Source organism: Clostridium sp. UMB9555A (assembly GCF_030222355.1).
GTDB classification, from domain to species: domain Bacteria; phylum Bacillota; class Clostridia; order Clostridiales; family Clostridiaceae; genus Sarcina; species Sarcina perfringens.
The window spans coordinates 1095757-1144132 of record NZ_JASORQ010000001.1; the positions used below are offsets into that span (position 1 = coordinate 1095757).

Annotated in this window: 49 protein-coding genes and 1 pseudogene; 48 read left to right on the forward strand and 2 right to left on the reverse strand. The window is 28.2% G+C overall.

Going from position 1 to position 48376, the window contains the following annotated elements; all coding sequences use genetic code 11:
- The first annotated feature begins 59 nt into the window (after positions 1-59).
- The 15 genes from QP548_RS04890 to QP548_RS04960 all read left to right on the forward strand — a co-directional run bounded on the left by QP548_RS04890 (position 60) and on the right by QP548_RS04960 (position 17171).
- Positions 60-743 (forward strand): superoxide dismutase, encoded by a 684-nt coding sequence (locus QP548_RS04890; protein ID WP_061428094.1) that lies wholly within the window; start codon positions 60-62, stop codon positions 741-743.
- Positions 744-976: 233 nt separating this feature from the next.
- Complete coding sequence (locus QP548_RS04895) at positions 977-5206, forward strand: endo-alpha-N-acetylgalactosaminidase family protein (RefSeq protein ID WP_061428091.1); 4230 nt, start codon at positions 977-979, stop codon at positions 5204-5206.
- 109 nt (positions 5207-5315) lie between these two features.
- The gene (gene nagJ / locus QP548_RS04900) at positions 5316-8321 is read left to right on the forward strand and encodes an O-GlcNAc hydrolase NagJ (RefSeq protein WP_061428089.1); all 3006 of its coding nucleotides are present in this window, start codon (positions 5316-5318) and stop codon (positions 8319-8321) included.
- A gap of 514 nt (positions 8322-8835) precedes the next feature.
- On the forward strand, positions 8836-9528 hold the full coding sequence (locus tag QP548_RS04905) for an iron-sulfur cluster assembly scaffold protein (RefSeq protein ID WP_003477845.1): 693 nt from the start codon (positions 8836-8838) through the stop codon (positions 9526-9528).
- A gap of 33 nt (positions 9529-9561) precedes the next feature.
- Complete coding sequence (locus tag QP548_RS04910; RefSeq protein WP_003452142.1) at positions 9562-10563, forward strand: GGGtGRT protein; 1002 nt, start codon at positions 9562-9564, stop codon at positions 10561-10563.
- Between the two features lie 142 nt (positions 10564-10705).
- Positions 10706-11653 (forward strand): tyrosine-type recombinase/integrase, encoded by a 948-nt coding sequence (locus tag QP548_RS04915; RefSeq protein WP_057231458.1) that lies wholly within the window; start codon positions 10706-10708, stop codon positions 11651-11653.
- 12 nt (positions 11654-11665) lie between these two features.
- The gene (locus QP548_RS04920) at positions 11666-11848 is read left to right on the forward strand and encodes a hypothetical protein (protein WP_057231456.1); all 183 of its coding nucleotides are present in this window, start codon (positions 11666-11668) and stop codon (positions 11846-11848) included.
- Positions 11849-12523: 675 nt separating this feature from the next.
- Positions 12524-12826, forward strand: coding sequence for a hypothetical protein (locus QP548_RS04925; protein ID WP_061428088.1), 303 nt, complete (start codon positions 12524-12526; stop codon positions 12824-12826).
- 33 nt (positions 12827-12859) lie between these two features.
- Entirely contained in the window at positions 12860-13069 is a 210-nt protein-coding gene (locus QP548_RS04930; protein ID WP_061428085.1) for a helix-turn-helix transcriptional regulator, read from the forward strand.
- A 142-nt stretch (positions 13070-13211) separates the two neighbouring features.
- Entirely contained in the window at positions 13212-13373 is a 162-nt protein-coding gene (locus QP548_RS04935; protein ID WP_164473004.1) for a hypothetical protein, read from the forward strand.
- A 2-nt stretch (positions 13374-13375) separates the two neighbouring features.
- Positions 13376-13711 (forward strand): hypothetical protein, encoded by a 336-nt coding sequence (locus QP548_RS04940; RefSeq protein ID WP_061428083.1) that lies wholly within the window; start codon positions 13376-13378, stop codon positions 13709-13711.
- Between the two features lie 4 nt (positions 13712-13715).
- A complete protein-coding gene (locus QP548_RS04945; RefSeq protein ID WP_061428081.1) occupies positions 13716-15047 on the forward strand; it encodes a hypothetical protein in 1332 nt (443 codons plus the stop codon).
- Positions 15048-15050: 3 nt separating this feature from the next.
- A complete protein-coding gene (locus QP548_RS04950; protein ID WP_061428080.1) occupies positions 15051-15659 on the forward strand; it encodes a hypothetical protein in 609 nt (202 codons plus the stop codon).
- Between the two features lie 314 nt (positions 15660-15973).
- Positions 15974-16507, forward strand: coding sequence for a hypothetical protein (locus QP548_RS04955; RefSeq protein WP_061428078.1), 534 nt, complete (start codon positions 15974-15976; stop codon positions 16505-16507).
- 148 nt (positions 16508-16655) lie between these two features.
- On the forward strand, positions 16656-17171 hold the full coding sequence (locus QP548_RS04960) for a restriction endonuclease (RefSeq protein ID WP_057232701.1): 516 nt from the start codon (positions 16656-16658) through the stop codon (positions 17169-17171).
- Positions 17172-17263: 92 nt separating this feature from the next.
- Here QP548_RS04960 and QP548_RS04965 read toward each other — a convergent pair whose 3' ends face one another.
- Positions 17264-17416 carry a ribbon-helix-helix domain-containing protein gene (locus tag QP548_RS04965; RefSeq protein ID WP_110002989.1) on the reverse strand — a complete coding sequence of 51 codons (153 nt, stop codon included), beginning with the start codon at positions 17414-17416 and terminating at the stop codon, positions 17264-17266.
- Between the two features lie 530 nt (positions 17417-17946).
- Here QP548_RS04965 and QP548_RS04970 point away from each other — a divergent pair.
- From QP548_RS04970 to QP548_RS04995, 6 genes are all read left to right on the forward strand, one after another.
- Entirely contained in the window at positions 17947-18729 is a 783-nt protein-coding gene (locus QP548_RS04970) for an HNH endonuclease (protein ID WP_061427658.1), read from the forward strand.
- A 29-nt stretch (positions 18730-18758) separates the two neighbouring features.
- The gene (locus QP548_RS04975) at positions 18759-19037 is read left to right on the forward strand and encodes a hypothetical protein (protein ID WP_061428076.1); all 279 of its coding nucleotides are present in this window, start codon (positions 18759-18761) and stop codon (positions 19035-19037) included.
- 176 nt (positions 19038-19213) lie between these two features.
- Positions 19214-19534 (forward strand): hypothetical protein, encoded by a 321-nt coding sequence (locus tag QP548_RS04980; RefSeq protein ID WP_075808111.1) that lies wholly within the window; start codon positions 19214-19216, stop codon positions 19532-19534.
- A gap of 169 nt (positions 19535-19703) precedes the next feature.
- On the forward strand, positions 19704-22874 hold the full coding sequence (locus QP548_RS04985) for an RNA dependent RNA polymerase (protein ID WP_061428074.1): 3171 nt from the start codon (positions 19704-19706) through the stop codon (positions 22872-22874).
- A gap of 116 nt (positions 22875-22990) precedes the next feature.
- Positions 22991-23161 (forward strand): hypothetical protein, encoded by a 171-nt coding sequence (locus QP548_RS04990; protein WP_158024738.1) that lies wholly within the window; start codon positions 22991-22993, stop codon positions 23159-23161.
- Positions 23162-23228: 67 nt separating this feature from the next.
- Complete coding sequence (locus tag QP548_RS04995; protein WP_061428072.1) at positions 23229-24431, forward strand: hypothetical protein; 1203 nt, start codon at positions 23229-23231, stop codon at positions 24429-24431.
- Positions 24432-25110: 679 nt separating this feature from the next.
- Here QP548_RS04995 and QP548_RS05000 read toward each other — a convergent pair.
- Positions 25111-25962, reverse strand: a complete 852-nt coding sequence (locus QP548_RS05000; protein WP_061428070.1) for a lipoprotein — start codon at positions 25960-25962, stop codon at positions 25111-25113.
- 218 nt (positions 25963-26180) lie between these two features.
- Here QP548_RS05000 and QP548_RS05005 point away from each other — a divergent pair, with 218 nt between their 5' ends.
- The 27 genes and pseudogenes from QP548_RS05005 to QP548_RS05135 all read left to right on the forward strand — a co-directional run.
- Positions 26181-26498 carry a hypothetical protein gene (locus QP548_RS05005; RefSeq protein ID WP_061428068.1) on the forward strand — a complete coding sequence of 106 codons (318 nt, stop codon included), beginning with the start codon at positions 26181-26183 and terminating at the stop codon, positions 26496-26498.
- Between the two features lie 586 nt (positions 26499-27084).
- A complete protein-coding gene (locus tag QP548_RS05010) occupies positions 27085-27396 on the forward strand; it encodes a hypothetical protein (RefSeq protein ID WP_061428066.1) in 312 nt (103 codons plus the stop codon).
- 49 nt (positions 27397-27445) lie between these two features.
- Positions 27446-28075 carry a GIY-YIG nuclease family protein gene (locus QP548_RS05015; protein ID WP_061428064.1) on the forward strand — a complete coding sequence of 210 codons (630 nt, stop codon included), beginning with the start codon at positions 27446-27448 and terminating at the stop codon, positions 28073-28075.
- A gap of 189 nt (positions 28076-28264) precedes the next feature.
- Entirely contained in the window at positions 28265-28549 is a 285-nt protein-coding gene (locus QP548_RS05020) for a hypothetical protein (protein WP_061428062.1), read from the forward strand.
- Between the two features lie 2 nt (positions 28550-28551).
- Positions 28552-29142 (forward strand): hypothetical protein, encoded by a 591-nt coding sequence (locus QP548_RS05025; RefSeq protein ID WP_061428060.1) that lies wholly within the window; start codon positions 28552-28554, stop codon positions 29140-29142.
- A gap of 120 nt (positions 29143-29262) precedes the next feature.
- Positions 29263-29913 carry a hypothetical protein gene (locus tag QP548_RS05030; protein ID WP_061428058.1) on the forward strand — a complete coding sequence of 217 codons (651 nt, stop codon included), beginning with the start codon at positions 29263-29265 and terminating at the stop codon, positions 29911-29913.
- A gap of 2 nt (positions 29914-29915) precedes the next feature.
- Entirely contained in the window at positions 29916-30443 is a 528-nt protein-coding gene (locus tag QP548_RS05035) for a hypothetical protein (protein WP_061428056.1), read from the forward strand.
- A 36-nt stretch (positions 30444-30479) separates the two neighbouring features.
- Positions 30480-30911 carry a terminase small subunit gene (locus tag QP548_RS05040; protein WP_061428054.1) on the forward strand — a complete coding sequence of 144 codons (432 nt, stop codon included), beginning with the start codon at positions 30480-30482 and terminating at the stop codon, positions 30909-30911.
- A 203-nt stretch (positions 30912-31114) separates the two neighbouring features.
- Complete coding sequence (locus QP548_RS05045; protein WP_061428052.1) at positions 31115-31711, forward strand: recombinase family protein; 597 nt, start codon at positions 31115-31117, stop codon at positions 31709-31711.
- 181 nt (positions 31712-31892) lie between these two features.
- A complete protein-coding gene (locus tag QP548_RS05050) occupies positions 31893-32363 on the forward strand; it encodes a hypothetical protein (RefSeq protein WP_061428050.1) in 471 nt (156 codons plus the stop codon).
- A gap of 20 nt (positions 32364-32383) precedes the next feature.
- Positions 32384-33859: a phage terminase large subunit gene (terL, locus tag QP548_RS05055; protein ID WP_061428048.1), complete on the forward strand. Its 1476-nt coding sequence runs from the start codon at positions 32384-32386 to the stop codon at positions 33857-33859.
- A gap of 11 nt (positions 33860-33870) precedes the next feature.
- Complete coding sequence (locus tag QP548_RS05060; protein WP_061428046.1) at positions 33871-35220, forward strand: phage portal protein; 1350 nt, start codon at positions 33871-33873, stop codon at positions 35218-35220.
- Positions 35213-35980 carry a minor capsid protein gene (locus QP548_RS05065; RefSeq protein WP_061428044.1) on the forward strand — a complete coding sequence of 256 codons (768 nt, stop codon included), beginning with the start codon at positions 35213-35215 and terminating at the stop codon, positions 35978-35980. The genes QP548_RS05060 and QP548_RS05065 overlap by 8 nt, the downstream gene beginning before the upstream one ends.
- A 94-nt stretch (positions 35981-36074) precedes the next feature.
- Positions 36075-36659 (forward strand): DUF4355 domain-containing protein, encoded by a 585-nt coding sequence (locus tag QP548_RS05070; protein WP_061428042.1) that lies wholly within the window; start codon positions 36075-36077, stop codon positions 36657-36659.
- Positions 36660-36748: 89 nt separating this feature from the next.
- The gene (locus QP548_RS05075; RefSeq protein ID WP_061428040.1) at positions 36749-37624 is read left to right on the forward strand and encodes a N4-gp56 family major capsid protein; all 876 of its coding nucleotides are present in this window, start codon (positions 36749-36751) and stop codon (positions 37622-37624) included.
- 52 nt (positions 37625-37676) lie between these two features.
- On the forward strand, positions 37677-37976 hold the full coding sequence (locus QP548_RS05080; protein ID WP_061428038.1) for a hypothetical protein: 300 nt from the start codon (positions 37677-37679) through the stop codon (positions 37974-37976).
- Positions 37977-37978: 2 nt separating this feature from the next.
- Positions 37979-38404 carry an HK97 gp10 family phage protein gene (locus tag QP548_RS05085; protein ID WP_061428036.1) on the forward strand — a complete coding sequence of 142 codons (426 nt, stop codon included), beginning with the start codon at positions 37979-37981 and terminating at the stop codon, positions 38402-38404.
- Complete coding sequence (locus QP548_RS05090) at positions 38398-38751, forward strand: hypothetical protein (protein ID WP_061428034.1); 354 nt, start codon at positions 38398-38400, stop codon at positions 38749-38751. Before QP548_RS05085 ends, QP548_RS05090 begins: the two co-directional genes overlap by 7 nt.
- Positions 38751-39299, forward strand: a complete 549-nt coding sequence (locus QP548_RS05095; protein WP_061428032.1) for a hypothetical protein — start codon at positions 38751-38753, stop codon at positions 39297-39299. Before QP548_RS05090 ends, QP548_RS05095 begins: the two co-directional genes overlap by 1 nt.
- A gap of 71 nt (positions 39300-39370) precedes the next feature.
- A complete protein-coding gene (locus tag QP548_RS05100; RefSeq protein ID WP_061428030.1) occupies positions 39371-39688 on the forward strand; it encodes a hypothetical protein in 318 nt (105 codons plus the stop codon).
- A gap of 295 nt (positions 39689-39983) precedes the next feature.
- Positions 39984-42275, forward strand: coding sequence for a phage tail tape measure protein (locus tag QP548_RS05105; RefSeq protein WP_075808110.1), 2292 nt, complete (start codon positions 39984-39986; stop codon positions 42273-42275).
- A 19-nt stretch (positions 42276-42294) separates the two neighbouring features.
- Positions 42295-43005, forward strand: a complete 711-nt coding sequence (locus QP548_RS05110; RefSeq protein WP_061428026.1) for a phage tail domain-containing protein — start codon at positions 42295-42297, stop codon at positions 43003-43005.
- A gap of 64 nt (positions 43006-43069) precedes the next feature.
- Positions 43070-44974: a phage tail spike protein gene (locus tag QP548_RS05115; RefSeq protein WP_061428024.1), complete on the forward strand. Its 1905-nt coding sequence runs from the start codon at positions 43070-43072 to the stop codon at positions 44972-44974.
- A gap of 54 nt (positions 44975-45028) precedes the next feature.
- Complete coding sequence (locus QP548_RS05120; protein WP_061428022.1) at positions 45029-46186, forward strand: ATP-binding protein; 1158 nt, start codon at positions 45029-45031, stop codon at positions 46184-46186.
- A 271-nt stretch (positions 46187-46457) separates the two neighbouring features.
- Positions 46458-46631, forward strand: coding sequence for a hypothetical protein (locus QP548_RS05125; RefSeq protein WP_057232773.1), 174 nt, complete (start codon positions 46458-46460; stop codon positions 46629-46631).
- Between the two features lie 111 nt (positions 46632-46742).
- Positions 46743-46838 (forward strand): annotated as a pseudogene (locus QP548_RS05130) (GGGtGRT protein); the annotation flags it as partial.
- A gap of 381 nt (positions 46839-47219) precedes the next feature.
- On the forward strand, positions 47220-48376 hold a 1157-nt coding region (locus QP548_RS05135; protein ID WP_284904954.1), incomplete at its 3' end, for an SH3 domain-containing protein.

Genomic DNA, 48376 nt, shown 5'->3' on the forward strand with positions numbered 1-48376 from the left:
TAAAAATAGGTATTGGGAAGAATAATAATAAATTATTTCAAATATGAGGAGGTAAAAAAATGAAAAATAATTTTTTAAAACACAAAAAAAGTCCATTAATGTATCCAGCTTATACAGGATCATCTTCAACTAAAGGGGAAGGTTTTAAATTAAAACCTTTAGATTATCCTTATGATGCTTTAGAGCCATCAATAGATGCAGAAACAGTAAAAATTCATCATGACAAACATCAACAAGCTTATGTAGATAAGTTAAATAAAGCTTTAGAAAAACATCCTGAGCTTTATGGCAAAAGTTTATACGATATTTTAAGCAATTTAGATGATATGCCAGAGGATATTATGGCTGATTTAGTAAATCAAGGTGGTGGAGTTTATAACCATGAATTCTACTGGAGCATTTTAGGAAAAGGCTGCAATAGACCAGTTGCTGAAATAGCAGATGCTATAGATAGAGATTTTGGTTCTTTTGAAGAATTCAAAGAAAAGTTTAAACAATGTGGAATATCTACTTTTGGTTCAGGTTGGGCATGGTTAGTTAGTGACAAAGATGGAAAATTAGAAATTATGTCAACTAAGGATCAATCATCTCCTATTTCTTTAGGATTAATTCCTATATTAACAATGGATGTTTGGGAACATGCTTATTATTTAAAATATCAAAATAGACGTCCAGAGTATATAGACTATTTCTTCGATATAATAAACTGGAAAAAGTGTGAAGAATATTATAACAATAGATAATAGAAAAATATTATAAAAAATATATAAATTACAGAAAGAGCGTGTATCAAAGTAAGTTTTATTGAAAAATTATTTTGATACACCTCTTTTTTTAATAACCAATGGTAATATTTGTAAAATTGTTTTAGTATACATATTATGTGAAGGGTAAATTAAAAATTATACTGAGAGAGAAATTTTTTTAGGCTTTTATGAAAAAATAGCTTAATTATTTGAAAAAAAGGGGGAGAATTATGACACGGTATAAATTTATGAAGAAAAATGCTGCTAAATATACAGCTGCCTTATTAACTTCAATTTATGGATTAACTTTAGTATCACCACAGATTGTAAAGGCTGATATTAATAATAAAGAGTTAATTCATGAGGATTCTACTGAAGGAGAAATCATAGATGTAACGGAGCAACTTACAAGGGAGTTAGAGGTTAATGCTAAGGATATTGCAAATCCTGAGATAATTCCAGAAGCTAAGGGAGAATTAAGAGAAATATTAAGCACTGAAATCTTAAAAAGTGATGAATTAGAAATAGTTGTTGATAGAGAATTCCCTAATATAGTTCAATATAAAATGGGGGATAACGTAATTAAGGGAGCAAGTAAATCAAGGGATGAATTTTTAATAAATGGTAGTATTTTCAAACCTACAGTGACTTCAGAAAAAATTTCTGATGATTCTGAGGGAGAATATTACTTATATAGATTAAATTTTGAAGATATAGATGTAGAGATGGCAATATCTCTTAAAATAATTGAAAATACTGTTAAACTTCAGTTTGAAGAAATAAATGAAAATGGAGATTTTAAGGTTGGAAAAATACAAATTCCAAACCATAATCTTGTAAGCATAAATGAAGAGGAAGAAAATCCAGATATTACTGCAGCAAGAGTTCATGGAATATTGAGTTCTGATGATTACTTCTATGATTTAAGAGAAAAAGAAGTTGATCAAAATCCGGTTCATCAGACCATGGCATTTTTAGATAATGGAGGATTAGTTGCATCTTTAGAGAATAATGTACTTGATTATGAGAAACAAGTATATTATCAAACAACTTTAAATGAAGGGGTTAAAGAAGCAGGACTTTGGAATGGCTCATGGACATATAGGGAGCAATTAAATAACTCAGAGGGAGGAGCTTTTAGTGGAGTAACTGAATTACCTTGGTCAAGAATTGTAATTTCAGGAGATAAAAATAATGATGATTCAGTTGACTGGCAAGATGGAGCTATTGCATATAGAGAGCATATGGTTAAACCTTATGGTGATAATGTAGTAAAGGATCATATTTCCCATGTTGCTATGAACTTTGCATCTCAAGCTCAATATCCTTTTGATAGATTAACAGACCAAGTAGCTAAATACTCTAATTATTTAGATGGTTTTGGACAAATGATGCTTATTAAAGGGTATCAATCAGAGGGGCATGATAGTGCTCACCCAGACTATGGTAATAACTTTAATAAAAGAGCTGGTGGAGTAGAAGAATTTAATGAAATGGCTAAGGTTGTTGAAGAAAAATATAATACCTTAGTTGGAGTTCATATAAATACAACAGAAATATATCCAGAGGCTAAGTACTTCCTAGATGAACTTTTAGAACAACCTTATAGAAAGGGATGGAAGTGGCTCGATCAATCATATTATGTTGATAAGAGAGCAGATGTATTAAATGAAACAGAAACAGGATTAAGAGCAAGGCTTAGTGAATTGAAAGAAGCCACATCAGAACTTGACTGGGTTTATGTAGATGTTTATAGAACTAATCCTTGGAATGAATATATGCTTCAAAACTTCTTAATGGAGAATGATTGGTATGTTGCTACTGAGTGGAGTGGACCTATGAGAAAAAATGCTATTTGGACTCACTGGGCTGATTTAACTTATGATAATGGAAATATATCTAATGGTGTTAACTGGGGAGAACAATATAGAGGAACTAGAAGTAAGGTTGTTAGATTCGTAGAAAATGAAATGAAGGATGTATTCCCTAATGATATTTTATTAAAGGGTAATAAAAATAAAGGATTTATGGGATGGGAAGGAGACTGTCCAAGAGAGAAAAATATAGAGTATTCTGTAGAGACATTTTATAATTGGACTTTACCTACAAAATACATGCAACATTTCCCAATAATAAAATGGACTGACAATGAGGTTAAGTTTGAAAATAATTTAGTTAGTACAGTTGAAAATTTAAATAAAGATTCTAATGGAAAAGTATTAGGTGGAGATACTAAGCTTGAGAAGGATGGAAACTTAATATATTCTGGAACAACTTATAGAAATGGAAGTTCAGAAGGAAGTAGAGCTGAGGATGCTGGGGATAAGTTACTATCTAAGAATAATAGAGTATTTATACCTTATAGTGAAAGTGATATAGAAAATCCTGATAAGGTTTATGCTTGGAATGATTTTAAAGAAGAAAGAACATGGCATTTACCAAAGAGTTGGAAAGAAAATGGTACTTCAAAGGTTTATCTTTATGAAACATCAGGAGAAGGTAGAAAATTAATTGAAGAGATTCCAGTTGTAGATGGACAAATAACTTTAAATCTAAATCAAAGTACTCCATATATTATTTATAATGAGAAAGTTGAAGAAACTATTGGCACAACTGATTGGAGTGAAACAAGCATAGTTGGAGATATGGGATTTGATAGTTATACATTTAAAGAAGAAAATTCTTATGGATGGTGGAAAAAGCTTAGTGAAGGTGATGGAAGTAATATAACATTTGAAAGGGAAACAGGAACTTCACAAGCTGATGAAAGTTTTACTAATAATACTGGACAAACCTATTTAAGAATAGAGGGAGAAGCGGCTGGTGGGGTAAGCCAAAATATAACTCTTCAAGGAGGAAAAGATTATTCTGCCTCAGTTTGGGCTGAAATAACTCCAGGTAAAGAAAGAGAAGCAACAATAGAAGTTAAGGTTGTCGATGAAGTATTTAAACAAAGTATAACTTCAACTAACTTTAAAAACTTTACAGTAAATAGTGATAAGCATAATACTTACTTCCAAAGAATCAAGGTTGATTTTACAGTTCCAGAAGGGGTAAGTGATATAGAAGTATCATTAAGGGCTGGAGAAGGAGGTGCAGACTCTTATGTAAGATTCGATAATGTAAGGGTTGTTGAGCACAATAGAAGTGATGAAGAGAAAAATTCTCAAAATGAAAACTATTATTATGAAGATTTTGAAAGTGTAGATGAAGGATGGGGACCTTTTGTTTATGGATATAATGGTTCATGCCAAACTCACCTTTCAGAAAGAAATATAAATGGCTACACTAATGATACTATAAATGGAGATTGGTCATTTAAAACTCAAGAGGGTGGAACAGGATTAGTAGCAAGAACTGTTCCTGGCTTATTAAAATTAGAACCTAATAAAAAATATTCAATAAAGTTAGATTATAAATTCCCAGATAGTGATTTCTATAAAGGAGATAAATATGCTAATTACGATATAGCAGTGAAATCAGATAAGGCTAAGGGTAGCGAAGAGGAAGCTGTTATGAGAGTAAGACTAGACAGATATGAAGTTAATGAGGAAACAGGACAAGGTTTAGGAACTTTTGAATATACCTTTGAAACTGGAAGTCAAGATGATTACTATATTGTCATTGAGAAAGTTGGAAATGGAATATTAGTTTTAGATGACTTAACAATAAATGAGTATGATGGAGAAGTTGATAATCCATTTCCAGAACCACCAAAGCCACCAGTTGATCCACTAGCTATTCCACAGGAAAATATGAGTATTGTTGCTAATGCAGAACAACAAGATGCTGGTGGAGAAGGGCCAGCTAAATATGCTTTAGATGGAAATGAATCTACAATATGGCATACACCATGGGATGGTTCAGGAGATAAGCCATATAATATAACCTTAGATTTAGATAAGGATGGAGATAAGAGTTATGTTATAGATACATTCACTTATTTACCAAGACAAAGTGGAGCAAATGGTAGAATAACTCAGTATGAACTTCAAATAAGTATGGATGGAGAAAACTTCACAACTGTTAGCACTGGAAATTGGGAAAATGATGAAGAGCTTAAAACAGTTAAATTTGATGCTGTAGAAGCAACTCATGTAAGACTTGTTGCTTTGAAGGGCGTTGGAGAATTTGCTTCAGCAGCTGAGCTTAATGTTAAGCAAAAAGAATTACCAGTTGAACCAGAAATAATTATAAATCCAGTAAGAGATTTTAAAGCATCAGAAATAAATAAAAAGAATGTAACTGTAACTTGGGCAGAACCAGAAACAACAGAAGGTTTAGAAGAATATATTCTTTATAAAGATGGTAAGAAGGTAGCTGAAATAGGGAAGGAAGAAACTTCTTATACGTTTAAAAAGCTAAATAGACATACAATCTATAATTTTAAGATTGCAGCTAAATATTCAAATGGTGAAATTTCAAGCAAAGAAACCTTAACTTTAAGAACAAAAAGGTAATAATAAAAATTGGAAGGGAAAAATTATCCTTCCAATTTTTTTAACTATTTACATTGTTTGTAAACGATATTATAATTATAATGTAAATATTTTGAAATAGGAGGGGACTATGAAAAGAAAAATGCTTAAGAGACTTTTAACTTCAGCTTTTGCTTGTATGTTTATTGCAAATGGATTAATAACTACTACTGTAAGAGCTGTAGGACCTAAAACTGGGGAGGAAAACCAGGTTTTAGTTCCAAATTTAAATCCAACACCAGAAAATTTGGAGGTTGTAGGAGACGGATTTAAGATAACTTCTTCTATAAATTTAGTTGGTGAAGAAGAGGCAGATGAGAATGCAGTAAATGCTTTAAGGGAATTCTTAACTGCAAACAACATAGAAATAAATAGTGAAAATGATCCAAATTCAACTACTCTTATAATAGGTGAGATTGATGATGATATCCCTGAGCTAGATGAAGCTTTAAATGGAACTACAGCAGAAGGATTAAAAGAAGAGGGGTATGCTTTAGTTTCAAATGATGGAAAAATAGCTATTGAAGGTAAAGATGGAGATGGAACTTTCTATGGAGTTCAAACATTTAAACAATTAGTTAAGGAATCTAATATACCAGAAGTAAATATAACTGATTATCCAACAGTTAGTGCTAGAGGTATTGTAGAAGGTTTTTATGGAACTCCTTGGACACATCAAGATAGATTAGATCAAATTAAATTTTATGGTGAAAATAAATTGAACACATATATTTATGCTCCTAAAGATGATCCATATCACAGAGAAAAATGGAGAGAGCCATATCCAGAAAGTGAAATGCAAAGAATGCAAGAACTTATAGATGCTTCTGCTGAAAATAAAGTTGATTTTGTTTTCGGTATTTCTCCGGGAATAGATATAAGATTTGATGGAGATGCAGGAGAAGAAGATTTTAATCATTTAATAACAAAGGCAGAATCTTTATATGACATGGGTGTAAGAAGTTTTGCAATTTATTGGGATGACATTCAAGATAAGAGTGCAGCTAAACACGCTCAAGTTTTAAATAGATTTAACGAGGAGTTTGTAAAGGTTAAGGGAGATGTAAAACCATTAATAACAGTTCCAACAGAATATGATACTGGAGCTATGGTAAGTAATGGACAACCAAGAGATTATACTAGAATTTTTGCAGAAACTGTTGATCCTAGTATAGAAGTTATGTGGACTGGCCCTGGAGTTGTTACAAATGAAATTCCTTTAAGTGATGCACAACTTATAAGTGGAATATATAATAGAAATATGGCTGTATGGTGGAATTATCCAGTAACAGATTATTTTAAAGGTAAACTTGCCTTAGGACCAATGCATGGGTTAGATAAAGGATTAAATCAATATGTAGATTTCTTTACTGTAAACCCTATGGAACATGCTGAACTTTCAAAAATATCAATACACACAGCTGCAGATTATAGCTGGAATATGGATAACTATGATTATGATAAGGCTTGGAATAGAGCGATTGATATGCTTTATGGTAATTTAGCAGAAGATATGAAGGTATTTGCAAACCATTCAACAAGAATGGACAATAAAACTTGGGCTAAATCAGGAAGAGAAGATGCTCCAGAACTTAGAGCAAAAATGGATGAGTTATGGAATAAGTTATCTTCTAAAGAAGATGCAAGTGCTCTTATAGAAGAGTTATATGGAGAGTTTGCAAGAATGGAAGAAGCTTGTAATAATCTAAAGGCAAATTTACCTGAAGTTGCTTTAGAAGAATGCTCAGCACAACTTGATGAGCTTATTACTTTAGCTCAAGGGGATAAGGCTTCATTAGATATGATTGTAGCTCAATTAAATGAAGATACAGAGGCTTATGAAAGTGCTAAAGAAATTGCACAAAATAAATTAAATACAGCCTTAAGTAGCTTTGCAGTTATATCTGAAAAGGTTGCTCAATCATTTATACAAGAAGCTTTAAGTTTTGATTTAACATTAATAAATCCAAGAACAGTAAAGATAACAGCTTCATCAGAAGAGACTTCAGGGGAAAATGCACCAGCTTCCTTTGCTTCAGATGGTGATATGAATACTTTCTGGCATAGTAAATGGTCATCACCTGCTCATGAAGGTCCGCATCATTTAACTTTAGAATTAGATAATGTATATGAAATAAATAAAGTTAAATATGCCCCAAGACAAGATAGTAAAAATGGAAGAATAACAGGGTATAAAGTATCTGTTAGTTTAGATGGAGAAAACTTTACAGAAGTTAAAACTGGAACTTTAGAAGATAATGCAGCTATTAAATTTATAGAATTTGATAGTGTTGATGCTAAATATGTAAGATTAGATGTTACAGATAGCGTTTCAGATCAAGCAAATGGTAGAGGAAAATTTGCTACTGCTGCAGAGGTTAATGTTCATGGAAAGTTAAAAGAAGCTGCTGAGGTAACAGGAAGTGTATCTCTTGAAGTCTTAGAGGAAGTTCAAGTTGGAGAAAACTTAGAAGTTGGAGTAGGTATAGACGAATTAGTAAATGCAGAAGCTTTTGCTTATGATTTTACACTAAATTATGATGAAAATGCCTTTGAATATGTAGAAGCAATTTCTGATGATGGAGTATTTGTAAATGCTAAGAAAATAGAAGATGGAAAGGTTAGAGTACTTGTAAGTTCTTTAACTGGAGAACCATTGCCAGCTAAAGAAGTTTTAGCTAAGGTTGTCCTAAGAGCAGAAGCTAAAGCAGAAGGAAGCAATTTAAGTGTAACCAATTCATCAGTTGGAGATGGAGAAGGATTAGTTCATGAGATTACAGGAACTGAAAAAACAGTTAATATAATAGAAGGAACTAGTCCAGAAATTGTTGTAAATCCAGTAAGAGATTTTAAAGCATCAGAAATAAATAAAAAGAATGTAACTGTAACTTGGACAGAACCAGAAACAACAGAAGGCTTAGAAGGATATATTCTTTATAAGGATGGTAAAAAGGTAGCTGAAATAGGCAAGGATGAAACTTCTTATACATTTAAAAAGTTAAATAGACATACAATCTATAACTTTAAGATTGCAGCTAAATATTCAAATGGGGAAGTTTCAAGTAAAGAAAGCCTAACTTTAAGAACTGCAAGATAGTAATACAAATAATAATATAAGGTGCACCTCAAAATGAGGTGCACTTTATTAAATTACATAGAATATAATATTAGATTTATCTTGTTAAATAGAAATAGTATAAAAGACTGAAAAAAATATATTTAGTGGGATATTTTTTGTAAAAAGAAATATTTTTTATAAAGAGATAAATTTTAAATTAGTAAAATGTGATATGAAGCACATTTTATGAATTTAAAAATTATTAGATTTTAAAATATTTATTGAAAAGGATTAATAGGTAAAAATATAATTTGTTTTCAATAATTTGGGAAAAAATATGAGAATTATTCTCAAATGTTGTAATAAAATAAAAAAATATTGAGTTTTTTTAGAAAAATTTTTAGAAATATATTGTTACATCGCCATTGTTTTGTTAAAATAGACGTGAGGGTAATTAAATATCCCATAGGGACGAAAAAAGTCCCAAGTTGTTAAGAGGAATAGATATAGTAAATTTTTACTATAAGTTATTTTTTAGGGAGGAGAAATGAATATGATGTATTCAAGCGAAGTTCAAGAAATGTGTGTAATTGCTAAAGGTCCAAACCACGGTCCAGCACCAATCCCTGTAGAAGGTAGATGGGTTCAATCAAGAGAAATAAAAGATGTTTCAGGTTTAACTCATGGAGTTGGCTGGTGTGCACCACAACAAGGAGCATGTAAATTAACTTTAAACGTTAAAGATGGTATCATAGAAGAAGCTTTAATAGAAACTATAGGATGTTCAGGTATGACTCACTCAGCTGCTATGGCTTCAGAAATATTACCAGGAAAAACTATATTAGAGGCTTTAAACACAGACTTAGTTTGTGATGCTATAAATACTGCAATGAGAGAATTATTCCTTCAAATAGTTTATGGTAGAAGCCAAACTGCTTTCTCAGAAGGTGGACTACCAATAGGAGCAGGTCTTGAGGACTTAGGAAAAGGATTAAGATCACAAGTAGGTACTATGTACGGAACTTTAGCTAAAGGACCAAGATACCTTGAAATGGCTGAAGGATATGTAACAAAAGTAGCTTTAGATGCAGATGATCAAATCATAGGATACAGATTCGTTCACTTAGGTAGAATGATGGAAATGGTAGCTAAAGGAATGAGCGCTAACGAAGCAATGGAAAAAGCTACTGGTCAATACGGAAGATTTGACGAAGCTGTTAGAACTATAGATCCAAGACACGAATAATCTATATATTCATTATTGAAGGAGGATAATAAAATGGCATTATTTGAAAGTTATGAAAGAAGAATTAACCAAATACAACCTGTATTAGAAAAGTACGGAATGGAAACAATAGAAGATGCTAAAGTAGTTTGCGAAAATTTAGGAATCGATCCTTATACAATCGTTAAAGAAACTCAACCAATAGCATTCGAAAATGCTGGATGGGCTTATACTTTAGGTGCTGCTATAGCAATCAAGAAAGGATGTAAAACTGCTGCTGATGCTGCTGAAGCTATCGGAGAAGGATTACAAGCTTTCTGTATTCCAGGATCTGTTGCTGATGACAGAAAAGTTGGATTAGGACACGGAAACTTAGGAGCTATGCTTTTAAGAGATGAAACTAAATGTTTCGCATTCTTAGCAGGACACGAATCATTCGCTGCTGCTGAAGGTGCTATCAAAATAGCTGAAAAAGCTAACAAAGTTAGAAAAGAGCCTTTAAGAGTTATATTAAACGGTCTTGGAAAAGATGCTGCATTCATAATTTCAAGAATCAACGGATTTACATATGTTGAAACTAAATTTGACTATGTAACTGGTAAATTAAACATCGTTAAAGAAACTCCATACTCAAATGGTCCAAGAGCTAAAGTTAAATGCTACGGTTCAGACGACGTTAGAGAAGGTGTTGCTATAATGCATCATGAGGGAGTTGATGTATCAATCACTGGTAACTCAACTAACCCAACAAGATTCCAACATCCAGTTGCTGGAACATACAAAAAAGAATGTGTTGAACAAGGTAAGAAATACTTCTCAGTAGCATCAGGTGGTGGTACAGGAAGAACTCTTCACCCAGATAACATGGCTGCTGGTCCAGCTTCATACGGTATGACTGATACTATGGGAAGAATGCACTCAGATGCACAATTCGCAGGATCATCATCAGTTCCAGCTCACGTTGAAATGATGGGTCTTATCGGTATGGGTAACAACCCAATGGTAGGAGCTACTGTTGCAGTTGCTGTTGCTGTAGAAGAAGGAATGAACAAATAATAGATATATCAACGCTTAGCGAAGATTTAAGTCTATTTTAAAGTTTTAATAAATATCTAAAATTAATAAGTATTCGTTATATAAAAAATATATATGACGGGTACTTATTTTTTTGTGCCTAAAATCTAAGAAAGGAACAAAAATGAGAAAGAAAATATCTTGTCAAACAGAAAATCTTATAACATTTAAAGAAGGTGTAGAAGAATATTTAATTGATTGTAAACAAAGAAATTTAAGAAAAGATACTTTAAGGCATTATAGAGAAAGTTATAAATCTATTACAAGAGTTATAGATGAAAATATTTATATAAAAGACTTAAATATAGATAGTGTAGGTGAGTTTGTTGTTAAATGTAAAGAAAAATTCAATATTAATGACCAAACATTACATACTTATACAAGAGATTTAAAGACTTGGATGTATTATTGGATGCGACAAAAGTATATTCCAACTTTTAAAATAACATTGCCTAAAGTAGATAAGAAAAATATTGAACCATATACAGATGAAGAATTAAAAAAGTTATTAAAAAAACCTGATCTTAAAACCTGTAGATTTGGTGAATATAGAAATTGGGTTTTAGTAAATTTTATTTTATCAACGGGTCTAAGATTAAATAGTTTTGTAAATATAAAAGTAAAAGATATTGATTTTGACAATGAAGTTGTATTTGTAAATATGACTAAGAATAGAAAACCTTTGATAATACCACTTAATAATATAATTATCAAAATTTTAAAAGAGTATTTAAGAATAAGGAAACCAGACAAAGAAGATGATTATTTATTTTGTAATGATTATGGAATACAACTTTCTAAATGTACTATTAATGCAAGTTTATCTAACTATAATAAAAAGCGTGGAATAAATAAAACTGGAATACATCGTTATAGACATACATTTGCAAAGAAATGGATTATGAATGGTGGTAATGTTGTTACACTACAAAAGATATTAGGACATAGTAACTTACAAATTACTGAGAACTATATAAATTTATTAGTGCAAGATTTGAAAATTGAAATGGATAAATATAATCCACTTGAACAATTTACAAGTAGTTACATTAATTTAAGAAAACATAGGTAAGGCGGAAACATTATGAAAGTATTATATTTAACAGATAGAGTAAAAGTTCTTAATATAGAAATAGAAAGTAGATTTGATGAAGTATGGATTACAAAGAAAGGTGAGCTAATATGTTCTTTTAAGCCATCAGAAGCTTACCTAAAGTGCATAAAGGTTCGTGATGATATTAAGGAATATGTAATTAAAGATAGATAAAAAAAGAGTAGATACTGACAATACCTACTCTCAAAAACTAAATATAGTTTTATAAAACTTTGCATATCCTCACAAACAAAAGGATATACCAACACTTTAATAGTATTATCTCAAAAAAAGTGAGGATATGCAAGCTTTATTTCCTATACCCTAAATTAAGTATAGGTTGAGTTGTTATACACTATGCAACTATAAATAATATAGTAGGTTAGTTAAGCCGATGTATAAAATTAACAGTATATTATACTAGCTATATATTACCCTTATTGGTATAGCTAGAACAATGGTTATAATATACGCTTAGGTGTGTGTCTACCAATATCCATAAAACAAAAGGCACGGTGGTAGTTTGGCACTCTAAAGAGTGGGGAAACTGTATCAGATGTTATAGGACAAGCTTTATAACGCTAGATGATACTTAACTAATAAGGGCAACTGAAACGACAGCGAAAAAGAGGATTTATAGTTGAGAGTTCCTTATGCACTTCATAATTTTTTTATGTTGTGTATAGGGAATAACTCTGCCTTCACTCAGCTCCCCTAAGGATTTATAAGCCTTTGGCACTTAAAAGTCAATAATTTTAATAGAGAATTGTAATAAATTTATTAATAAAATAAATTTAGAGATGTAAAATATTACCTTATAGTGTAAAATAATTATAGGGGTGATAATTTATGAGAAAGAAAGATGAAAATTTATTATTGATAAATTATGATATTGTTCAAAATAATTATTGTTGGATGTTTAGTAAATTTAATAAGATAGAAGAGCTTATTAACAAATTGAGTAGTATGGATACATTTGATAAATCAGTCTTAGATGAAGCTCAAGAATCTATTATAGAGCTAATTAAATTTAAAGAAGAATTTCTTATTAGCAAACTAGAAGGATCTTTAAAATCTGAAGTTATTAAAAAAAGACAAATACTAATATCAGATTTTAATTATGAAGAAGGAATAAGGGAAATTATGAAATAATATTAAGTATTTCTTAAGGAGCAAGTATTTCTTATGGGAATAAAAAATCGACTTAGAGAAATAAGAATGAGAGAGTTTCTAATGGATACTGGAGATTTTGCCAGAAAGCTAAGAGTTAATTTAAAGACTTATTCTAATTGGGAAAAGAATAGAAGTAAACCACCTTTAGAGGAAGCTTTAAGAATAGCAAAAGAATTAGATAGAAAAGTAGAAGATATATGGAGTTTAAAGGATATAGAGTAAAATCTATATCCTTTATTTTTTTTCTTTTATATTAAAAAATAAGAAAAATCTTAGAAAATAAGAAACATTTACCTAGTAAGTACATAGTATAAAGTATAGAGTGTACAATACACAATACAATGTACAAGTTTAGGAGGATAAAATGTTAGATATTATTTATAACTCATGTGAAACATTAGGATCAATTTTTGGATTTGGAGCATTAGAAGGATTTATAATTTATGCAGGTATAGTTTCTTATGGTGTTTTAAAGGCTACAGGAAGCAATAAAGAAAATAAAATAGTAATGGCTAGGGGTAAGTAGAAATGTTAGGAGAAGTTGTTTTAACAGTAATAGCGACTATTTCTGCTTGGTGTATAGCTAATAAAATTATAAATAAAAAGACAAGCTTTGAAACCTATGTAAGAAAGAGATTTTTAAAGACCATAGAAGAAATGCCACAGCAACAATTAAATAATAGTAATATAACTTTTGGATTAGAAGATATAGAAAAAACTGAAGTTGGATTTGATGCAAGATTGGTGATTCCGATTGGTCTGTCTGAAGATAACTTTATTAAAATAATTCCTTATTTAGAAAATGCTTTTTCATCAGATATAGAGTATAAAGCTTATAAAGTTAAATTCTTAAAAAGGAGTTGATTTTATGTTACTTGAAGCTATGTTATCTGCTGCCTTTGGTGGGGCATTATATGGGTATATGCAAAGTAAAGAGAAAAAGAATGAGAAAATAAAGTTAGAAAAAGATAAAATAGAGCAATTGGAAAATATAAAGACATGGAAAAAGTGTTTAGAGTTTGCAGATGTAAAAGGTATTAGAAATAAAATAAACGATACTTTTACTCTGGAAGACTATAAGAAAACTGAATATGGATTTTTAGCTAAAACAAAAGCACCACTCGGATGTGATTGGATGGCTCTGAGAAGCATTGAATCTGCTTTAGAAACTGCATTTAAGGGAACGGTCGAAATAAAAAAAGAAAAGTATAGCGATGATATAAATGTAGAAATAATAACTAGAAAGCCTGAGTTTGAATTTAAACCAGTTAAATTAACTTGTGATGAATGGCTATGCGGATTTAAGGCGAATACTAACTCTTTTAGTATTTCGTTACATGAGAATCCACATGTGTGCTACAGTGGTAAAACTGGATCAGGTAAGACTTTTGCAGAGTTTATAAGTTTTACTAATCTATTATATAACTACAAGAATGATTTTGATGTTTATATAACTCAACTTGTAAACGGTGAGACTAAGATTTTTAGCAAGTGTAAGCCTTGCAAAATGACAGCAAGTACTTTAGCAGAAGCATTAGTAATATTAGAAAAGATAAGCCAAATAGCAGATGAGAGAGAAAAAGAGATAAGTAGGTACGGGTATATTTCGGTTAAACATTGGAATGAAGATAATCCAAATAAAAAATATAAAAGAATATTTTTACTCATGGATGAGTTTTCATTTTTTAAGGTAGAAGAAGGAGATACAGTCGAAGAAAAAGAGTTAAAAAATAAATGTGAAAGCTACTTGAAAAGAATTGCTAAAGCAGGTCGTGCTATGAGTATAAGTATAGTATGTGTGGTTCAGAAAATGACAGCAGAAAGTATAAACACTACAATAAGAAGTCAAATGTGTATGGTTTCACTAAGACAATTTTCAGGACAAGATAGTAAGATTACAATCGGAACAACCGAAGCATCACGATTAGATGATTGTGAAGCCATAATAAAAGGTAGTGGAATTTATGAAAAAGTATTTATTCCAATAATAAAATCTAAGCAACCACAAATTGAACTACAAAAATATGATAAGAATATAATTGTTCCACGTAAGGGAGTATTAATAGAAGATGTAATTGAGAAGAAAGAAGAAAAGATAAAGTGCTTAATAAACACATCAGATGATACTATAGAGAATAATGTAGTTGATATTAAAACAACTAAGAAAAAGCCTAAAAGAAGAAACATTAAGGGGGCATAAATTATGCTTAAAGAAAGAGATTACAATGTTCTTAAATTTATAGAGAAATATAATGCTATTAGTTTAAAAAATGCTTGTAGTATATTTTTTAATGGCGAATATAAAAATGAAGACTATAGATATCGTGTAGCAGCAAGAAGAATGCAGACACTAGAGAAAAAAGGGATATTGCAAAGCTATCGTAACTCTTATACAGATGAAAAGATATATTATACAAATAAAAAATTAAGTCCTCACAATTTATTTATACAGGATTTTTGGAGAAAGCTACTTGAAATGGGATTTGAAGTTTTAGAGTTTAATACTAATGTTAGTTTGATGAAAGGGCAACTTAAACCAGATGCTATTGTTTTGGCAAAGTATGATGATATATTAGTAAATTATATACTTGAAGTTGACTTCAACCATTATACAGACAAAAGTAAGATAGTAAGATATGAGATGTTCTATAAAAGTGATGAGTTGACGGAGCTATGTGACACTCGAAAACCATGTTTAATTATAACTAGACCAACTCATTCAAAAGACCTAAGATACAGTTCTAACTTGTTTGATATAGTTTATACAGACTTAAAATACACCAACTTAGAAAGATTTTTATTTGAAGATTAGCTTGTACAGTATATTGTAGATTAATATATAGAAACATCTGTCTATCCTATGTGCATGTTAAGTCCTATAAATCACGCAATAAAGCCAAAAGGGTTGTATATAGTAATAACAAATTACTATGAAAAGATTAAAAAACATATTAAGCCCCCTTTTGGTGATACATATATATTAATATTATTTATATGTCCTTGTAGATTTATCACCTATAAGGTTAAAAAACATACAGAAAAAATATTTTACAAACCAAAAGACAAAACGGTTTCCACCGTAAATAAATAGGGAAAAACCTATAACCAAAAAAGGAGTGACTTAATATGTTCTTATCAACAAAAGTACACAAAATTGCCGACTATCTAAGTCTTATATTATTATTAGGATTAAGTATAATCACTATAATCTATTTGCAAGACTTAGGTATAGTAGGCAAACTTTTAACTTTGGTCTTAATGTCTGGAGCAATCAGAATATCATACTTTTGGTTTCTGCAAAAATTAAAAGTATGGCTAAAGCCTAATGCAAAAAAGGCTAAAGAGCAAATTAAAACCAGAGCTAAAATAGAGTCTACACAAACTTTGGATTTGCAGCAACAATATTTAACAGATTTGAAGTTACAGGCTTCTCAGTTATTTAAAGTTGCTATGCAAAATCAAAAATTAAATAGAGCTGAGATTATCAGTATTAAAGACTACCTAAAAAATAATATTAATGATCCAACTCTAATAAATAAAAAATATATCAATGAAGCACATTTTATTTATTCCTACTTAAAAAGTCAATATATAAATGAGGAAACACTAAATTGTGTAATAAAAAATATATTTATCTTTGCAAATAGGAAATCTGCTTAATTATCAATTCTATATCTTTATATTTATATTTCCCCTCAGGGTTAATTAATTATTAATTTAATTTTTTAACTCTCTTTTTTTGCATAAAACTAATTGTAGCTGGAGATAATAAAATAAAATTATTTTTATAGAATTGGAGAAGATAAAAATGAGAGAATTAATATTGCTTTTAATTTTTACTATAATTTTCTATATAATTTATTTTGGGATAGGTTATTTAAAAAATAAAATCACATATAAAGATAGAAAAGCTAGAAAAGAACAGCATGATTTAATGTTAGAAGAAACAGATTTGGATGATCTTGATGATAGAGATTTTGAGATATTTTGTGCAGAAGTATTTAAGAAGCAAGGTTTTAAGGTTTTTTTAACTCAAGAAACAGGTGATTATGGAAGAGATCTAATAATAAATGATAACATATATGTAGAATGTAAAAAGTTTGATGAAAACAATTCAGTTGGAAGACCAATACTACAGAAGTTGCTCGGAGCTATGGATATGTTTAATATTGAAAAAGGGATTGTAATAACTACGGGTAAATATAGCAATACTGCGAAAGAAGCTGCCAAAATGAGTGGAAAATTAATTTTATGGGATAGTAAAGATTTATTTAAGTTTTTAATGGCAGATAAGAAAAAGGCACAAAAGATGATATATAGATAAAATAAGAAATATTATATTTAAAGCTAAGAATTGTTTTTTAGCTTTATTTTTTTGCAAAAAAATAAGGACTAGATTTAACTAATCCTTAAACTTTATTCTTCAAGTTTATCTAGATGTTCTCTTATTACTTTGTACATATAGTTACTTACGGATCTAGCATCTTCTTTAGCTAATTTTTCTATATCTTCATATTCTTTTTTACTAAGTTTAACACTTATTCTTTTGTTATCTTCTTTTACAGCCATTACTAAACACCTCAACTTTCTAAATTTATTATATAATATGTTCTAAAAAAAATAAAGTGATTCACTAATTAAAAATATTTAAATTATTTCGTAAAAATAATTGACAAAGTGATTCACTTTTGATAATATATATTTGTAAGGTAAATAAAAACAAATTTGCGAATTAAAGTTAAGTAATCTTACAAAAATAAGGAGAGAGCAATTAGGAATGTATGGTATATATTAGCGGTTGGTTATACCATACAAAAAAGTAGAGAATAATTAGTTAGAAATGCATAAGTACTGTGAATGAAAAATTAGTGTGACACAGTTGTGGTTAAGGTGTGCCACACTATATGGGAAGGAAACTCCCCCGATAAAACCTTCCCTTTATTATAAGAATGCCTTAAACAGATCGGTTACTAAAGAAAGATGTTAAAAAATATAGAATAAAATACATCTTTTATGAGTTACTAAAGTTTAGAAAGTAAAGAAGTAAATAAGTATAAAATTAAAAAATTAAAATGAGTATAAAAGGGAGAGAGTAAAAAATGAGAGGGAATTTAGTTTATAACAATATAGATTTAAATACAGAAAATAAAAAGGAATTAAGTTTAGAAAAGATAGCTTTTAAGAAGTATAGAAATAACGTGTGCCAATTTTGTGGGAAGACAATTAAAAAATGGACAGATAAAACTATAGATCATGCAATGCCAATAAGTCGTGGTGGATTGGATTGTCCTTCAAACTGGAGAATATCTTGTAAAGAGTGTAATCAAACTAAATCCAAAATGACGGAGTTGGAATATAAAAAGTTTATAAAAGAGACTGCTAACTTAAAAAAGATAGCAAAAAATAATATAAAAAATATAGTTCTAAAAATGTTAGATGAAAAAGGTGAGATAAATTGGGAAGAAGCCAAAAACATGACAATAAACAACTTAGTTGAAAGATTTGAAATTATAGAAGAGCAATTAAATAAAGAGTTAGATGGCAGAGTCAAAAAAGAAGATGCTTTTAGCCTAGATGATAAAATAATGTGCTGTATGTATGATACAAGTAAAATTGTTGTATCAAAAACTATAGCCAATAATATTAAGCAACTGAACAAGAATAATAAGAAGATAAAGGATATTTTAAATGAATATTACGAAGGTGATATTGGGATTATAAAAACTTATAAAGGTATATTATTACCTACTGGATTCCAATTATATTACGCCTATAATAATGTACTAAATCTTAAAAAAGTTAAAATTATGAATGTTTTAACTGAAGATATATTAACAAAGAGCGAAAAGAGTTTTTTAAGACATGATGGAATGATTGAATAAAAAAATATAAATGAAATGAGGGTATTATTATGAGATTATGGAAATTTGAAAATACAGATGCAGTTAAGGAAAATATGAGAAATGAGAAGGTGTTAAGTCAATTAGCTACAAATTTAAAAGTATTTATAGATAATAAGATAGCTTTAGTTAAGATAATAGAGAGAGCTTATGGCTTAGAAAGTGGACAAATAACTTTAAGAGAGATAGAAATCCTTCAAGAACAATTAAAAGAGAAGGGGATTGATAGATTTATAAAACAATTTAAACAGTTTGGGAATTTTGGGTACACCCCATACATACTAGGATAAAATAATAGAATTAAAAAACTATATAGAGAAAAGTTATATCAATTTATAATAGTTAATGTTAAATAAACGACTTGTGAATTTTTAGTTAATCTGTGCCGAACAGAATATAATATTCTGATTAAATTTTAAAAATATGATAGAATGAATTTACTAAAAATGTAAGAGGGGTTAAGGGTATGAAATTTGGAGTTAGAACACCTAACTTAAAAAAGAGTTTTAAAGCACGGACAACTGGTAGGGCTAAAAGAGCAATTAAGAGAAGTATAAATCCTGTGTATGGTAAAAAGGGAATGGGTTGGATAAATAATCCTAAGAAAGCAGCTTACAATAAGGTTTATAATAAAACAACTGTAGGAGCTAGTGTAGGAGATTTTCAAAAAGGAACTGGAGTTTATAATGGTAATGTATTTAAGTATATAATACTATTCTTTACATTTCCAATATGGCTTCCATTTTATATATTCTATTTACCATTTAAAATTTTAAAAACTAAATAACATGCATAGGCGTAGGTATTGTACCTTCAGCCTATTTTTTATACAAAAAAATAAATATATGGAGTGGGCTTCTACCGTCGCTACCACTCCTTTATGGTGAGAAACAGTCAATAACCGAATTAAGTAGTAAAAATAAAAAAGTAAAGAGAATTTAGGAGGAATTAGGATTATGAAGAGATTTGTTATTAAGGATTTAGCTAAAAAGGAGAATATAGTTTTAGATGAAAGTATATTATTAAGATTATATTGTACATTTAAGGGGATTGAGTTAAAGGAAGAGCAAGAATTAGAAAATATTATAAAGATAATGCTGCCAGAAGATGAAGCAGAAGCTTTAGAAATATTATTAAATGGATTAAAGGTAGAAGATAAATTGTTTTTGCCATTAGTTACAAGTCCAAGCTTACAAAAGAAAGATGATAGTGAAGAAAATTCTAAATGTGAATACTTATTTATTTTAGAAGAAGATAAAAAATTTATAAATCTATATGAGCAGCTTATAAGCTTAGGTAAGTTGGATAAATTAAAAGGCAAAAATATATGTATAAACAAAGAGGTAAGTTCTAGATTGGCTTTAAGTACAAGCTCGGCTAATAAGATAGATTTTAAACCAAACATAGTAATATTAAAAGAAACTGATTATACATATGCAAGTAAATACTTTTTATTAGAAAATAATGAATTAAAAAGAGAAGATAAAACAGTCAAACATACTTTTGCGGATGGTTGTGGCTTTATGAGTGACAAATGTTCTAAGATAATACAACAGCAATTAAACTTAGATTATAGAGTTGACTTTGCACAAGTAAGAATGTATAACGGATTAGCTATAAAAGGATTATTAGTTAGAGCAGATTTTCAAAAGTTTTTTAAAGAAAACTATGAGAAAACAGATTACTTTTGGAAAGATGAGAATGGGGATTTTATAACTATAGATGTATTTAATAATAAAGTTAATATTTCTAAAGCAGATATTGTATTAAATGAAACTATGGTTAAGTGGGTTGGACTTTGGAAGGATGAAGAATTTACAGATATAAACTTAGCAATCAAGAAAGAATTAGCTGAAGAAATATATGCTCCTTATAGAAGTGATTTAGAAAGTTTATATGTCATGAAAGTTAATAAAAAACAGCTTAAAGGTTATAACTTATCTAATTATCAGTTGCTTTTAAATTTAGCATTAACACCTAATGATTTAGAAGAACTAGCAAGACCTACTTTTGAATTGTATGACAAAATGATTAATAAACATGATATAGATGCTATAAGACTTTATTTAGGCGATATACAAAGGAATAAAGAAGAAAGTAAAGAACTTGCTGCTTCTACAAAAGCACACAGATTATTACAAATTGATGAGAAGTTTGTAAGTACAAAATTTGTGCAAAGAAATATAAATGCACTTATAAAGAAGAGTTGTCATGAGTTAGCAGGTGGAAAGATGTATATAGAAAATGCAAGCTACAAAATGGCAATGGTTGATCCTATTTGTTATTTAAGATGGATTATGAATAGAGATATAGAAAAGTCTAGAGAACTTAAAGTAGGAGAATTCTATGTAGCAGGTAAAGAATCAGACAAAGTTGTAATTTCTAGGAACCCAATGGCTGTATTTTCTGAAGCACATCAAATTAAGTTAGTTAAAACAAATTTATTAGACAAGTATTTTGGAAATCACACGGAAGAATTATTCTTTATGAACCAAGCCGATGATACTGCTATGACAAGCTCTGGAGCAGATTTTGACGGAGATATCTATAATTGCATAATTGATAATGAAATTATTTATAATGCAGTTATTCCACCAAAAGAAGGAAGACACTTTTTAAATATAGCTGATGGTGAAAAGGTAGAGATGGAATATACAAGAGAAAATATGTATTTATGTATTCTTAGAAGTTCGGGAAATTTAATAGGTAAAATAAGTAACATTGCTACAAAAATTTCAGACTTTGCACAGAAGTTAGAATATGCAAAAAGAGATCAAAATAAAAATGTACATTTTTTTACATGGAAAGAATTAAGAGAGTGTTATATACAACATTATTCTAAATTATCTAGTTGTAAAACAGATGGAGAATTAAAAGTTTATAAACTGATAGAAGTTATACAAGATGCGAATTCCTCTTTAACAGATGTAAGAGATGCATATAAAAAAATAAATGAATGCTTTAAAGAGGAGTTAGAAGGAAGATTAAAGTCTAAAAGTATTAGAAAAGTTGAAGAGTTAAAAGATGAACATATAAGAAATAGTATTATAAATAACTTCTATAAAGAACAAACATTAAAAGAAGCTTATTATACACTTTATCAAACTCAACGTGCTATAGATGCACCTAAGACATTAGTATTTCCAAATAAAAATGATTTAAAATCTTGTAAGACTTTTTGTAAAAGTAATGGACAGAATAAAAAACCATACTTTATTTATTATTCAAAATGGAGTAAGAATTTTGAAAATAAAAATAGAGTAGCATGGGATGATTGCAGTCACACTCAATATACAGCAATGAATAAATTTGCAGGAAAAGTACAAAAGGAACTTATATCAAAAATAAATGAAAAAACATCTGATAATTCTAAAAGAAAGCTGTATTCTATATTAGAATCTATAGCTAAAGAGAATGAAAAATGTAATGCAAAAGTTAAAAAGTTATATAGCAAATATAATGATGCTATTACTACTGTTACCTTAAGGTACAAGGCTATAGAAGAAAAATCTAAAGATAAAAAACTTACAGAGAAAGAAAGAATAGAAAGATTTAAAAATTTAGAAAAATACAACTTAAAAGCTATTGAAACAATTCTAAAAATAGAGAAAATGTTTGAAGCAGGAGCGATAGCAGCGGCAATAATAAATGCTAAATGCAATTCTAAATTTATTGTGGATTTTTGTTTTAATACTTTAGAAGAAGCTATTTTAAGTAATAAGGAAAATAAATTGATGGGAACTAACTATGTGGAAGATCAAGATGGAAACATAGAGTTTTTATTCAAAAAATATTCTAAAGTAGATTGCATGTTAGTTGAAATAGGAGATATGACTGCTAAAGATTATAAAGATAAATTAAGAAAAGTTAATACTAATGGTCTAAATATTCGTATCGGAGATATTAAGGAAGAATTAACACAAGATAAGAAAATTAAAATTGCATTAGAAGAGTATAAAGACAAAGAGCAATTCATAGTAACTAACTTAGAAGATAAAAAGTTAGGTTTTATATTTAATAATAAAAAGTTAAATATAGATCTAATTAAAAATTCTTTAGGAAAAGAATTTAAGATAAAACATATAGAAAATAATAATAAAAGTGCAACATTATTTTTAGTATCTTAAATAAAAAGAATCTATAAATTTTGTTAAAAAAATAATATTTTTTAAATTTATATAGGATTTTTTTTATTTTTTCAATAATATATAGGTTAAAGAAAAAATTTAAAGGAGGTACTTTTATGAGAGTATCAGATATAGGTGGAGTTAATGTAAGTGTTAATTTAGGAGGAAATAATTTCAATAAAAAACAATATAAAAAAAATGAAAAAAATAAAAATAATTCAACAGATAAAGATCCAGAATTATTTAACAAAATATTAGAAGAAAAAATGAAAGAATCTAAAAAGTAAATTGAGTTTGACTCTGATAACAATTATTATCAGAGTCAAACAAAATAATATGGAGTGGTTGAGAGTTATGAAATTTGAGAATTTAAAAGAAAAAATAGTAATAAAAAATTATAAAGAGTTATGTAGTTTATTAGAAATAAAGGTTACGAGTGGGAAATCTAAAAAAATACAATTAGAAGATTTAGAAAGATTTTGTGAATACCATAAGGAAGGTAATAAGTTTGTAATTGATGAAATATTTGAAACTCCTTTACCGAAAGTTGATGGTAGAATAAATGGGAATAATAATGTGTATGTAGAAGAAATTGGAGATATACTGGTTGAATATATTTCTAATAATAAAAAAGCAGATAATAAAGTATTATTGTCTTTTTCAAAACTAATTAACATACTAGGTTTGGTGAATAATACTTATACAGTTGGTAATTATAGAAAAAAAGAATTAAGTGATATTTTAAAAATAGAACTAAGCGCTATACATTATTTTTATAACACATCTAGGTGTGAATTTAAGAAGATAATAAAAAGAGCATTAAACAATCTACAAAAAAGAAGTGTTATAAAGTACGAAGAAAAATGGCAGATTTGTGAGAATATTAAAGTAGATGGTGAAACTAGAGATTCATATAGACTTGCTACAGAAAATGAAATAAGTATGATTTTAAATGCACAAAAAAGATCACTTAAGGAAATGGAACTAAAAGACCTTACAGCCTTATTTTTAGCTGGTAGTGGGAAATATAGAGAATTTAATAAAAAGGTTAATGATAAATTACCTAATAGTTGGAATTATTATTATAGTGTTTATGAAATTATCTATGGTTCAGCAGCAGTAGATATAGAAATGGAATACATAGAAGAAAAAAGAGTTTCACTTAATAATAAATCAAAGGATAAAATGAGTAAGGTTTTCGGTATAGATGAAGAAGAAAGTAACGAAAAAAGATTAACTGAGGTTCTTATAGATTTAATAAAATATGATTTAAAGTTAGATGAACAAATAATAAAAAAATATGAAGAGAACAGAGAAAATAAAAATAAATTAATAGAAGAAGAGCAAAAGAAAGTAATAAAGTTAGAAAAAGTAAGAAATAAAATTGAAAAGAAACAAAATAATCTCATTGAGAATATTGTTAGTATTGAAGATAACTTTTCTAATAGAGATAGTATTGAGGAATATGAATATTTCAATTATAAAGATAATATTAATAATAGAAAAAAGACAAATGAATTTTGTAGAGATTTAGATGAGGTTTTAGAAACTATATAGAAATATAAGAATCAAAAGTTGGCACTTTAAAAAGGTATAATAATTAATATATTTATTATACATTTCAAAGTGCCAACTTTTTAAATTCATAATTAATAATAGCTTTTACCCCCTATTTTTTGAATTATTTATTATTTAAATAGTTCCTATAAAAAAGGGGTATTTCTTTTTAAAAAATAATAGTTGTTTTATCGAAATTCAGTTTTAAATTCTGTAGGGATTTAAAAGTGGAGTTCGGGGAGAGCTTTAGCTCGACCTTATACCTCGTAGAGTAAAGTATATATTATAAAAGTATTATTTTATTGGTAAATAGTTAAGAGCTTAAATTATATATTCTTATAACTACATTATATTTAGTCATACATTCTTATAATTATAGCTCATTATATCTAATTATATTAAAGATTATTAAATATGAATTAACAGAGTAAAGGGGGGGTGGGGGAAAACTCTTAAAATGGACGCTTTAGCGGACATTGTTTCCCCCATCTAAGAACTCGACCGATAAGGGAAGAGTGATTAGTTTTCAATAGTATAATATTCTCATAATTGCTTTTGGGTTTAAGCATAACCTTAATATTTTTTATATGTATAAGCATAAAGATTATAGAAAATCCTTATGCCTTTTCTTATTATTTACTATTATAATATATATTTATAATAGTTGATTGTACAATTTTTAGTATAGTGCTGCTTTTAGGGCTTCTGATTGAGATTGCAACATTACTAAGAATGTATATACTCCTTTAGGATCTCCTTGTTCTGCATAAGATTTTATTGTACTAATGTTATTTATCATAGCATCTACTGGTACCCATAAATCTGAACCTAATTGATAGTCTCTTAAATCTTGATATGAATCTAATAATGTATTACAATAACTTATTACTGTATTAAAATCTCCTTCATCACTTGATGTTTCAATTTGAGGTGCTAAGAAGTTTACGTCTTTTACAAAATCTTCACATCGTCCTATTACTTGTTTGTAAGTGTCTGTGTCATCTTGCTGTTGTGGTTGCTCTTGCTCTACTTTTGGAGTTTCAACTTTAGGTTCTTCTACCTTTGGTTCTTCTCCTTTAGGTTGCTCAACTTCTGATTCTGAATTTAATATTGTTATTACATCATTTGAACCTAATTCTATTACTTTGTCTAGTTTTGCTTCAATTTCTTTTTGTTCTGCTCCTGTAAACTGTTCATAGTATAAAGCTGTCATTTTTATACTTGTTAGTGGTTCTCTTGCTTTTATTAATCTACCAATTTCATCTAAATTTCCATTTCCAAATACTTCCCAGATTCCTCTTATTTGTTCAAATTCTGTTGAAGATATTTCTGAATATTTTTGACCATCTGGTGCAGTTTGGAATGATAGTAATTCTAATGCTTTGTTAGCTTTGTTTGCTATTCGTTGTTCTCTTGATTCTTCTGTTTGTACTTGTTTAGTTGGTTCTTGTACATCTATTGGAGTTTGACCACATCCTACTAATCCTATCATTGTTAATCCAACCAAGAATGTTACTAATAATTTTTTCATGATATATCTCCTTTGGAATTTTAGAACTTAATATTATAATATATTCTAAAGGTGTGGATTTATTGAATTAGGATATAAAAGAATAAAAGGCGAATAATTCAAATCTAGTTAGATAAAATTAGTAAATAAATGGTTAATGTTATTATTTTTTAAAGGAATATAAATATAATAATAGAATTTTATAGATATAAAGATTTTATTATTAGGAGGTATATATAATGGAAGAAAAGTTAGAGGTTGAGATTAGCAAAAGTTATCTTATTAAATTAATTTTAGAAGAGTTAGATAAAATTAAAAAAGAAATCCCAGATAGAAAGTGGTTACAAGTTAAAATTTGTGAATTTTCAAAGAGTAAAGCTGTTTTTCTATCTGAGAAAGATTATATAGAAATTATTGAAATTATGCTTAACGGAAGGTTGATAGAAGAAGCAAAGATTTCTTTTGATCAAACTCAAAAGAAATATCAGGTAGAGAGTATTGAAAAGGCTAGGATAACTTTAGATGGTATAAAATTCTTATTAAATTATAATAGATAGTGTTATAAAGAACTTAGATTAATTTCTAGGTTATTTTTGATTGATAGTTTTAATTATTTTGGACACAGCTCCTAACGTCACCTTGTGTCCTTTATGGTGAAAATAAAAAATAGTATCAAAGAAAATTTGTTATTAGTTTTTGTTTTCACCTAATTTCTTAATTCTTTATATTTCTAAAAACACACATTTAAGAGATAGTAACGGAAGCTATCTCTTATTTTGTTATGTGTAAGAATAAAAGAAATTTAATTAGCAATGTTTTTAATACAGTTAGTATATCTAGTTATTATAGATATATTATAGTGTATTTAAATATGCACAAATAGATATAAAGTTCTTTTTTGACTTTATGTCTTTTGCTAAAAATGACATAGTGTGGTTGACCAGTTTCTCCACCTCCTAAAAAAAACTGGTGTTTAATCTAATTATATTAATAATTAGTGAGCAGTTTGATGGTTATCTGTTCCTCCAGCAAAACCATCTCTTGTTTTTAAAATTTATTTTTTTAGAGTGTTTTAGCCCTCGCTTTAACACTCTTTTTTATGAATGGTTAATTTCATAGTATTTAATGAAAGGTGTGTTGAGAGTGAAAGAAGAATGGAAAGATATCATAGGTAATGAAGGCTTATATAATGATGACATTGAGATAGGAACTATAAGTAAAGAATTATATTTTTTAATTAGATATTTAGAAGATAGTGAAATGGATCTATGGGTAGATAGAATAAGTATGTTATTGTTTTATGAAAATCATATAATTGCAGATTTAAAAGAGCTTTTAAACTATACTATAGATCAAGAAAACATAGTAATAGAGACAAAACTTGAAGTAGTAGCTATAGATTTTAATAAAGAGAGAATAAGAATTTTAGAAAACGAAGAAATATTTAATTATTAAAAGTGCATATTGTGTAAGTTAAAAATAAAAGTGTGTGAGGTATGAGAATATGAGAAGAGAAGAAACATTTGAAAAAAGAGAAACAAAAATAGCAGTAGGTGGGAAGATATACACACCAATACTTGAAGATTATCAAAATGGTAAATTAAAGGACTGTAAAAAGGTGACTTTAAATGATACTTTAAAAAATTTTGGTTTCTTTACATCAAAAACTTTTATTAGATGTTGCGATTGTGGAAGTATAGTTACAGCGGGTAGTAAAAGGAAAGAAAGATGTGCAGAGTGCAATGCAGAACACTATAATAAATATCATAGAGGGTTCTATAAAAACAATAAATCATTTTATTTATATATTATAGAAGATAAAGATAATGTCATCAGGTATTCTGGGATTACTTCATCTATGGTAAACAGAGTTTCTGCACACATGAATTGTAGAGTGTCTGCAACAAGAGAATTGTTTAAAAACAATAATTGGAAATTTTTTAAATTTGTTGATTTAGCAGATGTTGTAAATAGTGAAAATGAACTGAAAATTTTAGAAAATGTAATGATGGGTGATTTGAACACATATAAAAATTCTGATTCAATAAAAGATATAGATAAGAAAAGAAGAGAAGAACTATTAGAAGAATTTAAGTATCATGATTTTAAGGTTTATAAAGAAAATATCAATTAGAATTCTTAGAGCTGCTAGAAATAGTGGCTCTTTTAATTTAAATAGGGAGATGGGAATGAGAAGTGAGTAGGAATAAGGAAGTATCTAAAAAGAACTATGTGTTATTGCTATTTAATAAGAATGGTAAAGTGGTGGATGTTATACCATGGAAAATAAGTAAATAAAATGTGGTTTGTTTAGGAGGTATTTATGGTATTATATAAAAAATTATATGGAGATACAATAACTACAGATAAAGATCAACAAGAAATCTTAACCCCTGAAGCAATAGGTAGGCATGGTGATATATTAGTAAATGTTATTGGATTTCAGATAATAAATGAAGGAAAAACTGATATAAAAATACAAATAAATGGCGGTAATATAGTTCCTGTTATGACTGATACTGGCATAGATATGGGGAGTCATAGTGTACATAGTTGTATTGTACATACTAAAGGAGCAAAAGTTACTTGGGCTTGTAAGGGGTGGTAGTTATGCAAAAAATATTAAGTGGAATTTTAACAGATAGATTATTAAATTTAGGTAGTGTAAATAAAGGGGATTCAGTTAAGCTTATATTAGATTTAACTAATTTAGGTGTGGATTTAAATGAATGTACTTTTAAATTAATAAATGATAAACATGTACAAGAAACTGGATTTAATGTAATTGGAAATGAATTAGAAATAGATTTAGATTTTGAGTTTACTTTTAATGTACAAATAGTAGACTTTGTACTAGAAGTAACAAGCATGACAGGTAAAATAACTACAGATAAATTCTTTATGTTAGTAAATCCAATTAACTCTAGTGAAGAAATTAAAGGTAGAAAGCCATTTGCTATGTATTTATTAGAGAAAAGTGGTGAAAGTGTTATTGATTGTGGAGAAGGTATCTATAAGCTTGAAATTGAGCTTATACAAAGAACTTGTAGGAATCTTTATATGCAGATAAATGATAGTGACTGGATGGAAATCTGGGAGTTAGAGTTAAAGAGAAATTACGAAGGATTTAAGATATATAATTTAAGGTTTAAATCTATTGGAGATGGAGACTATACTATAAGTTTAAATGGAGTTAAGTAGTTTATATGTATTTAATTAAATAAATTTGAATATTTTGTAAAGGTGTGATAATCTTTTTATTAGGACAAGCTATATATTTTATATAGTCTTGTTTAATAAAAAGGAAAGGAATGATAAATAATGGATTTATCAAAAATAGTACAAGAGAATAATAAAGAACAAAAAGAACAGCTTAATTTGGATGCTTTAAAAAAGAAGACAATAAATGAATTTGAAAAATTTCTTAAAACTTCAGAAGATTTATGTAATTTAAGTCAAAAAAAAGCATTAGAATTAAAAAATCAAATTAAAAATGATTTAGACAAATATTTAACTAATAGTGGATTTGAAAAAGAAAATGGAACACATATAAACAAAGACGGATCAGTAGCGTTTACTGGAAGTATATTTTATAAGAACGGAAACACAGAAATAGAACTAATTCCGTTAGAATCTGATGATGAACTTTTAGCAGACTATAATATTATAATTAGACCAAATGGAATATATAATTCAATAATTTTAAAACCACAGGAAAAAGATTCAAGTAAATTAATTTGGAAAAAAATGATAAAATATAAAAATGATTGTTTACATATAGGTAATTATAAAGAATTTGTAAATAAAATAAATGATATTAAAATATTAAATAATATGATTAATGATATAAAAACAAATAACGCTCATTATATTGATACCATAAATAACTTTAATAATATAGAATATAGATATTCATTATATAAAGATGATAAAGAATATCAAACTATTGATGAAGTTATAAATGCTATATAAAAATGTTTAATAAATTATATTTAAAGTTAAAAGAATCATTAGAAAATAAGGTTAATAAAGATTTGCAATCAAAGATAAATGAAACTGAAAAATTGAATCCTAAAATTAATAAAGGTGAAAGTCACGAGGCATTTATTTTAAGATTAAAATATGAGAAATTAACATTATCTTCAATGAAAAAAAGTAAATTTAATACTATGTTAACTATAATTATGACTATAGTAGCTACATTTATAAGTTTTTTAGGGTTTAATATGTCTAATTTAGGAAAAATAATAGAAAAATTTCCTGATAATATTGAATTGACAGGAGAGTTTATTAAAATATATAATTGGTCTAGTTTTAGAATAGCTACTATTTTTATTGCTGCAATATTGTTTATTATTAGTATCTTAATTCGAGATTTAATTGTTGAAGATATGAATAAATATATAGATCTTAGGATTGGGTTAATAGATATGAACATTGAAGAAGTCCAAAAAAAGCTAGAAGAAAAAGAGAATAAAACTAACAAAAAAGCTCAGAAGTAATTCTGAGCTTTTATTATATTAAGAAAGGAGAAGTATATGGCTAAAGTTATAAATGACACGATTAAAATTAAATTAAATGATAAACAAAAAAGATTTTGTGTAGAATATTTAAAAGAATTAAATGCCACTAAAGCTTATATGGAGATTTATCCAGATAGTTCTTATGATGCTGCTAGGAGTAGTGCTAGTGATCTCCTATCAAATCCTAACGTGAAAGAGTATATCAATAGATTATTAGATGAATATTGTGATAATATTGATATTACTATAGGTGAGATAGTAAGTGGATTAAAGAGTATAGTAACTGATAAGACAGCAAGAAATAGTGATAAGATAAAGGCTATGGAGCTATTAGGTAAATACAAGCAAATGTTTGTAGAGAAAAAAGAAGTTACCATTACTTCTGATTCTAATTTAGAGAACTTATCTGATGAAGAATTAGAAAAGAAATTAAAAGAATTAGAGTAATGAAAATTTGATTTTAGATGTAAAGAAAAACGTTTGATAAACTTTACTTTTACATCTATCTTTTAATTCATACTTTTAGTACCTATTAAAGCCATTTAGAAAACTTTTATTTGTAAAGAAAAATATCCAACCTTTTACTTTACAATCCCATGCAATATATGGTAATATATTTGTAGTGAATTAAATAAAAGGTGGTATGGATTGTGAGTAAAGTATATGGCTATTTAAGATGTAGTACAGATGAGACCAAACAAGATATAAGTAGACAAGAAAGAGATATAAGATCTTTGGTAGATAAAGTAGATTGTATATTTAAAGAGTATGAAAGTGGAACTAAAGAGAATAGAGAAGCTTTAAATACTCTATTAGATACAGTTCAAGAAGGAGATACTATTGTTTGCACTGAAGTATCAAGAATTACAAGAAGTACTAAGCAGCTTATAAATATAATTCAATTTGCAGAAGATAAAAAGTTAAAGCTTATTATGGGGACTTTTATATTAGATTGTACAGGAAAAGAATTAGATCCTATGGCTAAAGCAATGCTACAAATGATGGGAGTATTTGCAGAGCTAGAGAGGGATATGATTAGTGCTAGAGTTAAATCTGGTATGGCAAATGCTAAAGCTAAAGGCAAAACAATAGGAAGACCAACATTAACTATAGAAAGTGTACCTGCTAAGGTTAAAGACATATATAAGTTATATAAGAATAAGTCTATAACTAAAACAGACTATGCTAAGATGTGTGATGTAAGTAGACCTACACTAGATAAATATTTGAAAATAATTGAAGGCTAGGACTAGAGTGGATTTTAAACTCTAGTCTTTCTTTTCATGCCTAAAAACTCTAAGGCTAAGGGGAGGGGGTATTAAATTTGAGGTGGAATTTGCTATAAAAAAGACATCAAAAAAATTTTCAAATTTTTCAAAATCTTTAGTATAATTAAAATTAATTAACTATACTAAGGAGGAATAATTAATGAAACAATCATTATCAGATATATTAAAAAGAAACTCGAAAGAATATACAAGATTTAACACATTGAAAGAAAGAATAGAGGTTTTGGATTTAAGCGATTCTAGAGTAAAAGAATTAAAAAATGAAAAAATCAAAAGTATTGATAAAGAGTTAATAAAATCTGATGTATACAGAAATGAAATAAAAACTATTAATACAGATGAAATAGTTGGATTATTTGATAGACCATGTGATAGAGTACAGAATTGGTTAGAACTATTAGAATCTCTTCATAAAAGAAGAAATTTTGAACTATATGATGGTAGGAATTCATTTGAAAGTTTCTTAATTAATTGTGAAGAGTATGATCTTCCTATAGTAATTAAGATAAATAATGAATATTATATTTCTGGAAATGGAAAGCATAGACTTACTATAGCTAAATGTTTAGGAAATATTAAAGCTAAAGTTTTAATTGAAACAGTTATTTAATAACTGTTTTTTTATTTAAAATGAAAGGAGGTAATTATATAAGTAAACAACAATTAACTAAACAACAAATAATAGAACGATTAAAATTAAAAAGAGAACTTAAAATAAGAAAAGCTAGGGAATCGTTTTGGGAATTCTGCAAAGCAATTGCACCAGATTTTTATAAAGAAGAACGTACATATTTAAAAGATTTAGCCAATGCTCTACAAGATGTTTATGAAGGAAAGATTAAAGAAAAAGGATTAACTATATCTATGCCCCCTCGACATGGAAAATCTAGAACTGTTGGATTATTTACAGGTTGGTGCATAGGTAAGGATATTAAATCTCAAGTAATGACAGCCTCATATAATGAGCTAATAGGAACGGAATTTTCTAGAAACTGTAGAGAATTAATAATGGCAGAAGCTGCATACGAATTACAAATAGTTTATAGAGATATTTTCCCTGGTGTAGAAATTAAAAAGGGTAATTCATCTGTTAATAATTGGACGGTTTCTGGAGGGTATTCTACATACTATGGTGGTGGATTTGGTTCTTCATTTACTGGAAGAGGTTGTAATATTCTTATAATCGATGATCCAGTAAAGAATGCTGAAGAAGCTTTAAATGAAAATACTTTAGAAGCTATTTATCAATGCTACACTGATACCCTAATGTCTAGATTAGAAGGCGATGGAATTACAATTATAATCCAAACTAGGTGGGCTAAAAAAGATTTAATCGGCAGAGTGTTGGAAGATGATAGAGAATCATTTAAAGAGATAAACATGAAAGCTTTTGATGGTGAAAAAATGCTTTGTGAAGATGTTTTAAGCAGAGAGAAATACGAAAGTTTAAAAAGATCAATGTCAGATTTGATATTCATGGCTAACTATAATCAGATAACTATAGATGCTAAAGGTGTATTATATAAAGATTTAAAACACTATGAGGATATTCCTTTAGATGAATATGAGAAACCTAGATTTGAAAGTATAGTTGCATTTATTGACACCGCTGACAAAGGTTCGGACTATTTGGCTTGTATTGTAGCAGGATGTTATCAGAAGGAACTATATATATTAGATATACTTTATACTCAAGAACCTATGGAAATTACAGAAAGACTTGTAGCAAGAATTCTCTATGATAATGATGTAACTATAGCTATGTTTGAAGCTAATAATGGAGGAGGACTATTCAGTAGACGTGTAAATGAAATACTCGTAAATGAGTATAATACAAACAAAATAATAATAAAAGAAAAGACTCAAACCAAAAATAAATGGACAAGAATAATGGTAACAGCACCGTGGATAATGGAGCATGTGTTATTCCCTTCTAATGCAAAACATAGATGGAGAGAAGCTTGGGAACATTTAATTACATTTAGTAAGAGTGGTAAAAACAAACATGATGACCTAGAAGATTGTTTAACAGCTTTATGTGAAAACTTTGGACAAGGCATTAAAAAAGAAAGAAAAGTAAGAAGTATTAAGTTATCAGGAGTATAAGAGGTGATATATTGGAATTAATTAAAAATAGTAAGATAATTTTAAACAATGATTTTGATTTTGAAAACACGGCTTTAATAGAAAAGTTAATAGAAAATCACAAAACTATTGTAAATAATAGATTTAAGCAATTAGAAAGATATTATGAAGGAAAACATAAAATACTAGATAGAACTATAAGTGATCCTGACAAGCCAAATAATAAAGGAGTAGCAAATTTTTGTCAGTATGCTACAGACCAATTAACAGGATTTTTTATGGGGAAACCAGTTACATATGCATCTAGTAATAAGATTTATTTAGATAAATTAAATGAAATATTTAAAGATAATGATGAATCAAGTGAGAACCACACTTTAGCACATAAGTCTAGTATCAAAGGTCAAGCCTTTGAGTTAGTTTATGCAGATGAAGATGGGAATATAAAATTTACTGATTTAGATACTGATAGTGTAGTTTTCGTATATGACAATAGTGTTCAACAAAATACTCTTATGGCTATAAGATATTTTACTAATAAAGATATATTGACTGATTCTGAAAAAACAATAATAGATGTGTATACAAAAGATACTATATATCATTATGAGATGAATAAAGATGGAATTACATATATTAATGAAGAAAATCATTATTTTGGAGAAGTTCCTATAATAGAGTTTGCTAATAATAGATTTAGAACAAGTGATTTTGAAGGAATTATCACATTAAATGATATGTATAATCTTAACTTAGCAGATATAAGTAATGATATTGCATATTTCTCAAATTGCTTATTAGCTTTAGAGGGTATGGATGGGACTAATGAAGAAGATATTAAACTTTTAAAGGAAAATAGAACTTTATTATTACCAGAAAATGCAAAAGCTTATTATATTACTAAGCAATTAAATGATAGTGCAGTTCAAAATCATAGAAATAATTTAAAAGAAGATATTCATAAATTTAGTTATATTCCAGATTTAAGTGAGATAGGAAATGTCTCTAATATTAGTGGAACAGCTATTAAACAAAAGTTCTTTAGCACAGAGCAAGTTATACAGAATAAAGAAAGAATGTTTAAAAAGGCTTTAATGAAAAGAATTAAATTGATAACCAACTTCTTAAATATAAAGGAGTATAACTTTAATTCAAATGATATAGAAATACAATTTAATAGAAATTTACCTATAAATCTAGTTGAGTTTAGTGATAGTGTAGTTAAACTAGCAGGAACTATTCCTAATGAAATTTTATTTGAAACATTAAATAAATATGGATTAGAAATAGATGTGGAAAGAGCTATTGAATTAAAAAAACAAGAAGAGAATTTTGATCCTTATAAAGATAACTCTATACCTAATGGTGATATAAATGAGTAAAGATTATTGGGAGAAAAGAAGTCTTGAAACCATGAAAAAGATTTATAATGCACAGGAAAAGAAAAATAAAATTCTTATAGAGTCTTATAATAAGGTTTTAAAAGAAATTGAAAATGATTTGACTGAACTTTATAAACATATGGATAGCAATAATATTTCTTTATCAGAAGCTTATAAATACAATAGACTTAATAAGATAAAGAAGCAAATAGAAGATAGAATTGTTGAATTAGCAAAAGAAGAAACAAAATTCAATAAAGAAAGTTTAACTAATAATTATAAAGAAGCTGCTAAAATGGTATCTGATAATTTAGGCATTGAATTTGATAAAATTTCTAAAGAAGTGATTGAAGATGCTATACAGTATCCTTGGAGTGGTCATATGTTTAGTGAAATTATTTGGAAGAATGTAAGAGAACAACTTGTCTATAATATACAAAATATAATAGTAATTGGACTTGCAAAAGGTGAAAGTTATATTAATATGGCTAAGAAATTACAAAAGGAAATGGATAAAGGAATTTATAATGCTCTTAGAGTTATTAGAACAGAAACAGCTAATATAGTTAATAATGCAACTTTAGATAGATATAAATCTAAAGGAGTTAAAAAAATTAAAATTATAACTGCACCAGATGAGCGAAGGTGTGAAACATGTGGAAAGTTTCATGATAAAGTATATGAAATTGATAAAGCGCCACATTTGCCAAACCATGCTCAATGCAGATGTTGTTATGCACCAGTTATAGATATAGATTAATAATCTATGTCTTTTTTTATGCAAATTTTTACTTGTTTTTAATAAAAACATGGCTTTAATTAATAGTCACACGGACTTAAAACGGAGGTTATACATGGAAAATTTACAAGATCAAAACACAATAGAAACAACTGAGGTTACTACTGATGTAGAAAGTAAGGAAGTTGAAACTAAAGAAGAAGTTAAAAAGTTAGAGTTTACTCAAGAAGAGTTAGATAACTTAATTTCTAAGAGATTAGAGAGAGAAAAGAAGAAAGCTCAAGCTGAAAGAGAAGAAGCAGAGAAATTAGCGAAGATGAGTGAAGCCGAAAAACAACAAGCTCTGTTTGAAAAAAAGGTTAAAGAGTTTGAAGATATGAAGAAAAAATATGAGTTAGAAAAAATGGAACTTGAAGTAATAAAACAATTAAGTTCTAAGAATTTACCAACTCAATTTTCAAAGTATTTATTAAATGAAGATGCTGAGACTTCTTTTAATAATATAAAAGAGTTTGAAGTTGAATGGCAAAAAGCTATTGAACAAGCTGTAGATACAAGATTAAAAGGAAAAACACCACAGGTTGGAGTTGTTACAAATACGACTATAACTAAAGAACAATTTAATAAGCTTGGATTTTTAGAAAAGCAAAAATTCGCAACTGATTATCCAGAAGCGTACAAATCATTTATGAAACTTTAATTGTAGATTTCATAAATTTTATATAAATAAAAATAATTAAAAAAAAAGAAAGGCTACCGAAGGAGAGTAGGTAGAAAGGTGATTTATTTATGTCAAATACTGTAGTAGATGTAAAAGTTATGGGAGAAGTTTTAGGAGCAAGTTTACCAAATAAACTTAGATTTTCTGCATTAGCAGATGTTAACACAGACTTACAAGGACAACCGGGAGACACAGTAACAAGAGCTAAATATGCATATATTGGAGAAGCTACTAAAATTGAACCGGGTGCAGAAATTCCAGTAACAGATATGACACAAACAAGTCAAGACGTTAAAATCGTTAAAGCTGGTAAAGGTGTGCAGTTATTAGACGAAGATGTTAATAAGAGAGGACAAGAAATAATAGATGAAACTTATAATCAACTTGAAATGTCTATATTAGATAAAATAGACAGCGATTCTTTAGCTACTTTAAAAACAACTTCTGTTGTTAAGGATGCTTCATCATCAGGTCAAATTTCTTATGATTCAATTGTTGATGCAGTTGCTTTATTCGGAGAAGAAGATGATGAGCCAAAAGTACTTTTTATAAATACTGATCAAAAGGCAACTTTATTAAAAGATCCTAATTTCATAAGAGCTTCTCAAATGGGAGATCAAGTTGTTATGAAAGGAATAATAGGAGAAATAGGTGGTTGTCAAGTTAAGGTTTCTAATAAAATTAAAGAAGAATCTACTAAGTACAACAACTTAATAGTTAAAGCAGGTGCTTTAGGAATTGACTTAAAGAGAAATGTAAATATAGAAGAAGACAGAGTGCCTAAGAAAGGCTTAACTGAGTATTATGCAAATGCTCACTATGTTACTTTCTTAAAGAATGAAAAGAAATGTGTTAAATTAACAGTTTCTAAAAATCCTGCTGTATTTAGCTTACCTGCTGAAGAATCTGTAGTTGAAGAAAAAGCAAAATCAAAAAATAAGTAATACATATTAGGAGGGATATCCCTCCTTTTTTATTAAATAGGAGGTAGATATTTTGACTATATTAGATAAGTTTAAAATTTTAAATGATATAGATAAGCAAAGTGAATTAAAGGTTCAAGTACTTATAAATATATGTACTAATAAAATATTAACTCTTACTGGACGTAATAGGAATGAAATTACAGAAGAACTAGAAGATTTAATTCTTGAGTTCACTATTTTAAGATGGAACAAATTAGGGGTAGAAGGATTAACTTCTCCAGATAAATTTACCGAGGCAATTTCTGATAATTTAATTCCGCCTGACATTAAAATACAACTTAATAAATTTAAAAAATTAAGGAGTTTTTAATTATGTCAGTTACTATTGATGATAAAGAGTTTAAAGAAGGTATAGATAAATTCATAAATCAGCAACTTAGAAAATCTATTATAGCAGGAATGGAAAAGGCATGTTTAAAAATAGAAGATACTGCTAAAGATAAAGCACCAAAAGATTTGGGACAATTAGCAGGTTCTATAGGAAGTGAAGTTGAAGATAATGGATCTGAGGTTGAGGGTTTTATAACAGCTACAGCAGAACATGCACCTTATGTACACGAGGGTACTGGTATTTATGCCAAAGGTGGAAATGGAAGAAAAACACCTTGGTTTTATAAAAACAGAGATGGTAAGGTTATAAAAACAAATGGACAAATACCGCAACCTTTTATGCAAGAAGCAATAGATGAAGAATGGAATAATATTAGCAAAATAATTGCGGGGGCTTGTAAATGGTAGATTTATTAAAAGTAATAGAAAATTGTACAGGTCTTAGAGTTATGAATACTCCTAAAACACCTGTTCCTAGAAGTCAAAGTGGAATAGAGTATTCCTATAAAACTTTAAGTGATGATGCGATAAAGGAAGTTATAAGATTAGACTTAGTTATTGTTACCTCACGATTAGAAGATGGTGAGAAAGCAATTAAAAAAATAAAAAAAGAATTACTTAAAGCTGGAGATGGTTCTAAAATCAAAGGTTTTTTAAAAATAGAATTTGCACCAAGTGGGACAATTGAAAAACCTGATATGAATGCGGTGCATAGTTTTATTAGCTTACTAATAACAAAAAGGAGTGTTGTGTAATGGCAGCTAAAAAAGAGTTTGTAACACTAGGTAGTGGAGATTTATATCTTACACTTTATACACCGGGTTCACCTATACCTGAAGATGTAGCATTTGAAGTTGAAGATAACAAAATAGGTGAAATTAAAGGTGGTGCAGAAATATCTTACACACCAGAAATTTATGAAGTTGTTGGAGATAGCGGAGTTTGTATCGAAAGATTTATAACTAAAGAAGAAGTTATCTTTAAAACTGGTATCTTAAAATGGTGTTTAGATACTTTAGATTTAATTTGTTTAGGAGCAGTTAAATCTAAGTCTGAAGGTAAAGAAGTAGTTAAAATAGGTGGAAAAGGAGTAAAGGGAATAAAACAAGTTGCTTTGAGATTCGTACATACTCTATCTGACGGAAAGAAAATAAGAATAACTATGGTTGGAACACCTTCAAATGGATTTACATTAACTTTTAATCCAGAAGAAGAAACTGTAATAGATGCAGAGTTTCAAGCTATGCCACAAGATGCTGAAGGGGTACTTTTAGAAATATCTAAAGAAGTAGACCCAGAGTAAAAAATCACAGGTAGTAAAGAAGTTTACTACCTTTTTTTGTAAAATTTATATTTAATAAAGGAGAAATGTTTATGTTAGATTTAAGTGTATTAAAAGAAAAAGTATGGGATGTTAAATTGTTTGATGGAGAAGTTTTACATATAAAAAGACCTTCGCAAAAGATGGTAATTGAAATGATGGGATATGAAGAAACTTTCAAAAAGCAAAAAGATGCAAAAAAGACATTAGGTACATTTACAAAAATGATACTAGATATATTAAATCATAATACTGAAGGTAGAGTTTTTACTGAAGAATATATAGATGAAAATTTTGATTTAACTTTAGGATTAGCATTAGTTCAAAGCTATATGGAATTTGTTAAAGAAGTAAATTCAAACCCAAACTAGAAATCCCTTCTATACCTACATTTGGTATTAAGAAGGGTAAAACAGAAGAGTATGAATATGAATTTTTTCCTTCTGCCAAAAAGGTTGCAGACTATTGTAATTTTTCTATAAATGATGCACTTGAACTGCCATGTGACATTTTTCAGTTAAGTTTAAGAAATGCTTATATTTTAGAATTACAAAGTACTGAAGAAGGAAGAGAGTATTTAGCAAAATGTAAGCGATTAAAAACTACTGAGATGGATTTAGATGGTTTATCTAGGGTTTATGATATTAAAGAAAAGGTGGTGGATTAATGTTTGATTTACCAGCTCTGCGTGTAAAAGTTAAGGCTGATATCACCGAAGCCGAAAAAGGTCTCAAAAAGCTTAAAGATAGTGGTAAAAAAGTAGCAGACTTAGGAGGTAAACTTACTAAGTCTGTTACAACTGTTTTAGGCGGTATTGGTATAGCTTCTTTGAAGGCTGCTTCAGATGTTTCTGAGATGGAAAGTAAATTTAATGTTGTATTCAAATCTCTTGCAAGTGAAGCGGATGGGTGGGCAACTACTTATGCTAATGCAATTGGGAGAAGTAAATATGAAATTAAAGAAGCTATTTCTAATCAAGCTGATTTATATCAAGGTATGGGGTTTACAGCAGATGAAGCTTATGAGTTATCAAAGCAGGTTACTACATTAGGATATGATTTAGCCAGTTTCAACAACGTAAATGATGCACAGGCGATCGATGCCATGACTAAAGCACTTATGGGAGAGACTGAAAGTGCAAAAATGTTAGGTGTAAACTTAACAGATACAATTATGGAAACTTCTGAATTTACCAAAGCTACAGGTAAGTCTTGGAAAGAACTGAGTATGGCTGAGAAGGCTCAAGTCAGATATCAAGAAGCAGTTAAGCAAAGTCAAAATGCTATGGGTGATGCAGAAAGAACATCAGATGGTTTTACAAACCAAATGAAAAGACTTAAAGGTAACTTTTATGATTTAGGAGTTCAAATTGGGAATGTTTTTCTACCTATAGCAAATACTGTTGTAACTGAATTTAATAAAATGCTTAGTGGAGTAACTAAGTTAATAAGTGAAAACCCTAAATTAGCACAAACTATAGCAGGTATTGGAACTACTTTATCTATAATACCTCCATTAATATGGGCTATAGGTAAAGGAATGGTTTTATTTGCTTCTGCTCCAGCTTTATTTGCTGGATTAGCTGCTGGAATTGCGGTTGCGGGAGTTGCTTTTTTAGGATTAAATGAAAATGCACAAAGTACGCTTGATAATTTAACCTATAAGATAAGTGAGTTTTGCGGTAATTTTGTTCAAAGAATAACTGAAACAGCACCGGAACTATTAAGACAAGGATCACTAATGATAAGTCAGTTTGTTCAAGGTTTAACTGAAGGAATTCCAATATTATTGGAAACTGCTTTTACAATTGTAAAACTATTAATAACCACATTTATGAATACGTTTCCTACTATTATAAATACTGGTTTTCAATTAATTTTACAACTTGTAAATGGAATAGTGAGTGCTATACCTAATTTAGCGACAACAATTCTTAATATGGGATTAGATATGTTAAGTTGGTTCTTATCAAACTTACCTCAATGGTTTGATAGTGGAATACAAGTATTAACAAATATAATAAGGGGAATAGTACAAACTATACCTAATATAGTTCAATCTGTATTTGATACAGGAACTCAAATGTTAGACACTTTAATCAAGAGAATGCCTGAGTTTTTACAAAAAGGTAAAGACACTATTATAAAAATAATAGAAGGTTTAAAAGAAAGATTGCCTAGTTTATTAGACACTATGGGACAAGCAATTATGAAAACATTATCTAAGATAGCTGAAAGAATGCCTGAGTTTTTACAAAAGGGTATTCAGTTCGTAACAGAAATGATAAAAGGTATAGGTCAAAATTTGCCTGCTATTATGGGGAAAATGGGAGAATTATTAGGTGAATTAATAGCCAAAATAATTCAGTATTTACCACAATTCCTTTCTAAAGGGGTAGAAATAGTAGCTAAAATCATAGTAGGTTTAATCCAAGGAATTCCACAATTATTAAGTGCAGGTGTAGATTTAGCAGAAGGTATTTTAGATGGAATAGGTAGTATGATGAGTGGCTTCTTATCTATAGGTAGTAAAATAGTATCAAATATTAAGCAGGGTGTTATGAATGCATGGGGTAACTTTACAGGTTGGTTATCCAATAAGGTAAAATCAATTCCTATAATCGGTTCATTGTTCTCTTTAGATAGTCCTGAAGGAGATGGTAATGGTTTAACACCTACGATAACACCGAATCCTATGGCTAATTTAACTAGAAATGGATTAAGTTCTGTTCCTTCTATGTTTGGATTTATGCCTAAAAATAAAGGAATTGAATCTGGTGATTTCAAGAAAAACGTAGATCCTTTAATATCTAAACTTTCTGAATTAATGAAAGCTATGGATAATAAAGGTGGTTTGAATTTAACTATTGAGAATTTCTATAACAATACTGATAAAGATATTGAAAGTCTTGCAGAAGAACTAGCATCTTTATACAATCAAAGATTAGCTTATAGATAATTGAAAGGAGGTGTGTTTTGTGAGTTATTTTATTTTTAAAGGTATAAGTAGTGAAGAGATGGGACTTATAATAGAAAAAAATTGTGATATTACAAAGCCTAATCGAAAATACTTAGAATTTAAAGTTGAAGGAAGAGATGGACTCTTAACTAAAGATTTAGGTACTTATGAATGTACTACAAAAGAATTTTTAGTACATCTTATTAAAGAAGATATGCCTTCACTAGATTATCTTTTAGATTGGCTAGATGGAGAAGGTGAATTAATATCATCAACTTTACACAATAGACATTATATAGCTAGGGTTGATAATGAAATTCCATTAGAACAAATAATAGAAAATAGACTATATAAGTTTCCTATAAGATTTAAATGCCAACCATTTTCTTATAGAAATAAGAACGATGTAATACAAATAACAGAGCAAGGTACTGCCATTTCTAATAGTTGTACTAGACCAGCCAAACCATGCTTAACTGTATTTGGAAATGGAACAATTAATTTATCAATAACCTCGGATAGAGGAGTTTACCAAATAACTTTGAAAGATGTAGTTGATAGTATAACAATTAATACAGATACGATGCAATGTTATAAAGGTTTAGAAAACTGTAACTCTAAGATGACGGGAAAGTTTCCTATTTTACAAAAAGGTAAAAACACTTTTGAATGGTCTGGAGGAACAGTTACAAAAATAGAAGTAACACCTAATTTTGGTTATTTAATATAAAGAGATGCTTTTTACAGTGTCTCTTTTTTTATTTTGTTAAATAGGAAGGAAATAGTTTAAAAGTATGAATGATAATATGATAGTTTTATATCAAGAGCGGGAGACAAATTTTACTCACAATGGAATATGTGTATTAAATAATATCTGCATTAAGGCAGAGATTGAAGAAGAGTTAAATGGAATATATAATCTTAATTTAGAATTCTTAATACATAATAACAATACTTGGAAAGAAATAACTGAAGATAGAATTATAAAGGTAAACTCTTATTATACAGATCAATTATTTAGAATAGTAAATACAAGATTAGTTGGTAGAAATAAATTAAAAGTATTCTGTAGGCACATTTTCTTTGATCTAGGTAAAAACTATTTAGAAGATATAAGAGCAGAAAATAGAAGTGGTGCTTCTGCATTAGAATATTTTTTAAGAAACACCATAGACCAACATCCATTTACATGTACATCAGATATAACTGATATAAATACATTATATGCAGTTAATATGGGATTTTTAGAAATGTTAAATGGAGATAGGGATAATACTTTTATTTCTAGATGGGGTGGAGAAATTGAAATCAACAATTTTAATTTTAGTATAAATAAAAGAAGAGGACAAGATAGAGGAGTTCAGATCAGATATGGTAAAAATATGCTTTCTATAGAAAGGTATATTAATAGAGAGAGTATTATTACTAGAGTAAAGCCTTTTGGTTTTGATGGAATAACCTTAGATAAAGGTGAATTTGTAGAATCTCCTTTAATTAATAAATATCCAGTTGGAATAACAACAAAAGTAAAGTTTGAAGATATAAAAGTAAAAAGAGATCCAAACAATAATGAAGAAGAAGGATTTGAAACACTACCTGAGGCACAAAGAGCTTTAAGAGAAGAAGCAAGAAAATTATTTGATGAACTTGATTTAGACAAACCTAAGACAACATACAAAGTTGATTTTATAAGTTTGGAAGATACAGATCAATATAAAACAGCAGCTATACTAGAACGTTGTTGGTTAGGCGATACAGTTACCATTATAGATGAAGATTTAGGAATAGATATTAAAAATAGAATTGTAAGTTATAAATTTGACTGTTTAAGTAATAGATATGTTGAATTAGTTCTTGGGAATAAACTAGAGACTATTTTCAATGTTTTAGATAATAACTTAACTAATGGAAATTCTAATGATTCTACTGGTAGTGGCTCTGCTGGAGGAGATATTGGAAATGGAAATATAGATATAGATAAGATACTTCAACAGGCTCAAGAAAACGCAAAACAACTTATGGAAAACGGTATAGTAGATTCTCATGTTGTTGTCAGAAAAAATGAAATATTGATAATGGAAGATACTACAGATATTGCACAAGCAAAGAGATTAGTTAGGGCAAATAGAAATGGTATATTTTGCTTAACTGAAGGTTATAATAGTACACCTAAAACAGCTATTACGGCTGATGGAATTAATGCTACAGCTATTACTTTTGGAGAATTAAACGGTAGATTAATAATGGCAGATACTATAGAAGCAAATGCACTTACAGTAAATGCAGTTAAAAAAATAAGAGAAGATTTAGTTACTCAGGCACAATTGAAAGTTGAAGTAGATAAAATAAATTTAAAAGTTTCTTCTATAGAACAGACTAAGCTATATACACTTTTTATAAATCCAATAAATGGAACTAGTTTTAGGGTTGGAGTTGATGAATTAATACTAAAAGCACAAATTCAAGAACAAGAGCTAACAGGTGAAGTGACTGATATTTCTAATACTATAGATCCTAGGAGAGTGACTTGGATTAGAAAAAGTTCGGATGAAGCTGGAGATATAGAATGGAATAAAAAATATGAATCTGGTGCAAGACAGATAAAAATAACAAGAGCAGATTTAGTGAAAAACACTGCAAATTTTGCTTGTCAATTGCATGATGGTAAAGGGAATGTATTAGCTAAGGGATTTCTATAAATATAAATTTAAATATAATAATGATATAATATAAATAAGAAGGAGGTGTAGATATTGTATAGTAATTTGGAGGATATAATAATAAATTTAATTAATACTGGTATAGAAGGCGAGTATTGGGATTTTAAACAAAAATGGCATAAAGATAATGATGAATTATTGAGAGATATATTATCATTTGCAAATACCATTCATAATAAAGATTGTTTTTTAATAATAGGTGTATCAGATGACTGTGAAATAATAGGTGTTGAAGATGATGAAAATAGAAGAGAACAATCCAATCTTCTAGATTTATTAGGAAATTGCAATTTTGCTGGACAAAATGTACCAAAAATTAGTTTAGAGACACTGAATATAAATGGCAAAGAAATTGATATACTAATTATATTTAATTCTAATGATGTTCCTATGTATATTTCTAAAACCAACAATAAACAAAGAAGAATACAAGCAAATTATATTTATAGTAGGGTTGGAGATCGAAATACTCCTATGTCTGAGAATAGTAATATCTATATAATAGAACAACTATGGAAGAAAAGATTTGGACTTAATAGAGATAGTATAGAACTGTTTAAAGAGGCTTTGAAGGATAAGTGGAATTGGAATAGAAACAAACAAGGATGGTATTATAAATTCAATCCAGAATTTATGATAAAAGAGATAGAAAACGACTGTAATAGATTACCATGTTTTTATTCATATACTATGTGTAATGAAAGTACTAGTTACTATAATTTGCAAATTATATATAAAGGTACTATATTGGATGAATTTCTAGAGGTTGTATTAGATAGTGGTAGATATGTTACAATTTCACCATTATCCTATTTTGTTTCTAAGGATAGATATAATAGAAAAACTTTTGAATATAGATACTTTACAAAAGGTACTATTGAATATTTATTATACGATTTCTTATATAGAACAGATGAACTTCAATGTGAAGAAACTTGGGCTAAAAATAATTTTGATGAAGTTATTCTTATATTTAATAATGAAAAAGAGAAAAAAGAATTTGAAATATATGCAACTGAACATGTAAGTAGTATAGAAGAGTATGTTGCTTCAAATTTAAAACACATTAGAAATTATGTTCCTAGAAATGATAGGGAAAATAGAATGATTCAGGAAAAAATCGCTATAGGAACTATATGTAAAGTTTTGTTAGAGAACTTTAGAAAAGAAAAAATAAGGGTATGTGATTAAGTTCATATACCCTTATTTTTTGCGTTGATTTATTCATGGATTTTTATTTAATAATGTAATATACTTATAAAAAAGTTAGGAGAATTTATTTATGAGCAAGGAAATTAATTTAAGCGATGTTTTAGAATTTATAAAAAAGTATGGGTATAAATATAATTATCAAATTTAAAGAGAATTAGATAAAACAAGAAAATTCACAATTAAAGATATTGATCAAGAAATAAAAGTATTAATAGATAGTTTTTGATTTCCTATAGCTTGTTGTGTAGCTATGGGATTTTTTATTTGGAATATATATAATAAGATGAGTTTAACTTTAGATGAAGTTACTAAAACAAATTCAGAGTTAGTTTTAACTAATAGCTCATTAATTAAAAATATGGATAATAAAATAGATAAATTAGAAGAAAAAGTTGATAAGGTGGTTGATAATATAGGTAAATAAATGTTATACTGTTATTGAAAATATATCTAATATAACGGGTGTAAATAATTTTAGTATATATTTAAAAATATAGTAATATCAATAGTTACAAGAATTTTGACTTAATAAAGCGTTGAAATGATGGGTCTTATCGGTATGGGTAACAACCCAATGGTAGGAGCTACTGTTGCAGTTGCTGTTGCTGTAGAAGAAGGAATGAACAAATAATAGATATATCAACGCTTAGGGAAGATATAAGTCTATTTTAAGGTTTAAATAAATAAGTACACGTTATGTAAATTTTAAATTTGCATGACGTGTATTTTTTTATTATAAGTATAACTTTTATTAAAATGTTTTAGTGTAATGAAATATACAAAAGAATAGGAAAATTACAATTTAGTAAACAAAAATGGTGGATTTTTAAAAAGATTTGGTTTATAATTATTGGCTAATTTTAATTTAAGAAGTATAATATTATTGGAAAGATTATGAGCAATAAGTAATAATTATAAAAAATTCATTATTTTCGCTGAAACTTACATTAGTTTATAATGGATCTTTTATAAGTTAATATAAAAGATTAATTCTTTATAAAAGGAGGGTAATATGAATAGAAATAGATTAAGCTGTCTTATAGTAGGTGCCGTAATTGGAACAGGAGCAATAGTTTGTACAACTAATACTAAAGTACATGCAAAACCAGTAAATGAGGTTAAAAATATTAATACTTCTAAAGGAAATTCATTTGGAGAAATTATTTCATCAGAAGACATAGGATTAAGAAAAGGTGCAGATTCTTCTCATGAAATAATAACTTCAATACCTAGTGGTGCTAGGGTTAATATAATAGACAAAGTGTCTAAGGATTGGTATAAGGTTAGTTATAAAGATTTTACAGGATATTTACAAGCTAAGGACATAAGAGTACTAGGAGATGAATTAAACCAAGATAATGTTGGTTTAATTTCAGCTAATCAATTAAATGTGAGAACTAGTCCAAATGAAAATGGTCAAGTAATTGGAACTTTACATAAGAATGATAAGGTAAATGTGTTAGATAAATCAATTGATGGTTGGTATAAAATTGATTTTAATGGTAGAAGAGCATATGTATCTAGTAAATATGTTAATTTGATTTCATATAAAAATAATGAGGTTAAGAAAGAAGTAAAAAAAGAACCAATTGAAGGAATAGGTAAAGTTAATATAAATACAGCTTTAAATGTTAGACAAGCTGCTACTAACAATAGTAAAATTATTGGTAGTTTAAAAGGTGGAGAAAAAGTTAACATAATAAGTGAAAATAATGGATTTTATAAAATAGAGTTTAATAATTCATATGGCTATGTTTATTCTAAATACATATCAAAGGATGAAACAAATAAGAAAGACCAAGAAGTTAAAAAAGAAACTTCTAAAGTAAAGCAAGAAGATGTTAAAAATAATAACATTGCTAAATCTAAAAAAGAGGTTAATGTTAATCCTAAAGCAGAACCAGTAGTATTGGCTGTTAGATCTATTAACAAGACGGGAATAGTAAATGTAAGTAGTTCTCTAAATGTAAGAAGTGAAGCAAGTACAAGCAGTGAAGTTATAGGAAGCTTAAGTGGAAACTCAAAGATAACAATAATAGGAGAAGAAGGAGCTTTCTATAAGATAGAGTACAAGGGCTCTCATGGATATGTGGCTAAGGAATACGTTAAAGATGTTACAGAAATTAATAATAGTAACCAAGGTACACAAACTCCAGAAAAACCAAGTAC

Coding starts and splice junctions, on each gene's coding strand:
- QP548_RS05095 (WP_061428032.1), top strand. CDS start 38,751: ATGGCAGCTAAAAAAGAGTTTGTAACACTAGGTAGTGGAGATTTATAT.
- QP548_RS04970 (WP_061427658.1), top strand. CDS start 17,947: ATGAGAGGGAATTTAGTTTATAACAATATAGATTTAAATACAGAAAAT.
- QP548_RS04975 (WP_061428076.1), top strand. CDS start 18,759: ATGAGATTATGGAAATTTGAAAATACAGATGCAGTTAAGGAAAATATG.
- QP548_RS05125 (WP_057232773.1), top strand. CDS start 46,458: ATGGGATTTTTTATTTGGAATATATATAATAAGATGAGTTTAACTTTA.
- QP548_RS04960 (WP_057232701.1), top strand. CDS start 16,656: ATGAGAGAATTAATATTGCTTTTAATTTTTACTATAATTTTCTATATA.
- QP548_RS04930 (WP_061428085.1), top strand. CDS start 12,860: ATGGGAATAAAAAATCGACTTAGAGAAATAAGAATGAGAGAGTTTCTA.
- QP548_RS05050 (WP_061428050.1), top strand. CDS start 31,893: ATGAAACAATCATTATCAGATATATTAAAAAGAAACTCGAAAGAATAT.
- QP548_RS04990 (WP_158024738.1), top strand. CDS start 22,991: ATGAGAGTATCAGATATAGGTGGAGTTAATGTAAGTGTTAATTTAGGA.
- QP548_RS05065 (WP_061428044.1), top strand. CDS start 35,213: ATGAGTAAAGATTATTGGGAGAAAAGAAGTCTTGAAACCATGAAAAAG.
- QP548_RS04955 (WP_061428078.1), top strand. CDS start 15,974: ATGTTCTTATCAACAAAAGTACACAAAATTGCCGACTATCTAAGTCTT.
- QP548_RS05115 (WP_061428024.1), top strand. CDS start 43,070: ATGAATGATAATATGATAGTTTTATATCAAGAGCGGGAGACAAATTTT.
- QP548_RS05020 (WP_061428062.1), top strand. CDS start 28,265: ATGGTATTATATAAAAAATTATATGGAGATACAATAACTACAGATAAA.
- QP548_RS05015 (WP_061428064.1), top strand. CDS start 27,446: ATGAGAAGAGAAGAAACATTTGAAAAAAGAGAAACAAAAATAGCAGTA.
- QP548_RS04980 (WP_075808111.1), top strand. CDS start 19,214: ATGAAATTTGGAGTTAGAACACCTAACTTAAAAAAGAGTTTTAAAGCA.
- QP548_RS04950 (WP_061428080.1), top strand. CDS start 15,051: ATGCTTAAAGAAAGAGATTACAATGTTCTTAAATTTATAGAGAAATAT.
- QP548_RS04910 (WP_003452142.1), top strand. CDS start 9,562: ATGGCATTATTTGAAAGTTATGAAAGAAGAATTAACCAAATACAACCT.
- QP548_RS05105 (WP_075808110.1), top strand. CDS start 39,984: ATGTTTGATTTACCAGCTCTGCGTGTAAAAGTTAAGGCTGATATCACC.
- QP548_RS04905 (WP_003477845.1), top strand. CDS start 8,836: ATGATGTATTCAAGCGAAGTTCAAGAAATGTGTGTAATTGCTAAAGGT.
- QP548_RS05075 (WP_061428040.1), top strand. CDS start 36,749: ATGTCAAATACTGTAGTAGATGTAAAAGTTATGGGAGAAGTTTTAGGA.
- QP548_RS05100 (WP_061428030.1), top strand. CDS start 39,371: ATGTTAGATTTAAGTGTATTAAAAGAAAAAGTATGGGATGTTAAATTG.
- QP548_RS04920 (WP_057231456.1), top strand. CDS start 11,666: ATGAAAGTATTATATTTAACAGATAGAGTAAAAGTTCTTAATATAGAA.
- QP548_RS05030 (WP_061428058.1), top strand. CDS start 29,263: ATGGATTTATCAAAAATAGTACAAGAGAATAATAAAGAACAAAAAGAA.
- QP548_RS05005 (WP_061428068.1), top strand. CDS start 26,181: ATGGAAGAAAAGTTAGAGGTTGAGATTAGCAAAAGTTATCTTATTAAA.
- QP548_RS04890 (WP_061428094.1), top strand. CDS start 60: ATGAAAAATAATTTTTTAAAACACAAAAAAAGTCCATTAATGTATCCA.
- terL (WP_061428048.1), top strand. CDS start 32,384: ATGAAAGGAGGTAATTATATAAGTAAACAACAATTAACTAAACAACAA.
- QP548_RS04935 (WP_164473004.1), top strand. CDS start 13,212: ATGTTAGATATTATTTATAACTCATGTGAAACATTAGGATCAATTTTT.
- QP548_RS05040 (WP_061428054.1), top strand. CDS start 30,480: ATGGCTAAAGTTATAAATGACACGATTAAAATTAAATTAAATGATAAA.
- QP548_RS04915 (WP_057231458.1), top strand. CDS start 10,706: ATGAGAAAGAAAATATCTTGTCAAACAGAAAATCTTATAACATTTAAA.
- QP548_RS04895 (WP_061428091.1), top strand. CDS start 977: ATGACACGGTATAAATTTATGAAGAAAAATGCTGCTAAATATACAGCT.
- QP548_RS05070 (WP_061428042.1), top strand. CDS start 36,075: ATGGAAAATTTACAAGATCAAAACACAATAGAAACAACTGAGGTTACT.
- QP548_RS05025 (WP_061428060.1), top strand. CDS start 28,552: ATGCAAAAAATATTAAGTGGAATTTTAACAGATAGATTATTAAATTTA.
- QP548_RS05085 (WP_061428036.1), top strand. CDS start 37,979: ATGTCAGTTACTATTGATGATAAAGAGTTTAAAGAAGGTATAGATAAA.
- QP548_RS05035 (WP_061428056.1), top strand. CDS start 29,916: ATGTTTAATAAATTATATTTAAAGTTAAAAGAATCATTAGAAAATAAG.
- QP548_RS04995 (WP_061428072.1), top strand. CDS start 23,229: ATGAAATTTGAGAATTTAAAAGAAAAAATAGTAATAAAAAATTATAAA.
- QP548_RS04925 (WP_061428088.1), top strand. CDS start 12,524: ATGAGAAAGAAAGATGAAAATTTATTATTGATAAATTATGATATTGTT.
- QP548_RS04965 (WP_110002989.1), bottom strand. CDS start 17,416: ATGGCTGTAAAAGAAGATAACAAAAGAATAAGTGTTAAACTTAGTAAA.
- QP548_RS04945 (WP_061428081.1), top strand. CDS start 13,716: ATGTTACTTGAAGCTATGTTATCTGCTGCCTTTGGTGGGGCATTATAT.
- QP548_RS04940 (WP_061428083.1), top strand. CDS start 13,376: ATGTTAGGAGAAGTTGTTTTAACAGTAATAGCGACTATTTCTGCTTGG.
- QP548_RS05000 (WP_061428070.1), bottom strand. CDS start 25,962: ATGAAAAAATTATTAGTAACATTCTTGGTTGGATTAACAATGATAGGA.
- QP548_RS05090 (WP_061428034.1), top strand. CDS start 38,398: ATGGTAGATTTATTAAAAGTAATAGAAAATTGTACAGGTCTTAGAGTT.
- nagJ (WP_061428089.1), top strand. CDS start 5,316: ATGAAAAGAAAAATGCTTAAGAGACTTTTAACTTCAGCTTTTGCTTGT.
- QP548_RS04985 (WP_061428074.1), top strand. CDS start 19,704: ATGAAGAGATTTGTTATTAAGGATTTAGCTAAAAAGGAGAATATAGTT.